This is a genomic window from Streptomyces sp. ISL-94, from assembly GCF_018614075.1.
GTDB lineage: Bacteria > Actinomycetota > Actinomycetes > Streptomycetales > Streptomycetaceae > Streptomyces.
Window position 1 is genome coordinate 1 of the sequence record NZ_JAGGOZ010000019.1, and the last position, 54,570, is coordinate 54,570.

The following is a 54,570-nucleotide window of genomic DNA, read 5'->3' on the forward strand; positions in this document are numbered from 1 at the left end:
CCTCAAGGGCGCTCCCTTCGGTCGCGTCGCTTCGCGATGGCCTTCGGCCACCCTTGACCGACCGACCCGAACCGGAAATCCGAAGACCGACGGGAACCCCCCAAAAGAACGCTCACGGGTCAGAGATGACGGAGGGCGGGACGTCAGGGAGCCGACTGCCCGCTCCCCTAAGCCGGCCAAGGCCCACCGCCCAAGCCGGACGGCGACAGGGGGGGGGGCCACCAGGCACACCTCCGCCCGGCCCCGATCAGCCATGTTCCGGGCCGGGGTGTCCGAAGCGTCGCCAGACAGCGGTCAGATGGGGATGGCGGCAGGTCAGGCGGGTGGACGCGTCAGATCGCTACACGCTTCTCGCGTCTCGGCGTCCGCCGCCCGTCTGGGGCTGGGCATAAGCCGCCCAAGATCGCTACAAGCGTCCCTGAGACGGCGACAGCGGGTAGTTTGTCCTAATTTGGCGATGGATTGAGGGTCGTGAGGCGTCTTGGCGGAGTGTGAGGTTGAAAAATCCGGCCTCAGGCTCCGTCTGGGCACTTCTCCACGACAAAATGGCGCAGACGCCCTCCAGGGGCCTCTTTCCTGGTGGTTGGGCGCCGTCAACCAGCCGCAGGGTTCACCCACAGCGCTTCTTCTGCAGCTTGGGTGCTGCCCACCGCCCGCAGACGCCCGCCAACCGGCACCTATTCTTCGTGGGCGGCTTATGAGCAACCCATGGCGGGCTGATCGCCGCCAGGTCACCTCAGCCGCGTAGCGATCAGTGGCGGCTTATGTCCAGCCCCAGACGGCCGTCGGACGCTGAAGGCGAGAAGCGTGTAGCGGTCTGATGCGCTCCCGGCTTCCGATGGGCTTCTCGCCGCTGTTTCGTGCAGGTAGAGCCGCCCCCGGCCCGGAGTTTGATGGATAGGGGCCTGGGTGGAGGTCTCCTGGTGCCCGGGCCCCTGGCACTGTCCGGCCTGGGTGGTGGGCCTTGGCCGGCTTAGGGGAGCGGGCAGTCGGCTCCCTGACGGGCCTGTGTGTATGTCTCTGACCCGTGAGCGTTCTTTTGGGGGGTTCCCGTCGGTCTTCGGATTTCCGGTTCGGGCCGGTCGGTCAAGGGTGGCCGAAGGCCATCGCGAAGCGACGCGACGACGAAGGAGGAGCGCCCTTGAGGGACCGGCCCGAACCGGAGAGACGATGAGACTGACGGGAAACCCCCAAACCCTCACCGATTCCGACCCACTTGGGTCCCGCCCCCGCCCCCGCCGCCCCGCGTCTTGGCCCGCCCCGCCGTCTTCTGACCCCCAAGCCCCGCCCCGCAAGGCCCCACCCGTCCCTGTCAGTGCCTCGGCATACCGTTCCCCTATGAAGCCGCTCAAGGTCATCGCCGGAGACGCGACGAGCCCCCAGGCCAAGGGGCCCAAGGTCATCGCCCATGTCTGCAACGACCTCGGTGGGTGGGGGAAAGGCTTTGTGCTCGCCGTCTCGAAGCGGTGGCCCGGGCCGGAGGCCGCCTTCCGGGCCTGGCATCGGGGGCGGAGCGGGAACGACTTCGGGCTGGGTGCCGTACAAGTGGTGCGCGTGAAGCCGGACATCTGGGTGGCCAACATGGTGGGTCAGCACGGCATGCGCACCGGTAGTGGGGACCCGCCGATCCGGTACGACGCCGTGAAGCGCTGCCTCGCCGCGCTGGGTGATCAGGCCCTCGAGCTGGGTGCGAGCGTCCACATGCCCCGCATCGGCAGCGGGTTGGCCGGTGGCACCTGGTCACGTATCGAGCCGCTGATCACCGAAGCGCTGTGCGCGCGCGACGTGGAGGTGACCGTCTACGACCACGGGTGAGCCGCGAGAGTGCGACCGAGTGCTTCCGCAACCGAGCTCAAGTCGGGCCTCCACGACAACTGGTTCCGCACCCGGGACGATCGCGCATATGGAGTTTCGGTATGGCGCTCGGCGGCTACGTCGCGGGCGGGCGGAGTTACACCGCGGTCGCCGCCCCGGCCGGGAAGCCGGTCTGACCGCACACGTCGAAATGGGAGACCCGGCAGGTGTCGGCCGGGGTCGAGGCGCCGAGGTTGACGGCCGTGCCGTCGGCCGCGATGCGCCAGCGCTTGCCCGCCGGGATGAGGTGGCAGGGGGACTCGCCGGGCTGGATCAGGATCCACTTCCCGCGGACGGTCTGATGCCAGTACGCGGCTTCGCCGCAGCGGCGGCAGACGGCGGGGCGGCCCTCGCGCGCGTCCGGTTCGGGGGGCTGCTGCCGCTGCCGGCCGATGGTCACGAGGGCGTCCGCCAGTACCTTCGCGAGGAGGAACGGCCCGTTGTCGGGGTTCCGGCCCTGCTGTTGGGTGTTTGTGTTCAACTGTCCCCCCCCTGTTGCCCTGTTCGTAGCGGGTGGGGGGTCGGTTGGGCCACCGGTTTGGGGATCAGTGACTCGAAAGGGTGGTGATCTCGGCGAGGGAGGCCGCTCTGGTTTCCGCCGGAACGGCCAAGACCGGGTGCCGAAGCGTTATCGCGCCGGCGGTTCCGTGTCGGCCGAGAGCGGTGGACACTTGCGCCACTTGACGGGGGATCAGGGGGGCTGGGGCGTGGATCGTGGTGTTCTGCGCGTGGTGTTGATCGGGGGTGCGGTGCTGGACCGCCGGTCCCGGGGCCGGGACCGGTTCCGCGGTCGTGCGCGGCACTAGCGCTCCAGGATCACCAGCGGGAGCTCGCGGGGTGCGGCCGCCGCCTGGTAGTCGTCGAAGGCGGGCCACAGGGCCGTCATCGCCTCCCAGTAGATCTCCCGCTCTGCCGGGGTGGCCGTGCGCGCGGTGGCCTTGAAGGAGGCGGCGCCGACCTGGAGGCGGACCTCGGGGTGGGCGGCGAGGTTGCGGTACCAGGCGGGGTGGTGCGGGGCGCCGTAGGCCGCGGCGACGAGGATGAGGCGGTCCGCGTCCTCGCCGTAGATCAGCGGGGTGCGGGCGGTACGGCCGGTCTCGCGGTCGAGCGTGGTCAGGAGGAGGGTGGGGACTCCGTGCCAGAGGTGACCGTCGGCGCCGGCCGTGGAGACGTACGCGCGGACGTGGTCGAGTCTCGGGCCGGGCAGGGGGTCGGCGGGGTGGTCCCAGTCGACGTCGAGTGCGTGCATGTACCTGTCCTTCGGATTTTGGTCCCCGGGCGGCTAACGAGCGTTCGTCGTTTCTGGATGCGGTCGAGTCGGCGCGCATGTCGCGGGCCCGGGGCGGCTGAGCGTCTGAGCCCGCCTGCGGCTCGGCTTCCTGGGGCTCCACCCCAGGCCCCGCGCCTCAAACGCCGGCGTGGCTGGGTTTGCCCGGCGGGGCTGGGTTGGCCCCGGTTCGGCTGGATCGGTCCCGTCCCGGGCGCGCGAAGGCCCCGCCCCCGGGGGGACCTGGGGCCGGGGCTGGGCGTCGCATCCTTGCGGAGCGTTACGGCAGGTAGCGCTCGATGACCTGCGGACCCTCCTTCGCGATCAGCTGGCGTGCCTTCTCGACCCGCTCCGGAGTCGGGTCGTGTCCGGTCGCCATCACGAGGTCCTCGGGGTCGTACGGTCGGTCCCCGCCCGTGTGGAGCTGGTCCGACCGTGTCGGCTGCTCGTCCGATTCACTGTCCATCGCGTACCTCCTCCGGGTTCCCCCTGGCCCCATCCTCCGGCGGGAGCCCCATGAACGCACCTCGGGCGCGGGAACGGCGCGGGAAGGTCACGGGGAGCTCGCGGGAAGGGGGCGGGCATGGTGCGCGGGGAGGAGCCAACCGGCAGGTGGGGTGTCGAAGTTCGGATCTCGTCGGTGATTTCCCGGCCATCCGAAACCGGAAGATCCCTGCGGCTGTGGCAGTAAAGATGCTGTGGCAGTAAAAGGTACGGACTCAGTAGGTGGCCGCCCCCAGTGCCACCGCGGCGGCCAGCAGGCCGCAGATCGACAGGTTCACGGCCCTGTGCTCCCAGAACACCGCGACGAACTCGCGGAGCGTGGCGCTCGGCCAGAAGTACCGCGCCGTGGGCGAGCCCAGCACCTGCCCGTTGACCCCGGCCTTGCGCGCCATCATCGCCGCCCGGAAGGCGTGGAAGTTGTTGGTGACCATCACGCACCGGTAGCCGGGATCGGCCGCCGTCATGATCTCCCGGCTGAACAGCATGTTCTCCTCGGTCGTACGGGACCGGTCCTCCAGCATGACGTGTCCGGCCGGCACGCCCCGCGCGATCAGCCAGTCCGCCATCGCCCGCGCCTCCGGGACCTTCTCGTCCGAGCCCTTGCCGCCCGACGGAAGCAGCACCGGCGGACGGGCGCCGCGGGCCAGCTGGGCCTCGTAGATCTCCTGCCCCTTGCGCAGCCGCGAGGCCAGCAGCGGCGGCACCCGGTCCCCGCCGGTCAGGCCCGCGCCCAGTACCACCACGAAGTCGACGTCGCCGCGCACCTTGATCCGCCCGTAGAGGAAGGCGTAGCCGAGGAAGCACATGAAGATGAAGGAGACGTAGGCGACGATCAGGATGACGGCCGCGATGAGGCCGTCGGCCAGCGGGGAGCCGAGCCGGCCGACGACGGCGGGCAGCGCGATCATCCCGAAGATCCCGAGCCCGGCCAGCATCGACAGCAGGTTGGCCGGGCGGCGGCCCTCCCTGCGGACCATGGTCACGCCGTTCGCGATCAGGAAGACGCCGAGCGCCAGGATGCCGAGGGCGGGGAGACCGAAGGCGAGGAGGAGGACGATCGGGCCCGCCCAGCCCGGAAGCCTGGTCACCTGGAGGAGCAGGGCGAGGGAGAAGGTGATGAAGGTCAGTCCGAAGAGCACGGCGTTGCGGAAGCGACGACGGTCCTTTCGGGTACTTATGCCGAAGGCGAGGAGGAACAGGGCGGCAAGGGCGAAGGCGACCATGCCGATCATCGTAAATGTCAACGTCGTGGAGGAAGGGGGAAGCCCGTGCGCCTGACCGATCGCCCCGCCAGGACGTCCGTGCGCCGCCCGTCCCGCATGACGAAGCCCCCGTCGATCAGGACGTGCGGAATGCCGGTGGGCAGGGTGCGCGGGTTCTCGTACGTGGACCCGGCCGCGACCGCGTCCGGATCGAAGAGGACCAGGTCGGCGCGGTGGCCGATGCGGATCAGGCCCCGGTCGGGCAGACGCAGCCGCGCCGCCGGGCGGCCGGAGAGGTGCGCCACGCACTCCTCCAGGGAGAGCACGCCCAGCTCGCGGACGTAGTGGCCGAGGTAGTGCGGGAAGGTGCCGTAAGCACGCGGGTGCGGTTTCGCGCCCCGCAGGATTCCGTCCGAACCGCCGGTGTGCACGCGGTGGCGCATGATCGCGCGGACGTTCTCCTCGTGGCCGACGTGCTGGAGGACCGTCGGCGCGAGCCGGTCGCCGAGCAGGAGCCGGCGGGCGGTGTCCCAGCCGTCCAGGCGCGTCCCGACGTACCCCGCGAGGGCCGGGTCGGTGACGCCCGAGACCTCGACCGTCGACCAGTCGACGGGGACCCCGTGGCAGCCGTCGGCCCCGGTGACCTCCAGTGCGTACCGGATCCGCTCCGCCCCGGCGTCGTCGCGCAGGCGGGCGAGGACCGCCTCGGGGCCGCCTTCGTTCGCCCAACTGGGCAGCAGCGCGACGAGCGTGGTGCAGCCCGGGGTGTACGGATAGCTGTCGAGGGTGATGTCGCAGCCCTCGGCGAGCGCCGCGTCCAGCAGGGCCAGCAGCTCGGGGGCCCGGCCCTCGTTCTCGGCGAAGTTCATGGTGGCGTGCGCGAGGTGCAGGGCGCAGCCGGCCTCCCGGGTGAGCCGGACCATCTCGGCGTAGGCGGCCAGGGCGTCGCGGCCGTACGAGCGGTGGTGGGGGCAGTAGTAGCCGCCGTACGCGGCCACCACCCGGCACAGCTCGGCGAGTTCGGCGCCGGAGGCGTACATGCCGGGGGTGTAGGTGAGGCCGGAGGACAGGCCGACGGCGCCCTGCGCGAGGCCGTCGGCGACCAGCCGCCGCATCCGGTCGAGCTCGGCGGGCGTCGCGGGGCGGTCGTCCCAGCCGAGGGCGTACGCGCGGACCGTGCCCTGGGGGACGAGGTAGGCGGCGTTCACGGCGCAGCCCTGGCCGCCGTGGGCCCGGTCCAGGCGGTCGAGGTACTCGCCGACCGTGCGCCAGTCGAAGTCGATGTCGTCCCCGGAGCCGTTCCATCCGGCGATGGCGGCCCGCACCTCGCCGAGGGTGCGGTCGTCGACGGGCGCGTACGACAGGCCGTCCTGGCCCAGGACTTCGAGGGTCACGCCCTGCGCGGCCTTCGCGCTGTGGTCCGGGTCGCGGAGCAGGGCGAGGTCGCTGTGGGCGTGCATGTCGACGAAGCCGGGGGCCAGGGCCAGGCCGTGCGCGTCGAGGGTCCGGCGCCCGCCACCGGTGATGCGGCCGATCTCCGCGATCCGGCCCTCGTGCACGCCGACGTCCGCGGTGTACGAGGGCCCGCCCGTGCCGTCGACGACGCGGACCCCGCGGAGGACGAGGTGCATCAGAAGAAGGTGCGCACGTAATCGGTGACGGTGCCGTCGGCCTCCACCACCGGGATCAGCGGCCACTTCTCGAAGATCGTGCAGGGGTGGGACATGCCGAGGGCCACCCAGTCGCCGACCTGGACGGCGTCGGCGGAGTCGGTCTCCAGCCAGGCGTGCTGGTCGGAGAGCTTGACCACGCGGACACCGGCGGCGGGCCGTTCCCCGCCGGTGAGCGCGTCGCGGACCAGCTCGGCCTCGGGCAGGCCGAGGTCGTAGGCGATGTCGCGCTTGCCGGCGTTGACGAAGGCCTGGGTGGGGGAGGGGCGGGAGACGACCTGGGTCCAGAGGCGGAACGCGGGGCGCAGGCCGCCCTCGTCGGGGTGGCGGTTGAAGGGGGTGAGACGGGTGTACCAGCCGTGGTCGTGGGAGACGTACGCGCCAGAGCGCAGCAGCTTGAGGACGGGGCGGGAGAGGGCGGGGATCTCGGCGAAGACGTCGGCGACGGCATCGAACCAGGCGGAGCCGCCGGCGCTGACGACGATCTCGTCGGGGCCGTCCGCGAACCGGCCGGCCTTGTCGAACTCGACGGCGAGGGAGGTGAGGCGGCGCAGGTACGCGTGGACGCGGGCCGGGTCGGCATCGGGGACCTCGGCCTCGTAGCCGGCGATGCCGACGAGGCGCAGGGTGGCGGCCTGGGCCACGGCGTCGGCGACGGCGCGGCAGTCGTCGTCGGTACGGGCCCCCGTGCGGGCGCCCTCGCCGGCGCCGAGCTCCACGACGACGTCGAGGCGGGCCGGGGCGTCCCGGAGGGCGCGGTCCATGAGCTGGACCCCGCGCACGGAGTCGACGTAGCAGACGAAGCGGAAGGCGGGGTCGGCGGCGAGCTCGTCCGCGACCCAGCGGAGGGCGGCGGGATCGACGAGCTCGTTGGCGAGGAAGATCCGCTGGATGCCGAAGGCGCGGTAGACGCGGGCCTGGTGGGGGACGGCGGCGGTGATGCCCCAGGCGCCGTGGTCGAGCTGGCGGCGGAAGAGCTGGGGTGCCATGCAGGTCTTGCCGTGCGGGGCGAAGGCGAGGGAGTGGCGGGCGGCGTAGGTGCCGAGGGCGGTGAGGTTGTGCTCCAGCGCGTCGGCGTCGAGCGTCAGGACGGGGGTGGTGAACCCGCCGGTGTAGAGGTCGCGGCGCTCGGCGGCGAGCTGCCCGACCGTGAGGCCTGCGGCCTGGGCGTCCGGGGGGAGGCCCTTGAACCGGTGGTCCACCGGTTCGCCGGTGAGGTCCTTGACGGGGTCGCTGGCCATGAGGGTGCCTCCGGGCTCTGTTGCGTGGGCTGCAACGGTCGTTGCGTGTACCGCTGCACGCTGTCTAACATCCGGAATGACGAAGGGTCAACGCGCGGGGGGTGCGGCCCGTTTTCCCGGGGCTCCGCCCCAGAGCCCGCGCCTGACTGGATGTGGCCCGGCTCCGGCCCTCGGGTGCGGCTCGTTGGCGCGTAGCGCAACGCTGCTCGCGGCGGGCTGGATGGCTCGGAGGGCAATTGCAGCCCCGCCGGCGTGTGAGGCGCGGGGTCCGGGCGGAGCCCCGGGAGTGGCGCCGCAGGTTGGTGCCGACCGGAGGAGAGGACGAGGGTGAGCCAGTCGGTGGAACGAGCGCTCGGCATCCTGCCGTTGCTCGCAAGGGGGCCGGCGCCCCTGGGGGCGGTGGCCGACGCGCTCGGCGTGCACAAGAGCACCGCGCTCCGACTGCTCCGCACGCTGCACGGCCACGGCTTCGTCTACCGCCAGCCCGACGGCCGCTACCGCCTCGGCGCCCAGTTGTTCGCGCTCGCCGCCGAGGCCATCGAGAACCTCGACGTCCGCGAGGTCGCGCACCCCCACCTCCTCGCGCTGAACCAGGCCACCGGCCACACCGTGCACCTCGCCCTCCACCAGGACGACGAGGTCGTGTACATCGACAAGGTCGACAGCCGCTACCCGGTCCGCATGTACTCCCGCATCGGCAAGCCCGTGCCCCTCACCGTCGCCGCCGTCGCCAAGCTGCTCCTGGCCGACCTCCCCGAGGGCGAGCGCAGGAGCCTCGCCGAGCGGATCGAGTACCCCCGCTACACCGCCCGCTCCACCCCCGACGCCGCCGCGTTCCTCCGGGAGCTGGAGCTCGTACGGGACCAGGGCTGGGCCACCGACCTCGGCGGGCACGAGGAGTCCGTCAACTGCCTCGGCGGGCCCGTGCGCGGGCCCGACGGGCGGGTCGTCGCCGCGCTGTCCGTCTCCGCGCCGAGTGTGGTGGTCACCGCCGACGGGCTGCTGGAGCTGCTGCCCCTGGTGCTCCGTACCGCCGACGACATCAGCCGGGACTACTCCGGAACAAGGACTGAGGAGAGAACGTGAACGACAAGACCGCCGTCACCCCCGCAAGCCACACCACCCCGCCCGCGAAGTTCTCGCACGGCGTCCGCAAGGGGAACATCCTCCAGGTCGCCGGCCAGGTCGGCTTCCTCCCGCACGTGGACGGGCAGCCGCCCACCCCCGCCGGGCCGACCCTGCGCGAGCAGACCCTCCAGACGCTGGAGAACGTCCGCTCCGTGCTGGAGGCCGGCGGCGCGGGCTGGGACGACGTGATGATGATCCGCGTCTACCTCACGGACACCGGGCACTTCGCCGAGATGAACGAGATGTACAACGCCTACTTCGAGGAGCAGGGACTCAAGGAGGCCCCCGCCGCCCGCACCACCGTCTACGTGGGCCTGCCGGACGGGCTGCTCATCGAGATCGACGCCCTCGCGGTACTGGGGTAGGGACAGCGCACGAGCGAGAGGCGCCCCCCTGGCGGTGGGGCGCCCCCGTTCATTCAGGCGTCGCTACGTGCAGTACTGGGCTTCCTTGCCGATCGAGCGGTACATGCAGTCCGCGTTCTCCAGCAGCTGGAGCACCGCGTCCTTGTTGCGGGCGGTCTCGCGGTCGATGACCTCGTCCGGCGGGTAGAAGCCGCCGCCGCCGGTCTCCGGGTACATCTCGAAGGTGTAGGCGAAGATCTTCTGGTTGCCCCACAGCCAGTCGTCGATCGTGCCGTCGGTGATGTACAGGTCACTCGACTGCTCCGGGGTGTAGCCGTTGCTCGCCGCCATGCTGGTGCCGATCTTCTTGTAGACGGCGAGGTCGTCGGCGGTCAGCCCGGGCGCGGTGTCGTTGTAGGTCCAGCCGAAGGGCCACAGGACCAGTTCGCTGTACGTGTGGAAGTCGATCGCGGCCGTGATCTGCTGCTTGCCGCCGATGACGCGGCTGCGGACGAAGTCCGAGACCACCTTCACCTCGGGCGCCGACTCGGCGGCCGCGCCGCGGTAGGTCTCCGAGCTCTTGCTGCCGCTGGAGCCGCCGCAGCAGCCCCACTTGTAGTTCCAGTTCCGGTTCTCGTCCGTGCCGACGTACGAGGATCCGCTGTTGGGCTGACGGTTCTTGCGCCAGGAGCGGTAGGACCCGGTGGCGATGTCGTACTCGCCGCCGTCCGGGTTGAGGTCCGGGATGATCCAGATCTCGCGGCCGTTGACGGCGTTGGTGACCCGGGAGTCGGTGCCGTACTTCGAGCCGAACTCGTTGAGCAGGTAGAGGGCCATCTCGACGGTCAGGTGCTCCCGGGCATGCTGGTGGTGCGTGAAGAGCACCTCGGGCTCGGCCTCGTCCGTCGCGACGTTGTCACTGATCTTGATCGCGATGAGGTCCCGGCCCTGGTACGACTTCCCGATCACCCGCTTGCTCATGATCGAGGGGTACTGGGCGATGCGCTGGTCGATCTCCGCGTTCATCTCGGCGAAGTTGTGGTATTTCGAGTCCGCCGAGGGGAAGTCCATCGGCCCGGCGGCGATCCCGGGCAGGGAGCGGTCCGGCGGGCCGGGCAGCGCGGTGAGCGTGTAGCCGAGCGCGCGCAGGTTCTTGGCCTGCATGGTGTCGGCGCTGACCACGACGGTGTGCTCGTCGACCTCGTCGATCGACACGCCCGTGCGCAGCAGGGCGGTGCGGTCGGCCGCCGTGGAGGGGCCGTGGATCCGGTACTGGACGATCGCCTCGTCCTGGGTGGCGGTGGAGGGGGTGGGCGGTGGTGATGCCGTCGCGCTCATGCCGTAGGCGGGTGCGCCCAGCGCGAGCGCCAGCAGGGCCGCCGTGACGGCGGCCCTTCGGCGGGTGTGGAGCCGCATGCGTTCTCCTGGGTGGGAGTGTGGGGGTAGCCGTGCGGACGCGCACAGCGTGCTCTCGTGGCATGTTCCGGTCAAGAACTCCTCCCGTTCGCCGGACCCGAATCAGCCACGGGTCGGCCACGGGGTCGGCCACGGGTCGGCCACGGGTCGGCCACCCCCACACCTACCGCCTACGGGAGCCCGTGGACCTTGGGACCCACCGCGTTGGACCAGGCATTACCCGCCTTGGCGTCCCAGTTGGTCGACCAGGTCATCGCACCGCGCAGCCCCGGGTAGGTCTTCGACGGCTTGAAGGCTCCGCAGTTCGTACCCCTGGCCAGGCAGTCCAGCGCGTTGTTGACGATGGTCGGCGAGACGTAGCCGCTGCCCGCGCCGCTGGGGGAGGCCGGGACGCCGATGCCCACCTGGGAGGGGTCGAGGCCGCCCTCCAGCTGGATGCAGGCGAGCGCGGTCAGGAAGTCCACCGAGCCCTGGGAGTACACCTTGCCGTCGCAGCCGTTCATCGAGCCGCTGTTGTAGTACTGCATGTTGACGACGGTGAGGATGTCCTTGATGCCCAGCGCCGTCTTGAAATAGCCGCCCTGCGTGGACTGCATGTCGATGGTCTGCGGGGCCATCGTGATGACGAGGGAGGGGCCGGCCTTCGCCGACAGCGCGCGCAGCGCCTGCGTCATGTAGGTCGGGTTCAGGCCGTTCTCCAGGTCGATGTCCATGCCGGAGAAGCCGTACTCCTGCATCAGCGCGTACGCCGAGTTCGCGAGGTTGGTCGCGGAGGCGGAGTCGTTGACGGAGATGGTGCCCTTCTCGCCGCCGATGGAGAGGATGACCGATGTGCCGGCCGCCTTCTTCGCCGCGATGTCCGCCTTGAACTGGGCGACGGTGTAGCCGCCGAGCCCGGCCGAGTCGAGGTTGAAGGCGATGGCGCCGGGCGTGGTCGTGGCGTCGGCGAAGGAGACGGCGATGATGTCGTACTGGGCGGAGACGTCGGAGATCTTCTGGACGGTCGCGCCGTTGTTGAAGTTCTGCCAGTAGCCGGTCAGCGCGTGCTTCGGGACGCCCGGGTTCGGGTTCGGCCCGCCGCCTCCGGTCGTGGTCCCGGTCACCGGGGCGGACTTGGGGCCCTCGCCCGCCGCGTTGTACGCGCTCACCTGGAAGGAGTACGAGGTGGACGCGGCGAGCCCGGTGATCTGGGCGGAGGCGCCGGTCACGGTCTGGACGCGGACGCCGTCCTGGTACACGTGATAGCCGGTGGCCCCGCTGACCGCGTTCCACGAAAGGGTGAGCCCGCTCGCGCTCTGGCCGGAAACGGCGGTTCCGGCCGGGGCGCCGGGGATGCTCGGGCCCGGGTCGGTGCCCCCGCCGCCGTCCGGGCCGAAGACGCTGAACTCGTCGACGACATAGGCCGGCTGGCCATACCAGCCGTGGGTGTAGACGGTCACCTGGGTGGTACTGGGGCCGGTGGTGAAGGTGGTGGAGAGCTTCTGCCAGCCGCCGCCCGAGCCGGGGGTCCAGGTGGAGACGTCCTGGGTACCGGTCCCGGTCGCGCCGAGGTAGACGTAACTGCCCTGGGCCTGCGCGCTCAGCGTGTACGTCGAGTTCGGCTTGACCGTGACGGTCTGGCTGCAGCGGGCGTTGTCCTGGCCCGCCGGAGTGCCCTTGAGGGCGCCGGCTCCGGCGTAGACGGGCGAGGAGACGGCCGCGCCGCTGCCTCCCGTACAGGACCAGTTGGCGAGGCCGGACTCGAAGCCTCCGTTACGGGCGACATTGACGTCGGCGGCCTGCGCGGTGCCGGTGGCGAGGGCGGTCAGGCCGCCGGCGGCGAGGGTGGCGGCGCCCAGCAGGGCGAGGGAGCGTATGCGGTTCACGTGGGCTCCGGTGGGGGGAGGAAGGGAGTGCAAGGGCAAGTGGGGTGCCCCGGGGCCAAGTTGGTCCAGACCAATCCTCGTGTCAAGGCTCTTTGCAATGTGGCTTGAAATGCACGACCGCCGGATCCTTGTTGTCCGGGTTTCCGGCTACCTGTGACATGTGCTCGTGGCACAGGAATTCCCAAGCCCCTGCCCTGTCAGGGGTGACGCGGATATGGTGCTGGAGCAAGGGGGGAAGTGCGGGGAAAGTGCGCCGATCGTTTGCGGTCGCGCATTCTGTGCGCGTATGCGGGCAGGACGCGAACAACCGCGGTGTACGGGTGAACAGGGGGATTCGCGTGCCGACCGCCATCGCTGTCACCAGTGCAGACCTGGTCCTTCCGGCCCCCGACCGGCACACGCCCGGGGCCGCCGTCCTGCACCCGCCCGGGCAGCTCGACCTGGACGGCGCGCTCGCCGAGGCCGCCGCGCTGCTGGAACGCCACGGCCACCTCGTGGCCCTCGTGCCGCCCTGGCTCCCCACCGCCACCGTCCAGCGCCTGCACACCGTACGGGCCATCCTCGAAACCGACCGGATCGCGCTCCTCGGCATCGATCTGCCGCCTCTGGGCCTGGCCCTGCTGGTACGTCAGCTGCGCCAGCTCAGCGTCTGCGACTTCAGCCCCGGAGTCATCGCCTCCGCGGCCCGGCTGCTCTCCCACTACATCTACGCGGGCGCCCTGCTGGGCTCGGTCGCCAAACTCGACCGGATCCCGGTCGGGCTGAAGGCGCACGCCAGGTCTTGGTCGCCGAGCGCGCAGTTCGCCGTACTGGCCCACCCGACGCCGCACCTGGCCCGGCTGGGCACCGCGGGACCTCAGGCCGCCGGCGGAGCACGGCGATCCGGGGTGCTGCCGGCCGGACCCGGGTTCGCCACGCACCTCACCTTCGCCCGCGGCCAGCTCGCCTCCGACTGGGTGACGGCCGAACTCGCCCCCGCCTGGCAGGTGCAGGGCGTCATGGAGAACCCGCTGCCCGCCGACTCCCCGGGCTGGTGGGGCACCCCGAAACTCGTCGAATTCGCCGCCGGCATCCCGGACCTGTCCGTCCTCTACCAGCTCGTCGCCTCGGTCCGCCGCGAGGAGTGCCGCTGGTGCGGCTTCGAGCTCATCGGCGACCGGTGCGGCTTCTGCGCCGCGCCGCTCCAGAGCCAGAGCCAGGGCCAGAACCAGGGCCAGAGCCAGAGCCAGAGCCAGAGCCCGACCCTGACCGCATCGAACGAACGAAGAACGGCGAGGTAGTACGGCCGATGAACTCACGTCAGCGCCGCGGCGTCATCCTGCTGCTCCTGTCGGTCCTGTGCGCCCTCGGTGCCTTCGCCGGAGTCCTCGTGGTCATAGGCGACGTCAACTCCAAGGTCGGGTCCGAGGTCGTCGCGTACCGCGCCAAGGGCGACATAGCGCCCTACACCCCGCTGGCGGCCGCACAGTTCGAGGAGGTCAGGATCCCCAAGCGGTGGCTCTCCGACACCGCCGTCACCGACCTCGGTGCGCTCAGGGACAAGATGTCGCTCACGACCCTGAAGAAGGGCTCGCTGCTCCAGACGGACATGTACGTCGGCCGGCCGCAGCTCCAGCCGGGGGAGCAGGAGATCGCCATCATGATCGATGCGTCCACGGGCGTGGCGGGCAAGATCACCCCCGGTTCCAAGGTCAACATCCTGGGCACCTTCAAGGGCAAGAAGCCGACCGACCCCGACCAGTCCGTCGTCATGGTCGCCAACGCCCGGGTCATCAACGTCGGCAAGCTCACCCCCCTGGACAAGGACAGCGAGAAGAAGGGCCCGGCCGAGGCCGTCCCGATCACCTTCGCCCTGAACACCAAGGACTCCCAGCGCGTCGCGTACGCCGAGTCCTTCGCGGAGCACGTACGCCTGGCCCTGGTGTCCCCCGGCACCGACTCGCAGGTGAGTCCGGGCGACCGTTGGTACACCCTCGAAGGGGACAAGTGAGGCCCGGATGACCACCCGAATCCTCCCCGCGGCCGGCGACCCGGACGCCGCGCGCCACATCGCGACCCTGCTCAGCCAGCTCCCGTCCGCCGAACCGGCCGTCTCGGTCCCCGACTCCACGACGTTGCTGGACACCCTGGCCCGACTGGCCGCCGACTCCATCGACGAACTCCCCGAGGTCGTCCTCGTCCACGAGCGGATCGGCCCGGTGCCGGCCCTGGAGCTCATCCGCGAGGTCGCCCTCCGCTTCCCGGCGGTGGGTGTCGTCCTCCTCTCCTCGGACGCCGGCCCCGCGCTCTTCTCCGCCGCGATGGACTCGGGCGCGCGCGGCCTGGTCGGCCTGCCGCTCTCCTACGAGGAGCTCGCCGCGCGGGTGCAGGCCGCCGCCCAGTGGTCCGTGGGCGTACGCCGCCACCTCGGGCGGGGCGCGGCCGCCGATGTCTTCACCGGACCCGGCGGCCGGGTGGTGACCGTCACCGGGGCCAAGGGCGGCGTGGGCACCACCTTCACCGCCGTCCAGTTCGCCCTGGCCGCGGCCGCCTCGGGGCGGCGTACCGCACTGGTCGACATGGACCTCCAGGCGGGCGACGTGGGCTCGTACCTCGACGTGCAGTTCCGCCGCTCGATCGCCGACCTCGCCGGGATCCAGGACATCTCCCCGCGCGTCCTCCAGGACGCGGTCTACGAGGACCGCACCGGGCTGGCGCTGCTGCTCGCCCCGGCCGACGGCGAACGGGGCGAGGAGGTCGACGACCGGGCCGCCCGGCACATCGTCGGCGCCTTGCGCAGCCGCTACGAGATCGTCGTCATCGACTGCGGGACCCAGGTGACGGGCGCGACCGCCGCCACCGTGGAGATGGCGGACGTGGCGGTGCTCGTCACGACGCCCGACGTGGTCGCGGTGCGGGCCGCGAAGCGGATGGTCCGCATGTGGGAGCGGCTCCAGGTGCGCAAGGCGGAGGACACCGCGATGGTCGTCAACCGCTGGAGCAAGCACACCGAGATACAGCCCGCCCTGATCGAGAAGATCACCAAGACCCGCGCCACCCGCACCCCGGTCCCGGCGGCCTTCAAGGAGCTCCAAGGGGTGGTCGACGCGGGCCGGGTCCAGGACCTGGACAACCGCTCGACGGTGAAGCAGGCCCTGTGGACCCTCGCCGGCGAACTCGGCCTCCTCGCCGCCGCGGAAGACCAGTCCCAGGCGCCGGGCGCGGCCCTCGCCGTCCGCGCCTCGGGCCCGGTGGCCCGCCTGCGCCGCGGCCGGGAGGGCTGACGGATGCCGTCGCGGGGCGCCCGCAGCAGCGGCGACCGGGGCCAGCTGGCGATCGAGTTCGCCGGCACGGTCCCGCTGATCCTGCTGCTCGTGGCGGCGGTGTGGGAGTGCGTCCTGATCGGGTACGCGTTCTCCCTGGCGGGCAACGCGGCGGACGAGGCGGCGAGGGTGGGGGCGGTGAGCGGGGAGGCGGCGTGCGCGGCGGCGGCGGCCAGGCACATCGGCGCCGCGTGGACCATGGACCCGCCGGACTGTGGAGCGTCCGGCGACATCTACAAGGCCAGGGTCACCCTCAACCTCCCGATCCTCGTCCCCGGCCTCGACATCGGCGTCCCCATCACCGGCGAGGGCGGCTCCTCGAAGGAAGAGGAGGAGGACTGACATGGACCGCTGCCGGCATCACCCTCGGGACCGGGGCCAGGCGACCCTGGAATACCTCGCCTTCATCCCCATCCTGCTCCTCGTCGGGCTCTGCGGGATCCAGCTCGGCTGGGCCGCGTACGTCGTCCAGCAGGCGGAGACCGCCGCCCGTACGGCGGCGCGCGTCGAGGCCCGCAAGCCGGGCGCCGGGGACGCGGCGGGCCGAGACGCGATCAAGGACAGCCTCGGCACGGCCGCAGAAATCAGCGTCCAGAGGTCGAGCGACGCGGTCACGGTGACCGTCAGACTCCCGGTCAAATCCATCGTGCCCGGCGTGGGCAATGGATTCACCGAGCGCACCGCCACCATGCCCGACGACGACCCGGAGGGACCCCGACCATGAGCCTGCGTTCCCGGGTCAACACCCCAGACGACCACCACAGTCCGCGCGAGGACGGCCGGCTGGTCTCCTCCTACCGCGCCAAGCTGCTTGAGGAGATCGACCTCGCCGAGATGTCCGCGCTCGCGCCCGCCGAGCGCCGGGCCCGCCTGGAGCGCGTACTCGGCCACATCATCAGCCGCGAGGGCCCCGTCCTCTCCACCGTCGAGCGCGCCCAGCTGATCCGCCGCGTCGTCGACGAGGCCCTCGGCCTCGGTGTGCTCGAACCGCTCCTCGAAGACGCCTCGATCTCCGAGATCATGGTCAACGGCCCCGACCAGATCTTCGTCGAGCGGGCCGGCCGCGTCGAACAGCTCCCGCTGCGCTTCGCCTCGCACGAGCAGCTCATGCAGACCATCGAGCGCATCGTCTCCACCGTCAACCGCCGCGTGGACGAGGCCAACCCGATGGTCGACGCCCGCCTGCCCAGCGGCGAGCGCGTCAACGTCATCATCCCGCCGCTCTCCCTGACCGGCGCCACCCTCACCATCCGCCGCTTCCCGCGAGCCTTCACCCTCCACGAGATGATCGCCCTCGGCTCACTGGACGAGCAGATGCTCCTGCTGCTGTCCGGGCTGGTGGCCGCGAAGTTGAACCTGATCGTCTCGGGCGCCACCGGCACCGGCAAGACCACCCTCCTCAACGCCCTCTCCGGCCTGATCCCGGAGGGCGAGCGCGTCATCACCATCGAGGACTCCGCCGAACTGCAGCTGCAGCAGGCCCACGTCATCCGCCTCGAATCCCGCCCGGCGAACGTCGAGGGCAAGGGCCAGATCACCATCCGCGACCTCGTACGCAACTCCCTGCGCATGCGCCCCGACCGCATCATCGTGGGCGAGGTCCGCGGCGGGGAGACCCTCGACATGCTCCAGGCGATGTCCACCGGCCACGACGGTTCGCTCGCCACCGTCCACGCCAACAGCTCCTCGGACGCCCTGATGCGCCTCCAGACCCTCGCCTCCATGTCGGAGGTCGAGATCCCCTTCGAGGCGCTCCAGGACCAGATCAACAGCGCCGTCAACGTCATCGTCCAGCTCACCCGCTTCGGCGACGGCTCGCGCCGCATCACGGAGATCTCCGTCCTCGAATCGCACGGCCGCGAACCGTTCCACATCTCGACGGTGTGCCGCTTCGTCGCGCAGCCCATGGGCGCGGACGGGCGCGTGCACGGCTACTTCGCGTACTACCCGCTGCCGCGCCCCATCGCCGAGCGCCTCTACATGCACAACCAGCCGATCCCGCAGGCCTTCGGGGTCGCGCTGCCGGACGCCTCGACGACCGCCGACCCCCTCACCGACCCGCTCCCCCCAGGCCCGCTGCCATCCGACTCCCTTGCCGCCCGCACCACCCGGACCGCCTTGTGAACCCACTGATCCTCCTCACCCTCGGCGCCACCCTGCTGGCCTGCGTGCTCGCCGTCGTCGGCCTCCAGGCGTACGTGGCCGGCCGCGCCCAGCGCGCCGCCCTCATCGAACGCCTCTCGGCGAGCGGAGCCCCGCAGCCCCCAGGCCGGGTCCGCCGCTTCCGGGAGGTCGACCGGCGCCTGCGCAAGACCGCCCTGGGCCGGCGCATCGAGATCAAGCTCGCGGTGACCGGCCTGGACCTGACCGCCGGCGAGTTCTTCGTCTACATGCTGGCGGCCGTCACCGGGACATGGCTGATCGCGGCCTCCTTCCTGGCCCCCTTCTTCGGCCCGGTCGCAGGCCTCCTCGGCCTGTGGGCGGCGAACGCCTTCCTCAACTGGCAGCGGGCCCGGCGCACCGAGCGGTTCATCAACCAGCTCCCCGACCTCGCCCGCATCCTCGCCAACGCCACCCAGGCCGGGCTGGCCCTCCGTACGGCCATCGGCATGGCGGCCGAGGAGCTGGACGCGCCCGCGGGGGAGGAGCTCGCGCGCGTCGCCGACCGGCTCGCCGTCGGCCACTCCATGGAGGAAGCGCTGGGCGAGATCGCCGAACGGCTCCCGTCGCGCGAACTGGTCGTACTGGTCACCACCCTCGTCCTGTCCTCCCGCGCGGGCGGCGCGATCGTCGGCAGCCTGCGCAACCTGACCGTCACCCTGGAACAGCGCAAGGAAACCCGCCGCGAGATCCGCACCCAGCTGTCCCAGGTGACGGTGACGGCCTACCTGGTGCCGGTGATGGGCGTCGGCTCGCTGCTGCTCGTCGACACGCTGATGCCGGGCGCCCTGGACCGGATGACCGGCTCCGTCATCGGGCAGACCGCCGTCCTGATCGCCCTCGGGCTCTTCGCGCTCGGCTTCGTCTTCATCCGCCGCCTGTCCAAGATCGACGTATGAGGAGGCGGGGATGATCGCTCTGCTCCTTGCCCTGGCCGGGGCCCTCTCGGTCCTCGGCGCCTTCCACGGCATCCGCCTCTACCGCGCCGAGGTGAAACTCCCGACCGACCTGGCGCTGGCCCTCGAAGTCGGCGCCACCCGCACCACGGTGGTCGGCTCGCTCGTCGACCGCGCGGGCATCCGCTACGCCCCGGCCGTACTGCGCCTCATGGGCCCCGAGAGGGTGGCCCGCAAGCGCCGCCAGATCGACACGGCCGGCAACCCGTCCGGCCTGACCATCGACCGCTACGCCGCGCGCCGCGCCGTCTACGCCTTCCTCGGAGGGCTCGGGGCCTTCTCGATGCTGCTCAACGGGCAACTGGTCCTCGCCCTGCTCATGGTGGCCTTCGGCATCTTCTGGATCGAGGTCGGTCTGTGGTCGGCGATCCGCATCCGCCGCGACCACATCGAGCGGACCCTGCCGGACTTCCTCGACGTGCTCGCGGTCGTGGTGAGCGCCGGACTCGGCTTCCGGCAGGCACTGGAGCGGGTGGCGGACAAGTACAAAGGCCCCTGGTCCGACGAGATCCGGATCACCCTCCAGCAGATGGCCATGGGCGTCAGCCGCCGCCAGGCCTTTGACGAACTGCGGCGGCGCAACGACAGCGAACAGGTCGCGCAGTTCGTGACGGCCCTCCAGCAGGGCGAGGAACTCGGCTCGCCCATCGTCGAGACGCTGATCGCGATCGCCGAGGACATGCGCCGCACGGACGCCCAGAACGCCCGCCGCCGCGCCGCGCGCGCCGTCCCGAGGGCGACGCTGGCCGTCACGATGTTCATGCTGCCCGGGACGATGATCCTGCTGATCGGCGGCTTCGTGTACGGGGCGAACGTCGACTTCGGCGCGATGTTCGGGAGCGGCTGACCCATGGCCGCCACTTTGCCGGGCACAGCCGGGCTCGGCTCGACGGCGCCGCCGCGCCATCCAGCCTCGCCTGGGGGTCCCCCCGGACGGAGTCTGGGGGAGTGTGAGATGGGGGTCCCCCCGGACGGAGTCTGGGGGAGGGTCCGGGCGGAGCCCGGGAGCGGCCCGCAGGGCGCCCCCGCCCCCGCCGCCGCCCCCGTCCCCACCGCCACGCTCCGCCTCCAGGCGAACGCCCTCCAGGCGCTGTGCCGCCAGGTCTGCGCGTTCCGGATGGTGATGATCGCCTTGGGCGCGCCCCTGACCCTGACCCTGGGCCGCACCGCGCCCGGAGTCCCGACGTACCTGGTAGCGGGCGCAGCAGTCCTCACCTTCTTCCACTCCTACGTACTCTTCCGCGACAGGGAGCGATTCGGGCCGCTGCTGCTGCGCCACCGCTCGCTCCTGGCGGTCGACATGGCCGTCACCGGGCTGCTCCTGGTCACCGCCACACCCACCTCCCCGCTCGTCTTCGTCGCCGTCTGCACACCGCTGCTGGCCGGCCTGGTCTACGGGTGGCGCGGCTCGGCGCCCTGGGCGGCCGGGCAGGCCTGTGCCGTGGCGGCCCTGGGCACGCTGTCGGCCGGGGCCCTGATGCTCGCGGCGCTCTGCCTGCTGGCGGGCGCGGCCGGAGCCTGCCTACGGGACCTCCTGCTGCGCTTCGGCGCGGCCAGGGCCCGGCTGGCCGCGGCCGAGGCGGTACGGGCCGAACGCGACCACCTGGCCCGGGAGATGCACGACTCGGTGGCGAAGACCCTGCACGGCCTGGCGCTGGCGGCCGATGCCCTGTCCCGCACCACCGACCCGGAGGCCATCCGCCGCCACGCCGACCTGATCGCCGGTGCGGCCCGCCGCGCGGCCACGGAATCCCGCGAACTGCTGACGGACCTCCGCCGCGACCCCGACCCCGACCGGGACCGGGACCCCGGCGGGCCGGGGGTCTCCCTGGCCGCCGAACTCCGCGCCCGGATCGCCTCCTCCGGCTCCGCCGAGCTGCGGGTGTCCGGCCCCCTGCCCGTGCTGCCCACCCCGGTGGCCCGCCACCTGCTGGCGGTGGCCTCGGAGGCACTGGAGAACGCCCACCGGCATGCGGGCGGCTCCGGGCGGATCACCGTGGAGGCGGGGATCGACGGCTCCCACCTGTACGTGGCAGTCGAGGACGACGGCTGCGGCCTGCCCGCCGAACCGCCCGGTCCGGGCCGCTTCGGCCTGCTCGGCATGAGGGAACGCGCGGCAGCGATCGGAGCCGCCCTCCGCATCGGCCCGCACCCCGGCGGCGGCCCCGGCACCCAGGTCCGCCTCGCCCTCCCGCTGGCCGCGCTCGCGGAAGGGGGCCGGTGATGGCGCTCCGCGTCCTGATCGCCGACGACAACCCGGTCGTCCGTGCGGGCCTGGCGGCCCTCCTGGCCACCACCCCCGACATAGAGGTGGCAGCCGCCGCCTCGGACGGCCGCGAGGCCCTCCACCTGACGCGCCTGCACGCTCCCGATGTCATCCTGCTGGACGTCCGCATGCCGGGCGTGGACGGCATCTCGGCCCTGCCCCACCTCGTACAGCTGGCGCCGGTGCTGATGCTGACCTACAGCCAGGAAACGGAGATCGTGCGCGAGGCCCTGCTGCTGGGGGCGGGCGGCTACCTGGTCCATGGCGAATTCACGCCAGACCACCTCGTTGCGGCCGTTCGCGATGTAGGTGCGGGACGGGCACATTTCAGCCCGACTGCGGCGAGCACGGTACTCGCGGAACTCCGAGCCTCTTCGCATCCGCAACGAACTGTGGGACAGTCTTCAGAGCGCTACCGACCCAACCGCATTGAATTCGGGCTGAGTTCGCGTGAGGAGGAGGTCATGGATCTCATCGCGTCCGGGATGAGCAACCAGCAGATCGCGGCCACCTGCTTCATCAGTGAGAAGACGGTCAAGAACCACATCAACCGCATCTTCGCGAAGCTCCAGAGCGCCACGCGCAGCGAGGCGATAGCGCGTTGGCTGGGAACCACCCGTCCAGGAGTGGCTGGTCATGGGTAGACAGAGTGCGCAGTGGGTCCGTAATTGGGCCCCGGGGCCCTTTGCAACTGCTGGTCTCCCGCCGTACCGTCCGCGAATCGACTACGGCGCCGGCCCTGGAGAGGACTCCCATGCAGAATCTCAAGCTGCTCAAGGCGATCGTCGAACGGCAGAACCGGCTGCGGGGGCGTGGGGGCGGGGACGAGGGGCAGACGGTCTTCGAGTATCTCGGCATCATCGTGATCATCGTTCTGATCATCGGGGCGATCGTGGGATCGGGGCTGGCGGCCGCCATTGCGAACGCCATCTCGCAGGCCTTGGCGGACATCACGGCCAACTGATGGGCGTGGCGGGGGCCCGGGACCGAGGGCAGGCCTTGCCCATCTACATCGTGGTGGTGACGGGCCTGCTCTTTGCCGCGCTCGCTTTCGTCGTCGTAGGAATGGCCGGCGCTACCCGCAGCGAGGCACAAGCGGCAGCCGACGCGGCGGCGCTCGCGGCCGCCCGCGAGGTGAGGGACAACGCGTTCCTGGGCACGGACTTCCTAGCTCTCAAGCAGGGCGACTGGGAGGCGATCCTGGAGGGTGATCGCCTGGGCGTGCAGGGGGCATGTGGGAAGGCCCTTGCTTTCGCGGCGTTGAACGATGCCACGGCGACCTGCCAAGCAAATATCCGAGTGTTCACCGTCACGGCGACCACCAATGGCACCGTCGGAAAGTCAGTGATCCCCGGTAGCGAGAGTGTGAAGGGCCACGCTACGGCGAAGGCGGTGATCGAACCTCGCTGCTCCCTACAACCCGATGCCACCCCAACGCCGAGCCCGACGCCTTCGCCGGGAGGAGGTGACCCGGGACCGCCGGCCAGCCTCGACTTCCGATGCAAGGGCGGTGCAGTGGTCACGTTGGACCCGGCGAAACCAGGCTCGTTGATCCAGCTGGCGAGGAAGCTCTTCAGCGTGCGACTGACCGACTGATAGCGAACTAGAGACAAGGAAACGGCGTACATGAGCATTCGGCAGAAGGTGAAGGTCCGTGGGGGAGCGGCCGTTGCGGTTGCGGCGGTCTTGGCCCTCACGCTGGCCGGATGCGGCGGCGATGAGAAGCCGAAGGAGCCAGAGAAGCCTTCCTCTTCGCAGAGCCAGGGAAGCGCCCCTCAGAAGTCCACGCCTTCGGCAGGCGGAAATACTGCCCCGGCTGAGGTGATCGCAACGACGCAGGGGCAGTCCGGCATCGTTCTGGAGATCAATTCGGCGACGCGTGACCAGGACGGGTACCTCACGGTCAATGGTCAGATCAAGAACACAGGCTCAACACCGTTCGCACAGACCGCTGCCTGGCGCGGTGATGAGAAGACTGCCAGTCCCGCGTCGGTGGCAGGTGCCACAATCGTCGACAACGCGGGTAAAAAGAGGTACTACGTGCTGCGTGACACTGAGGGGCGGTGCGCATGCACCACCGGTCTCTTGGTGATCAAGGCGGGGGAGTCTGTCCCCTTCTTCGCGCAGTTCCCCGCACCGCCGACCACCACAACCGATGTGGTCTTCGGCTTGCCGACCTTTGCCGCGACCCCGATCAAGATTTCTGGGTGACGCCATGACCACACGCCACCGCACCACCGCCGCCACGGCCGTCGTCGGGCTCGTCATCGCCGGCGTCCACTTCATAGGCGCCACCAGCGCCCACGCCGACGACGTCAAGCCCTCCGTACCCCCGGGGACGGAGCCATCTGCCTCCGCACCCGTGCCCGTAAAGGCCGACTCGCCCCGGCTTAAACTCCCGCAGGGCGGCACGCTGGCCGCCCCGAAGGTGCTCGACCTGGTGGAGGTCGTCGAGGACATCGGCGGTGAACAGCGGCGGCAGGAGACCAATCAGACCGTCATGATGGCGCTCCAGTCCGAGGTGCTGTTCCCTGAGGACAGTGCCGTGTTCAACGCCCAGGCTGCTGCCCGCATCCAGGCCATCGCCAATGAGATCAACCAGGCGAAGGCGACCCGTATCCGAGTCTTCGGGTTCACCGACGACCAGGGCAGCTACGAGCACGGCAAGGAGCTGTCGAAGAAGCGGGCCGATACCGTGCAGGCGGAGCTGGCCAAGACGGTCACCAACCCCGGCGTCCTCTTCGACGTCCGCGGCTACAGCGAGGACTACCCGATCGCCGACAACAGCACCGAGGAAGGCCGCAAGAAGAACCGCCGCGTCGAGATCACGTTTCCCCGAGGCGCGAGCTAGAGAGCACAGGTTCGTGGCATCGAGAACCTACAGGTGCTGTGCACCGCGATGGACCAGCTTGCGCTGGACACCTGGCGACGGGTGGAGGACAGCAGACTTGGAACATGCGTCCTCGTGACGCGTACGGCCACGCAGGACCCCGGCACTACGGCTGCGCCATCGCATCCAGGTACGCATTCGTGGATCACCTGGTGGGCCACATTCCGGTCGAGCGCGACAAGCGGACCTTCGACCTTCCGGAGTACGTTCAGCGCATGCGGCTCACGGCTCCCGGCCTCTTCGAGCCCGGCACCGAGGACGAGGTTCCCGCCGCGCCGCGTACGGTGCCCGGCGGCGCTGAACCGCCCTAGTCGAGCAGGTGGTCGGCCTTGCCTGCCTTGATGTCCCGGATGAGGGCCTGGAGGGCCGCTCTGCTGTCGGTCAGCGGGCGGTCCTCATGGCCGGCGAGGGCGATGTAGCTGTTGCCGTCCCCGTCCACGCCTATCCGGTAGCAATTGTTGCCTTCGCCGCAGTACGGCACTTCCCAGCTGATGTCGGCCATGGCCCCTCACAGTTCCTTGCAGACGCGGTGGATGAAGTCGCGGGAGGCCGAGGTGTCGAGTGCCTTAGCGTCCATCCACTCCAGATGGCTGCGGTACTTCGACAGCTGGCCCTCCGCATGCATGAACTCCGGCCCGTGCGCGGAGTCGAGTTGTGCCGTGTCGAGCTGGGGCACGACCCCCTCCGCGTACAGCAGAGCGTGTCCGGCGCCGGGGAAGATGCCCTGGGTGATGGGCAGTACCCGGATGGTGATGTGGTCGGCGGTGCTCTGCTCACCCAAGTGCTCCAGCTGGGCGCGCGCTGCCTGGCGTCCGCCGAAGTGCATGCGCAGAGCCGCTTCGTGCACGAACCCGGTATAGCGCACGGGGTCCGGCCGGTCGAGTACGCGCCGTCGCTCCTGCCGGAGGGCGACCCTCAGTTCGATCTCCAGCCGTGACAGCTCCGGCAGGACCGCACCGAAGATGGAGCGTGCGTACTCCTCGGTCTGCAGCAGCCCAGGGATGTGCACGGTCTGCACTGTGTGCAGCCGTTCCGCGTGCCACTCCAGCTCGGCGATGTCCAGCATGCCCGCTGAGACCTTCCCTCGGTACTGGTCCCACCAGCCGCGTGTTCTCGGTTGCGCCATCGCCAGCAGGGCGCCGAGGTACACCTCGTCCGTGCACCCGTAGTTGGCGGCCAGTGTGCGCAGGCGCTCCGGGCTCAGGGTCCGCACGCCCGATTCGATGTTGGGGATCTTGCCTCGGTCTATGCCGAGCAGCCCGGCCGCGAACTCTGCTGTCACGCCTGCGTGCAGGCGCATCTTGCGCAGCTCGGCCCCGAGCCTGGCTTGACGGTACGTCGGAGACGTCCTGGGTGGCATGAGGGCAGTGTGCACGGAAGCCGCCCCCTCGGTCCATTGGTGGTGCAGACATCACCCATCCCTGTGGTGCAGACATCACATCTGTCCTACAGTGAGTAATGCACCGCTTACGTAGGGCGAGTCGAAGTGCATCCCCCTGCCATGCCCGGGGGACGAGCCACACCCGCTGCCGATGGACGTGAGCCCTTGTGCGCGTCGAGCTTCCGAAGCCAATCCGTCCGTCAGTACCGACGACTTGGGAGTCGAAGATGCCCACTCCATACCCCTCCGTATGCCCGGCCGCGCCGGACTCCGGGCCCGCCGAACCGCCGGGACCGGCAGAGGCGCTGTCGTGCAGCATGACGCTGCCCGCCTCGCCCCGGTCCGCCGGGATCGCCCGGCAGGCCGTGCGGGCCGCGCTGCACGCCTACGCCCTCGACCCACTCGTGCCGACCGCCGTGCAGGCCGCCTCCGAACTCCTCGGCTCCGCCTGGCGGATGGACCCGTACGGCGAGCTCTACCTGTCCCTGCGCTACCGCGACGACGCGCTCCGCGTCATCGTCTACGACGGGCACCCCACCCACACGCACCCCCGGCTCGCCGCGCTCTGCGAGGCCCGGCGCCGCTCCACCCTCCGGGTGTTCTCGGCGCTGGTACGCGACCACGGCGGCCACTGGGGGGTCGGGCCCTCCCGGGAGCCAGGCGGCGGGACCCGCGCCTGGGCCACGCTGCCGCACCGGGAGTGAGGGGGTCAGAGCAGCCGTTCCGCGACCTCGCGCGCCGTCCGGGCCGGCTCCGGGCCGGGTGTCAGGGAGGCCACCACGGTGGCGCCCTCGACCAGGATCAGGAGCTGGTCGGCAAGGGCCGGGGGCCCGTCGGGGGTCAGTTCGGCCAGGAGGGCGCGGAGTTCCGCCTTGTGGATGCGGACGATCTCCGGTGCGGCCGCGCCGAGTTCCCCGTACGTGTTGAGGAACGCGCAGCCGCGGAAGTCCGGCTCGGCGAACCAGGCCGCCAGCCAGTCGAAGACCGCCAGGACCCGCGCGCGTGGGCCTGCCGGGGCGAGGGCCGCCGTGCGCAGGGAGGCCAGCCAGCGGCGGTCGCGGCGTTCCAGGTAGGCCGTGAGCAGTGACTCCTTGGCCGGGAAGAGCCGGTACAGCCGCTTGAGGGGGACTCCGGAGGTCGCGCGGATGCGGTCCATGCCGACCGCCTGGATGCCGTGCCGGTAGAACAGCTCCTCCGCCGCGTCGAGCAGCCGGGTCTGTGCCTCTTCGTCGTCCATGAGGGCAGGGTAGCCGGATTGCGGTTGCGGGGAGAACGGGCGTTCTCGTAGCGTAGAGAACGATCGTTCTCCCACTCGGAAGGCACCGTCATGTCCCGTCCGCCCCTGCCGCCCTTCACCGAAGACACCGCCCGCGCGAAAGTGCGGGCCGCCGAGGACGCCTGGAACAGCCGCGATCCCGAGCGGGTCGCCCTCGCGTACACGGAGGACTCGGTCTGGCGGAACCGCGACCGCTTCCTCGCCGGCCGCGCCGAGATCCGCGCGTTCCTCGCCGACAAGTGGGAGCGGGAGCTTGACTACCGGCTCCGCAAGGAGCTGTGGGCGTACACCGGCAACCGCATCTCCGTACGCTTCGAGTACGAGTGGCACGATACCGCGGGGCAGTGGTGGCGCAGCCACGGGAACGAGCAGTGGGAGTTCGCCGACGACGGCCTGATGCGGCGCCGGGAGGCCAGCATCAACGACGTCCCGATCGCCGCATCCGACCGGCGCATCCGGGATTAGAGGACGCGAGCACTGAGAGCGTGGCCGTGTCGAGCTGCAGCTGGTCCTCGCTCCGGGATTCAGATACCTCGGACGGTCACGCGGTTGCCGCAGAGCAGTGTCATGTCTTCCGCGTCGGAGGTGAAGATGGTGACGTCTCCGCGCTGCCGCAGCGCCACGGCGGCGAGTGCCGCGTCGATGGCGTACTTGTGTCCGTGCAGGCCGGCCGCCTTCAGTAGCGCGATCGCCTCGCCTGCGTTCTCCGGGGTGACCGGTTCCACCACGATCCGCGACAGCGCCCAAGTCCACGCGGCATTCTTGACACGGTTGTGATACGCCTCGATCAGGGTCATCGAGGCGGTGACGACTCTGATCCCGGTCCGGTCGGCGTCTCGCAGACGGGCGACCATGTGGCGATGGCCGAGTACCGCCTGGGAGAGACCTTCGCCATCCAGTACGTAGACAGCGGGTTCGGCCATCAACTGGCCTTGCTTTCCGGCACGGCGCGGGCCTTGCGCTCCGCGGTCTCCTGCTGGATCGACAGGCGTTCCGCCTCGGCCCACGCGGCCTCTTCCGGGGTGACGGGGCCGTGTTCCTCCTCCAGCCATTCGACGAGCTCGTGCAGGCGATCCCGCTCGCGCTGACGCTCTATGGCGTCCGTGACGTACCGGCTGAACCCGCCGGGACCGACCTCGGCGCGAATCTCCTCGGCCAGCTCCTCAGGAAGCGTCACCGTGTATTTCTTCGTTGCCATACCCATTACCATACCGCCGAGCAAGGCTTACGACGCGCTCCTCGGTCAGGACATCCGCCCGCTGCCCTGCCCCGGCCCATCTCCACGGCCCGGGCGCCGTGCGGAGCCCGCGCCCCTAGCGTCGGCGATCTCGAAGACCTGAGGCTCCACCCCGGAGCCACGCCCCCCGGACGGCCGTCAGGGCTGGTGGTGGGCCTGCGTGATGAGGTCCGTGGCGACCTCCAGGGCCGCCAGGCGCGTCTCCTCCGGGTCGCTCTTCATGTGCTGGAGGAACATCATCCCGGCGTGCAGCGTGAACAGTGCGCTCACGCTGCGCACCTGGTCCGTCAGCGGGTCGTCCTCCCTGCGCACCAGCTCCACCAGGCGCAGGAGCCGGTTCTTCATCGTTTCGCCGATGCTCAGCTCGCGCATCGTCGCCTGGTTCTCCTGCATGAAGCGGAACAACGGGGCGCATGCGGCGATGGCCTTGCTGTAGCGGCGCAGCAGTTCGCGCTTGGTCTCCAGGGTGCGGGGCTGTTCCTCCGCCCACACGATCAGCTCGTCGATCGGCCGCGTCAGGTCCTCGAAGAGGCTGATGATGATGTCTTCCTTGGTCTTGAAGTGGTAGTACAGCGCCGCCTTCGTGACCTCCAGCCGCTCCGCGATCTCGCGCAGCGACGTCTTCTCGTACCCCTGCTCTGCGAAGAGCTCCAGTGCGACGTCCTGGATGCGCTGCCGCGTGTTGCCGCGGCGCGGCTGCGGACTGCTGCTGGACATGGCTCTCCCCACACTTACTTGCTTGACGCCCGGCTAGTTACGGGTCTACGGTCCCCATTGTAGTGAACTAGCCGGTCGACAAGTAAGTGCCGGTGCTCCAAGAGTGTGAAGACGCTAGTGAAGTAGAAGTGCCAGGGGAGTGGACATGGGCGAGACAGTCAAGACGGTGGACACCTCGAAGGAGGTGAAGCCTCGCAGCGTGCGGGTGGTGCTCATGGCCCTCATGATCGCGATGCTGCTGGCCATGCTCGACAACATGATCATCGGCACCGCGATGCCGACGATCGTCGGCGAGCTCGGCGGCCTCGAGCACCTCTCCTGGGTGGTCACCGCCTACACGCTGGCCACCGCGGCCTCCACCCCCATCTGGGGCAAGATCGGCGACATGTACGGGCGGAAGGGCTCCTTCCTCACCTCGATCGTCATCTTCCTGATCGGCTCCGTGCTCAGCGGCATGGCCCAGGACATGGGCCAGCTGATCGGCTTCCGCGCGATCCAGGGCCTCGGTGCCGGCGGTCTGATGGTCGGCGTCATGGCGATCATCGGCGACCTCATCCCGCCCCGCGAGCGCGGCAAGTACCAGGGCATGATGGCCGGCGTGATGGCCCTCGCCATGATCGGCGGCCCGCTGGTCGGCGGCACCATCACCGACCACATGGGCTGGCGCTGGTCCTTCTACATCAACCTGCCGCTCGGCGCGGTCGCCCTCGCCATGGTCACCGCCGTCCTGCACCTCCCCAAGAAGGCGGACGGGCAGCGACCGAAGATCGACTACCTCGGCGCGGCCCTGCTGACCGTCGCCATCACCTCCACCGTCCTCGTCACCACCTGGGGCGGCACCGAGTACGCCTGGGGTTCGGGCGAGGTCATCGGGCTGATCGCCGTCGGCGTCCTCTCCATCGCCGCGTTCCTCTACGCCGAGACCAAGGCCGCCGAGCCGGTGATGCCGCTGCACATCTTCCGCAGCCGCAACTTCACCCTCATGTCCGTCATCGGCTTCCTCGTCGGCTTCGCGATGTTCGGCGGCGTGCTCTACCTCCCGCTGTTCCAGCAGTCGGTCCAGGGCGCCTCCGCCACCAACTCCGGCCTGCTCCTGCTGCCCATGCTGCTCTCGATGATGGTCGTCTCGCTGATCGCGGGCCGCATCACCACCAGCAGCGGCAAGTACAAGATCTTCCCGATCGTCGGCGGCGCGCTCATGGTCGTCGGGCTCTTCCTGCTCGCGACGATGGACACCGGCACCACGCGCCTGGTCTCCGGCGTGTACATGGCCGTCCTCGGCGCCGGGCTCGGCTTCCTGATGCAGATCACCATGCTGGTCGCGCAGAACAGCGTCGACATGAAGGACATGGGCGTCGCGTCCTCCTCGGCGACCCTCTTCCGCACGCTCGGCGGCTCCTTCGGTGTGGCCCTGATGGGCTCCCTGTTCACCAGCCAGGTCACCCACACCATGTCCGACCGCCTGGGTCCGGAGGCGGCCGTCGCCGCGGGCTCCGCCCAGCTGGACGCGGCCAGCCTGGCCAAGCTGCCAGAGCACGTACGCGACGCCTACCAGCACGCGGTGGCCGCCGGTACGCACTCGGCGTTCCTGCTCGGCGCGGCCATCGCCGTCCTGGGCTTCGCGGCCGCCTGGTTCGTCAAGGAGGTCCCGCTCCGGGGCGCGGGCCCGGCCCCGGCCGGCGGCGCGGACGGTGCGGACGGCACGGGCAAGGAGCAGGGTGCCCCGGCTCCGCAGGAGTCCCTCGCGCACTGACCTGGCCTGATGAACGGTGCCGCAGTCGGCCCGGCTCCGGGGGATGGACGGATCCCCCGGAGCCGGGCCATTTCTGTACCCGCGTCCACGTGTCCCGGGAGAGGGCGGCGGACGGCGCCGGCCGCCAGGCCCTGGAGCAGCAGGGCCGGCCGGAACAGCCGGGACAGCCCGGGCAGTCCGCACCGCGCCCTCCTCCTGACACGCCGCAGGGCGGCGAACGGGTGAGGGTCGACGCCCCGGCGCGCCCCGCGGTGTTCCCTGGTCGGGCAGCAGCACACGTGCGCACGTATGCAGGCAGGCACGCCCGGCCAGGAGGACCCCGTGACCATCAGCCCCGCCACACTCTCCGACCCCGCCGTCGGCGCCTTCGTCGCCGCCGTCAACGCCCATGACAGGAACGCCTTCCTCGCGCTCCTGACCCCGGACGCGTCCATGTCCGACGACGGTTCGGACCGCGACCTCGCCGACTGGATCGACCGGGAGATCTTCGACTCCGGCGGCCACATGGACGTCCAGAAGGAGTCGGACGGCGGCCACTCCCTGGTCGTCAACTACCGCAACGACACGTGGGGCGAGATGCGCACCGCCTGGCGCTTCACCGTCACCCCGGCGGGCCGGATCAGCCGTTTCGAGACCGGCCAGGCCTGACCCGCCACCGACGCACCTCCACACAGCGCCGGGCGCTCCCGTACGGGTGAAAGCGCGCCCGGCGTCGTTCCGGCCCGCGGCGGGCCCCGTTGGACCGGACATGAAACCCACCCGAATCGCCGCTTTCGCCCTGGCCACCGCTGCGGCCGCCCTCGCCCCCGCCCTCCTCCAGTCGGCCATCGCCACGCCGCTGGCGTCGCCGTACCTCCAGGACCCGGCCGGCGGCGAAAAGACCATGAAGTCGATGTGGACCAAGGACGAACAGCACAAGGTGGAGGGGCAGTTCCGCTTCCATCCCGGAGTCCAGTACAAGACGGTCACCCGCCCCGGCCCCTCGGGCGCGCCGGACTACGAGCGACAGGTCCCCGACCCCAAGACCCTGGCGTGGGAGCCGTCGTACGAGTTCGCCTGGTCGGTGTCGGACTCGACGGTGGTGAAGAAGGCGCTGACGGTCAAGGAAGGCGAGCACCCGATCGTCGTACACGCCGTGCTGCGCACCGCGAAGGGCGCGAAGGCGGGGGAGGTGCGCCAGGAACTCACCGGGAAGCCGGCGACGGGGCGCGAGAAGCTCGCGGGCGGCAAGCGCATCGCGTGTGACACCGGGAAGTACACGGTGGAGTGGTCGGTCACGCGCTCTGGCTACGGCACGCTCACCGGCACCTTGGGCTGGGACTCCAGCTGCGAGGAGTACCGCACGGCGTTCGCCTCGGACCCCGGAAAGAGCGCAACGAGCGGAAGGAACTGAGGAGGAGGCCGGCCGCCCCGCGCACCTTGTGAGTGCTCGGCGGGCGACTGGGCCGACGGCCTTGGATCAAGAGCCGTAGGGGCCATTGTGCCGCATGGGGTGGACTGCGGCGGGGGGCGAAGGTCCCGTGTCACGGGTGACTTCAGTGCTTGTTCTTCGACGCCTCGGCGGCCTTGGCCGCGATGTCCTCCAGGACGACCTTCGGGTCGCCGGCCGGTTCCACGGCGCGTCCGATGTTGCGCTTGATCGTGTCGCTGACGGTCACCCAGGACGGGTCGTTGACCGGGTAGAGCTGGGCGCCGCGCAGCGCCGTCAGGAACTGCGTGTCGTTGGTGTCGAGTCCGCCGCCCGCCGGAGTGCGCGAGGCGGAGACGGTGGACGGCAGCAGGTGGTAGCGGTTGGCGAAGTCCATCAGGTTCTTGTCCTGGTAGACGAAGTCGAGGAACGCGCCGATCTCGGCGCGCTTGCCGTTCTGCTTGAAGGCCATCATCCAGTCGGCCACGCCCACGGCCGGCGGGGTCTCCCCGGTGCCGAGGGTGTCCGCGACCGGCATCGAGACGGCGCGGACGTCGATGCCCTTGGCGCGCGCCTCGTACGCGAGTGAGGGGTATCCGTTGAGCATGCCGACCTCGCCCCGCAGGAACGCGGCGAAGGCGTCGGCGCGGTTCAGCTGGGACGGCGAGGTGGGCCCGACGAGGCCGGGGGTGACCAGCTGGTCCTTGACCCACTTCCAGGTCTGGATGTTCTGGTCGGAGGCCAGGGCGTAGTTGCCGCTGCTGTCGGCGTAGCCGCCGCCGTTGCTCAACTCCCAGATCAACGCCTCGGCGTGGGCCTCCTCCGGACCAAGGGGCAGGGCGTACGGGAACTTCACGCCGGCCTTGTCCCTCAGCGACTTGGCGTCGGCCTTCAGGTCGGGCCAGGTCTTGGGTGCTTCCTTGATGCCGGCCTTGTCGAACAGCGCCTGGTTGTAGAAGAGGAGGCGGCTGCTCGCCACCCACGGCAGCCCGTAGAGGGTGCTGCCGACGGTGCCGGCCTCGGCGAGCGGCGCCAGGAAGTTCGCCTCGGCGCTGATGGAGAGCAGTTCCTCGGCGGAATAGAGCTCGCCTTGCGCGGCGAAGTCCGAGTAGGAGCCCATGAGGGCGATGTCCGGTGCCTTGCCGGCGTGGACCATACGGGAGACCTCGCGGTCGATGTCGGCCCACGGCAGGAGCTTGACCTCGACCTTGATACCGGGGTGGGCGGCGGTGAAATCACCGGTCACCTTGTCCCAGAAGGCCTTTGAACTGGTGGCCGGAGTATCGCCGTATTCGGCCGCCACGAGGTGCAGCGTGCCGCCGTCACCTACGCCGTCGCCGGAGCCGCCACAACCGGCCAGAGGTATCAGCAGACCGAGCACGGCTGTGCTGGCGGCCGTCCCGAAGATTCTTCGTCGCACGGGTGGATTCCCCTGATTTTCTTTTGGATCCTGTTATTACTTATGAGTTACTCCGGGCGGGGGTGTCCCTCCATGGCCCGTTGGCCGGAATTCTCTCCTGGAGGGGGGCGGTTGGCCCCATTGGGGCCGCACTTGTGGGCAATGCTCCAAGGCCGGCTTTTCCGGTTGGTGTTATCCCCTATGTCAGGCGGGAATTCCACGCGCGTAGACATGCCAAAGGCCCGTTTCCGGCCGGAGAACGGGTCTTGGGTGGGGCGTGGAGGTCAGTCGGAGAATTCGCCCGCGTACGGGTCGGGCTCGCCCGTCTCGGGGTTGCGGCCCTCCTGCCAACGGCGCTGGGCCTTGCGCCAGTGCACGAAGCTGAGGTGGCCGCCGTCCCAGAAGGTGATGCTGACCGGGCTCATGTCGAACTCGTCGGAACAGAGCCGGTAGAGGAATTCGGCCATGCCGTACGGATACACGGCAAAGGAGTCGGCCGTGTGCCGCCCGCACACCAGGACGGGCCAGCGGTCCGGGTCCGGGTCGGAGGTGAGCCAGCAGAGGATGTCGGAGCCGCCGGTGACCCCCCAGGCGATGATGGCCTCGGGGTCCACGCCGAAGGCGGCCCGGCCGCCCTCCGCCTTCCACAGCTGCCGGGCGTTGTCCGTCTCCTCCGCCATCTCGGCGGGGTCCCACTGGAGTCCGGGCTTGGGCAGCGGGAGCAGGATGCCGGCCTCGCCGTTGATGGAGCCCGCGCCGAAGCGGCCCATGAAGGCGATGAAGTCCGCCGGGAACCGGGTGCCCCAGGCGGCCTCGGCCGCCTGCCAGTCGATGTCCTCGTCGGCGCCGTGCGTCGCCGGCATGATCTGCTCCAGCGCCTTGATCCGCGCGTTCTCCGTCATGCCGCTCCCCTGCCACCCCAGCTCAACCGCCCCAACCTACCGCCGGGGCGCGGCGTCGCCTAGCCGCGCGTGAGACGTCCGGATACGTCCAGGTTCACCGTGGTTCCGGGACCCAGGCCCCAGGCGGCCATGGCCCCGGCCTCGGCCTCCAGGACGTGCCGGGCCCGGAGCCGGGGGCGGCCGAGTCGGCCGGGGCGCATCGTGACGACGGCGAGCACGCGGAGGTCCCGGCCCAGGTAGGCCACGTCTATGGCGAACCGCATGCGGAAGGTGTGCACGCTTGCCGCGGGTGTGAGGAGCATGGCGCCGCGGATCCCGTCCCGGCCGAGGAGCCCGCGGGTGCGGGCGGAGTACGAGGCGGCGACCTCGAGCGGTATGCGCTGCGCGCCGATGCGGAGGATCCCTCGCCCGTCCTGCCATTTCGCCATGCGAGCCAGCGTAGAGCCCCGCTCGGAAATCAGGCGGATCAAGGTGGCCACCGTGAACACCTGCTCTTCCCCGGAGCCCGGCAAGCCGTCCAGATCAAGCGCCGCCGCACCGACCGCAAGACCGGCAAGACCACGCTGAAGACCGTCTACGCCGTCACCAGCCTCACTGCCGAACAGGCCATCCCCCACCAGCTCGCGAAACGCATCCGCGATCACTGGCAGGTCGAGGCCCTGCGCCACGTGCGAGACACCACATTCGCCGAAGACGCCTCCCAACTTCGCACCGGCAACGCACCCCGGGCGATGGCCACCTGGCGCAACCTCGCCATAGGAGCCCTGCGACTGACCGGCGCGACCAACATCGCCGCCGCCCTGCGACACAACGCCCGCAACGCCGACCGCCCGCTCACCCTCCTCGGGCTCACATGATCACGAAGCGGACAAGCAGACTTCGCCGAAGCCCTGGCCCGACAGTAGCCATGAATAATCATCCGATGTATAGCCCATTCGGCCTATGCTCCATTGATGGATAATGCGAATAATCGCGGAGCTGAATGAGTGAATCTAGCTGCCGCATTGGTTTCAGGGCTTGACGGCTGATACAACTAAAAATGACCAAGCGGGGCAGTCAGCCTGCGGTGCATGATGGAAAGGAAACCGAATGTCTGCCGTTAACTTTGAGGAGCTCAACACGCTCGTCGGCGAGCTCCTGCCCGAGCGGGCCGTGCTCTCCGCCTTCGGCGGAGGTTACGACGGCGGCAACGGCGGCGCCACTGTCGTTTCGACCTGCGCGACCCAGAGCACCTCTCCGGCGCTCGTCCTGGGCCTGCCGGTCGGCTCGCAGGAGATCACCCAGATCTGCACCCCGTCGACGGTGACCCACTGAGGTAACACAGACGTTCACCATCGGTCGGGGAAGGGCTGACGATCTCGTCGGCGCTTCCCCGGCTTTCGTATGGAGCCCGGTGAGGTGTGCTTCTGCCGAGCCTTGCACATCGTTCCGAGGGTGCGACCACTGCTGTTGTTACGGGTCTCCGTCCTGGAACAATAGGAGGCCAGTCACGTCTTGCGAGCGCGGCTGAGGTGAGGGCTCCGCTCCTGAATTCCGAAGGAGTGTGACCACGTGAGCCTGCCACGTTGCCCGTTCGGCGGGAAGGTACCGTTCCCGAGCAAGGATGCAGCTCGCAAATGGTTGGCGAAACAGCCCTTACTCGGAAATGTGCCCCCAGCTGATCGCATCTATCTATGCCCCCACTGCCGATACTGGCACGTCACGGGATCGCACCGTTGGACGAGTCGGGCCATTCTGGAGCGACGCAATTATGGGAGGCGAGCGGTCAATCGCAAGCGAAAGCAACAACGGTCCGGCTGAGCATGCGACAGCCGTACCCCCCTCGCCCGGGCACGTCTGGGAGACGGCCCTGAGGCTGGGCATCGTCAGGAGAGTTTCGCCGGACAACGGCCACCGGCCCCTCACTCACGGGCGATCGTCTCCCGCAAGACCATGCTCCGGACAACGGTGGGGCGCGCCGGATGCCGTAGATCCACCCATGGACCCGGAGACCTCAGTTGGCTTCGCGGCCCCCTCCACCGCCGGCCCGCTGCCGCCCCGGTCCGACCTCCGCGTTCTTCCTGCGCAGCGGACGGGCCTTCCCCCCAGGCCGGGTAGTTAACGTTCTCGGCGCTCCCGCAAGGGAGTTGATCGCGTGGTTGTGGCGGTGTAAGTGGCTGGTCCGCTCTTGCGGATCAGGCCGGCCTGGGACCGTGGGGCGAGTTGTCTGTGCATGGTGCCAAGGGTGATGTCGCCGAGATGGCGGGCGATCTCCCGGGTGTGCCAGTGACGGTCGGGTTGTTCGATGAGCAGGGCCAGGACCCGTTCGCGGCGTCGTTCCGCCGGTTTGGTGTGCCGATCGTCCCGGGACGCCGTGGGCAGAGGGGATTCCTCGACCGGGGGTTCGAGGACGGTGATGTCGAGGTCGGTGACGGTGCGGCTGGCATCGGGCCGCCCGTCGTCGAGTCGCTCGTTGTACCGGTAGACGCCGACTCGCGAGGGAAGATCACGAAGTCGCTGCTGGACGGTCCGCGTCTCCCGCAGGACCGAGTCGACGAGCTCGGATGGCACGAGGCCTGTCAGCTCCCCCAGATGCCCCGGCGCGAATCGACCCGCGGCCACAGTGATCGTGCGGGAGATGGTCGAGCAGGCGAGAGGGCAGAACGACAGGGCAACGGAACTCCTTGGGAACAAGCTGTCTTGGTCGACTGCCTGTACCAACGGGGCTCCATTGCCTTCGTCTCCCCCTGTTGAAGATCCGCCCCCCGCCCCTTGCCGGAACGCCGAGAACGTAACTAACCGGCGTTGGGAGAAGGCCCGACAGCAGCCATGAATAATTCATCCGATGAATAACCCATTCGGCCTACTGCCACATTGGTTTCAGGGCTTGACGGCTGGTACAACTAGAAATGACCAAGCGGGGCAGTCACCCTGCAGTGCACGATGAAAGGAAACCGAATGTCTGCCGTTAACTTTGAGGAGCTCAACACGCTCGTCGGCGAGCTCCTGCCCGAGCGGGCCGTGCTCTCCGCCTTCGGTGGCGGTTACGACGGCGGCAACGGCGGCGGTTACGACGGCGGCAACGGCGGTGCCACTGTCGTTTCGACCTGCGCGACCCAGAGCACCTCTCCGGCGCTCGTCCTGGGCCTGCCGCTCGGCACGCAGCAGATCACCCAGATCTGCACCCCCTCGACGGTGACCCACTGAGGTAACACCCTGGTGATAGACGTTCACCATCGGTCGGGGAAGGGCTGACGATCTCGTCGGCGCTTCCCCGACTTTCGTGGGGGGCTTGGTGAGGTGCGTTTCCGATACGGCGCCGTGAACGAGCTTTGTGGCCCGGCCCGCTCAGGGGTATGCCATTCCTCCGGTTCGGCCGGACCTTGTGTGTAACCAGGAGAGCCCACACTCGTTCGTCCGAATGAAGGCTCTGTGCCCTCGCACCGGCCGCATCACTCCCCTCACCTCCTGGAGAGCGCCATCAGCCCGCGAGTGTTGTCACTTGGGACAGAAGATCCCCCTCCACCCGCCCTGGCGGTCCCCACTTTGACCGAAGGGACGGAGCTGGTCGGCGAGTTCGAAGGCTCCGGGTACCGCGTGCAGCCCCATCTGGTGCGCCGCTTCGACGGGCAGGTAGTGCGCCTGCCTGAATTGCTGTACCTGCTGGCCAAGCTCGTCCACATCCAGCAGCAGTCGGCTTCGGGTCCGCAGAACGCCCAGCAGTACCTCTCCCGCCTGTCGGAAGTGTTGAGCCGCGAAACCGACCGCGAATTCGGGCCGGACCATGTTGTCTTCCTCATCGACAACAAACTGGCGCCGTTGGGAGTCACCACCTACAGCGACGGCTCACCCCCAGAAATCCCGAAAGCCAACCCCTTTCTGTCGCTGCGGTTCCGGGTAGCCGTTTTCTCCGAGGCATCCTCCTGGAAAATCAGCGGCTTCTTCATGTGGCTGTACCGGCCCTTCGTGATGCTCCTGGCCGTCAGCGTTTTCGTATTCTGCGAGTTCCTGCTGTTTAGCGGCAGTCGCATGGCCGGCGCCGTGCAACAGGCTCTGGTCACCCCCACCAGCATCCCGCTGGTCTTCCTTCTGGCCCTGGTCTCCGCGGCCTTTCACGAGATCGGCCACGCCACGGCGTGCCGCTACAGCGGGGTACGTCCCGGTGCGATGGGGTGCGGCATCTACGTGGTGTGGCCCGCTTTCTACACCGACGTCACCGACTCGTACCGGCTGGGGCGCACAGGCCGTCTGCGGGTCGACCTCGGAGGCGTCTACTTCAATACGTTGTTCGTCATCGGTCTCGCCCTGACGTACCTCGCGACCGGATGGCAAGTCCTGCCGGTGGCGATTTTGGCCATCAACCTGGAAATCGTGCAGCAGCTCATCCCGTCACTCCGGTTCGACGGGTACTACATCATTTCGGACTTGGTCGGCATCCCCGACCTGTTCAAGTACATCGGGCCGATCCTGAAACGGGCTCTCCTGCGGCAGCCGGCCGACGAACTGCTTCAGGCTCTCAAGCGCTGGCCCCAAATCGTTGTCACCGCCTGGGTGCTGGTGGTCATCCCCGCCCTGGCAGTCCAACTGGGCATCCTGGTCGTCCGGCTCCCCGAACTCGTCGAGACGGGATGGAGCACGGCCGAGACGCTGGTCGAGAGCGCCACCGCATCTGGCAATCCAGTGGTGGGGGTCCTTTCCGCCGCAGTCCAGATCCTGTTGCTGCTTCTCCCGTTGGCCGGAGCGATCCTTGTCCTGGTACAACTGGCTCGGGCGTTTGTCCGCTTCCTCCACCGGCGTCTGGTCGCCGTCGGCGACCACAAGCAGGGCCGCCGCACGCCCTACCGCATGTGGGGCGGCTCAGCGCTGCTCATTTTCTCGCTCGCCGGTCTGGGAACCGACTCCAGCACACCGGCGGGCGCATGCCGCAAGTGCGCCGCCGCCGCGCGCCACAGCCGGATCCGGTTCGCCGTCTGCGATCCGCTCTGTCCCGCCGCCGGTGTCAGGCCGGCCTTCCACCGGCGCACCTGCTTCCCAGCCTATGACGGTGCCCCGGTTCTCCTGGGCACCCTGTTTCACTACGGGACGGGTGACGTTTCGGCGCCGGGTGACGCCCGGACTCCGGAGAAGTAGACACTTCCGGGCATGTCCGCGGACCTGAGCGGACATGCCCGGAAGTGATATGCGTGGGCGGGACGCCCGGTCAGCCGACCGGGACTGCCGTCGCCTCCAGGCCCTTCTGAGCCTGTCCGGTGCCGGCTTGCGCCGATTCGTGCTCGTCACGACGCCGCTTCGCCGACAGCGCGAACATCACCACGAAGATCACTCACGTCGCCGTCGAGTTCGGCGACCCAGGGGCCGTTGAGGATCTCGCCACCGGGCTCGACGGTGTGATGTGCCGTTTGGATGCCACTGTGAGGGTTTCATTTCTGTGCCATCGTCAGGTTCTTCTCATCGGTGTTTGACCTGCTCAAGCCGTTGAGTTGTAGGTGGCAGGGCGTGAGACGGAGTGGTGGCAGGAGGTGACACCCCGCAGGACAGGTTCGTGGCACTTCCCAGCCGTTTGCTGGAGGTGTGTCCCCTCCCCGTGGCCGTCATGAAAGCGACTTTATGGAACCATGATCGTTCGTTGTTCGATCAAGTCGACCGTGCAAACGTCGACTGAGTAAACGGGGAGACACCCATGCGTCCCATGTCGTTTCCGCTCCGCAAGGCGGTGAGCTTGCTGACCGCCGCCACCGCGCTGGCCCTGGGCGTCACCGTCCTGGCCGCTCCGAGCGCCTTCGCCGTCGGTTCGTCCGCGTGCACCACGAATTTCAAGGACCTGACCACCACGATCACCGCGGACCCGGGCAAGACCATGCGTACCGGGCCGGGCAACAACTACGAGAAGAAGAAGTTCCTGCCCATCGGCACCAAGGTGACCATCTACTGCATGGCCAAGCCCAAGGGCACGTACTGGTACTACATCAAGAGCGGCAAGACCAAGGGCTGGGTCCTGGGCTGGTAGACCCCGGCCCGCTGCGCCCCCTCCGCCAGCAGCTCGTCCGCGTCGACGATGTGTACCCCTGCTCCGCCAGGAACCGCTGGCGGTGGGCGGCGAGGTCTCGGTGGCTCCTGGAGCTGAGAGTCCAGACCGGCATTTGCTGGGACAAGGCCGAAGTGGTGCGTGAACTGCTGCCATGGCGCGTACGCCCGACAGCATCCTGCGCGACGCGCTGACCGGCCGCGCCCAAAGAGCCAGCACCTGAGACAGGGGAGATGGGCAGAGGGTCCGCGCAGCTGGGGGCCGTGGGGGGCGGGGCGGCGCTACCGTCAGCGGATGGGTGTTGCGTCGCTGATCGTTCTTGCCGCCGAGTACGGGGTGGCCGTGGGGAGCCTGCTGCCGCGCGCCCTATACCGGCTCTCCGTCGAGCCGGGGGAGCCCTGGCGGGGCCACTGCCCCGAGGGGCACCCGGTCGCCGGCTGGCTCGGACCCGCCCGCTGCCGGCACGCCGCCGCAGGCCCGGACCTGCCCTCGCCGGCGGCCGCCGCCACAAACCCAGACCTCCCGTCGCCGGTGGTCGTCGCCACAGGACCGGACCTGCCGCCGGCGGCCGCCCCCCGCACGGACCTGCCGCCGCCGGCGGCCGCCGCCGCCAGCCCGGGGTCGGCCTCGCCGGAGGGCCCGGGTCTGCAGCGGCCGGGGGTCGAGTCGCCGGACCCCGCGGAGGGCCCGGGTCTGCCGCGGCCGGGGGCCGAGTCGCCGGACCCGTGTGGGGACCCGGGCGTGGGGGTGGCGGGGCGCCGGGGCCCGCACGGGTACGGGATGCCGGCCGGCCGGGCCGCGGTGTTCGCCGGTGCCGTATGTGCCGCGCTCGCGGGGGCCGTCGGGGCGCGGCCCGAGGGGGTCGCGTACGTCGCGCTCGCGCCCGTCCTCGTGCTGCTCGTGCTCGTCGACCGCGCCGTGCACCGGCTGCCCGACGCGCTCACCCTCCCCCTCGCCGCCGCGGCCGCAGCCGCACTCGGCGGCGCCGCCCTCGCCCCCGGCGCCGCCGGGTCCTGGCGCCTGGCCCTGCTCGGCGGGGGAGCGCTCGGAGCCTCGTACCTCCTCCTCCACCTCATCAACCCCGCCGGCCTCGGCTTCGGCGACGTCAAGCTGGCGCTCACCCTGGGGGTAGCTCTTGGGTGGTACGGGTGGGGGGTATGGGCCGCCGGGGCCTTCCTCGGCTTCCTCTACGGGGCCCTGTACGGGCTCTCACCTGTGCTGCGCGGCTCCGCGCCCCGGAAGGAAGCCTTCGCCTTCGGGCCCTTCATGGCCGCCGGCGCCCTCACCGGAGTGCTCCTGGGTGGCTTCGGAGCGTAGTCATCTCGCGCCAATGCACGCATCACGCTTTACGAAGGGTTATGGTGGAACCCCCCCCTCGGGCCGGTCCGTATCCCCCCCCACGGACCGGCCCGTTTTTCGTTCCCCCCGCCCCGACGGCGTTCGCGCAGGTCAGCCCCGCTGGGCCCAGATGTTGGTGCCCGGGGTGGAAACCGCGAACGAGTCGATCTCCTTCAGCTCCCGCTCCGACAGCGGAGCCCCGCGCAACGCGGCCACGTTCTCCTCCAGCTGCCGCACGCTCGACGCGCCGATCAGCGCGGACGTCATCCGGTCGTCGCGCAGCACCCACCGCAGCGCCAGCTGCGCCAGGGACTGGCCCCGGCGGGCCGCGATGTCGTTCAGCCCGTTCAGCCGGCGGACGACGTCCTCCGACAGCAGGTCCGGGTTCAGCGACTTGCCCTGGGTGGCCCGCGAGCCCTCCGGGATGTCCTTCAGGTACTTGGCGGTCAGCAGCCCCTGCGCGAGCGGCGCGAAGGAGATGCAGCCCATGCCGGACTCCTCCAGGGTGTCCAGCAGCCCGTCCTCCTCCGTCCAGCGGTTGATCATGGAGTACGAGGGCTGGTGGATCAGCGGCCGCACGCCCATCGCGCGCAGGATCCGTACCGCCTCGGCCGTCTGCTCCGCCGTGTAGGAGGAGACGCCCACGTACAGCGCCTTGCCCTGCTGGACCGCGGACGCGAGGGCGCCCATGGTCTCCTCCAGCGGCGTCTGCGGGTCGAAGCGGTGCGAGTAGAAGATGTCGACGTAGTCCACCCCCATCCGCTTCAGCGAGGCGTCGAGCGAGCTGAGCAGGTACTTCCGGCTGCCCCACTCCCCGTACGGCCCGGGGTGCATCAGGTACCCGGCCTTGGTGGAGAGGATCAGCTCGTCGCGGTAGGACGCGAAGTCCTGCGAAAAGATCTTGCCGAAGTTGAGCTCGGCCGAACCGGGCGGCGGACCGTAGTTGTTCGCCAGGTCGAAGTGGGTGACGCCCAGGTCGAAGGCCCGGCGCAGGATCGCCCGCTGGGTCTCCAGGGCCTTGTCGTCACCGAAGTTGTGCCAGAGGCCGAGGGAGATGGCGGGGAGCTTGAGGCCGCTGTGGCCGGTGCGCCGGTACTCCATGGAGTCGTAGCGCGAGGGCTCTGCCCGATAGGGATTGGTATCAGTCACGATGTCCTCCCTATCACGGAGCTGTGACAGGCCGAGTTGGGTACCCGATCCCGCCGCGCAGTAATGTGGCGGCCTCGGGGGAGGACCGCATTCGCACGGGGGCACTGCACGGAGGGGCTGCAAGATCGTGAAGCTGCGCGACCTGGTGTACAGGCTCTACGCACGCCGGGTGGAAGGCCGCCTCGACCATGACGCGTCGCCCAAGCACATCGGCGTGATCCTGGACGGGAACAGGCGCTGGGCGAAGGCGTCCGGAGGTACGACGGAACAGGGCCACCAGGCCGGAGCCGACAAGATCTCCGAGATGCTGGGCTGGTGCACCGAGACGGACGTCGAGGTCGTCACCCTGTGGATGCTCTCCACCGACAACCTGGACCGGCCGGAGGTCGAGCTCCGCCCGCTGCTCAACATCATCGAGAACACCGTGCGCGGCCTGGCCGCGGACGGCCGCTGGCGCGTCCACCACGTCGGCAACCTCGACATCCTGCCCTCGCGGACTCAGACCGTGCTGAAGGAGGCCGAGCAGGCCACGCACGACGTCGACGGGATACTCGTCAACGTCGCCGTCGGCTACGGCGGCCGCCAGGAGATCGCCGACGCGGTCCGCTCGCTGCTGCTGGAGCACGCGCAGAAGGGCACCTCCTTCGAGGAGCTCGCCGAGATCCTCGACATCGACCACATCGCGGAGCACCTCTACACGCGCGGCCAGCCCGACCCGGACCTCGTGATCCGCACCAGCGGCGAGCAGCGGCTGTCCGGATTCATGCTGTGGCAGAGCGCCCATTCCGAGTACTACTTCTGCGAGGTCTTCTGGCCGGCCTTCCGCAAGGTCGACTTCCTGCGGGCGCTGCGCGACTACGCGGCCCGCCACCGGCGGTACGGCACCTGAGAGGTGCCGGGAGTTTCTGTTTCCCCTTCTGACGCCCCTTCGGCCCCGCCGCCCTCCTCCCCCGAACCCTGAACCTGGGGGCACCTCCCAGCGGTAGCCGGGGGAGGGTTCACCGAGCGTCCGTCATATGCCAAGGCATGGCCTGGCCTGATCGGGGAATATCCCTTTCAGGTCGATGCCCGATCCACGGGTGTCGAGTCTCAGCGGACGGCATGGGGTCGTCCGCCCGGGAGGCCCTTTGCACCAGGACGCACGTGCGGTTCGCACGGACGAAGTGGGAGGGCCGGAAATCGGCCCTGGCATGGGTGCCGATGACCGGTCCGGTCTTCATGGCCCGACCTCTTCCGAGGGGGTACGTCCTTCCGTGGTGACCAGCACAAAGCGCCGCCTGCCCGACAGGCGGACCTACGTCCTCGACACCAGCGTCCTGCTGGCAGACCCCAACGCCATCACCCGTTTCGACGAGCACGAGGTCGTGCTCCCGATCGTGGTGATCACCGAGCTGGAGGCAAAGAGGCACCATCCGGAACTCGGGTACTTCGCGCGACAGGCCCTGCGCCTGCTCGACGACTTCCGGGTCCGGTACGGCCGCCTCGACGCACCCATCCCGCTGGGCGATCTGGGCGGCAGCCTGCGTGTCGAGCTCAACCACTCCGACCCGGGCGTGCTGCCCGCCGGCTTCCGACTGGGGGACAACGACTCGCGGATCCTCGCGGTCGCCCGCAATCTGCAGGCCGAGGGCTACGACGTCACGGTGGTCTCGAAGGATCTCCCGCTGCGCATCAAGGCCTCCTCCGTGGGGCTGATCGCCGAGGAGTACCGCGCGGAGCTCGCGATCACCGATGCCGGCTGGACGGGCATGGGCGAGGTCGCCCTCTCCGGGGAGCAGGTGGACCTCCTCTACTCGGAGGAGCGGCTCTACGTTCCGGAGGCCGCCGAACTGCCCGTGCACACCGGACTGGTCCTCCAGTCCGAGCGCGGCAAGGCGCTGGGCCGGGTCACGGCGGACGGCAACGTGAAGCTCGTACGGGGCGACCGCGAGGCCTTCGGGCTGCACGGCCGCAGTGCCGAGCAGCGCATCGCGCTGGACCTCCTCCTCGACCCGGAGATCGGGATCATCTCGATGGGCGGCCGGGCCGGTACCGGAAAGTCGGCCCTGGCGCTGTGCGCGGGCCTGGAGGCGGTGCTGGAGCGCAGGCAGCACCAGAAGGTGATGGTCTTCCGGCCGCTGTACGCGGTGGGCGGCCAGGACCTCGGCTACCTGCCGGGGGACGCGTCCGAGAAGATGAGCCCCTGGGCGCAGGCGGTCTTCGACACCCTCTCGGCGGTGGCCGGGCGCGAGGTCATCGAGGAGGTGCTGAACCGCGGGATGCTGGAGGTCCTGCCGCTCACGCACATCCGCGGCCGCTCGCTGCACGACGCCTTCGTGATCGTGGACGAGGCGCAGTCGCTGGAGCGCAATGTCCTGCTGACCGTTCTGTCCAGAATTGGCGCCAATTCGAGGGTCGTTCTGACCCATGATGTCGCCCAGCGGGACAACCTGCGGGTCGGCCGGTACGACGGAGTCGTCGCCGTGGTCGAGAAGTTGAAGGGGCACCCCCTCTTCGCCCACGTCACGCTGAGCCGGTCCGAGCGCTCCCCGATCGCCGCACTGGTCACCGAGATGCTCGAGTCCCTGTAGCGACATCAGGGGCAAAACGCCCATAGCGGGAAGGTGAGTTGGCGCCGCCCGGCAAGGCCCGAGAGCCTAGCCGGGCGGCGTCGTGCTGCACAGGCCTTTGGTGAAAACAACTGTGACATGCCCGGTGTGACCTTTCCCACGCAACAGGGAATTGCCCTGCGGCATCGCGGTCCGGCAGAGTCTGTTTTCCGTCAGGCCCCGCATACGGCACACCTGTACCTCCAGTGAGGTACGCACACACAACTCCACAGTCGATTGCCGTATGCCGCCCGGAGTTACGCGGCAGCCCCCGTAAGGGAGCTGCCCACGGGCCCGCGCCTCCAGTGACCGCAGAACCACGGAGGCCAGTGTCGAGGGGCACTCTTGCGCTCGCGCGGTCACTGCGGGCGCTGCTGGAAGGACATCATGTGAGCCGGATCTCGGTCCGGGGGTTCGCAGTGGCTTCGGCCACCGCGGTCACCACCGTCGGCGCAGTCGTGGGTGTTGCCACTGGCGACCCCTCCTCGAACGATCTCGAGACGACCGCGTCCGGCGCGACGCTCCTCACTGACATCCCGGTCGGCGACCAGGCACAGGTCCAGAGCGCGTCCCTGACGCAGCAGGCCGACGCCATCGTCCACGCCGCCGACGCCGACGCCAAGCGCTCGGCGGAGGAGGCCGCCCGCCTCCAGGCCGCCGAGGACGCCAAGTCCAAGAAGGCCGAGGCGGAGAAGGCGAAGGCCGAAGCCGACGCCAAGGCGAAGGCGGACCGCGAGGCGAAGGACGCGGCCAGCCGCTCCGCCGCCCGCGACGCCGGCGACTTCGAGGTCAAGAGCTCCTACACGGTCGCTCAGGTCAAGGCCATCGCCCAGCAGATGGTCCCGTCCGGCCAGTTCCAGTGCTTCTCCAACATCATCAACCAGGAATCCACCTGGAACTACCAGGCCGTCAACTCCTCCTCGGGTGCCTACGGCCTCGTCCAGGCGCTCCCGGGCTCGAAGATGGCCACGGCCGGTGCCGACTGGCGCACGAACCCCGCCACGCAGATCAAGTGGGGCCTGAACTACATGAACGAGCGTTACGGCAGCCCGTGCGGAGCCTGGAACTTCCACCAGGCCAACGGCTGGTACTAGAAACCGCCGCCGCACCCCGCTCAACCCCGCGGAGCCCCGCACCGTCCTACGGTGCGGGGCTCCGCGCGTGTACGGTCATTCGAGGTGTGACCAGTGGGCGGGGGAAGGGGACGACATGGCGAAGTGGGCAGGCTGGCTCGGCCGGCTCGGGAGCAGGCTGAACCGGATCGAGGCGCGGCTCGACGAGCTGCGCGCCGAAGCCGAGGCCGAGGCAAGGGGCGACCTGCCCGCGCCCGGCGCACTTCCGCAGCCCGCCGCGGCCGCCCCGGTCCCGGGAGCGGCCGCCGACACGGGAGCGGGAGCGGGTGCCGGCGCCGGCGGTGCCGCTGCGGGCGCCGCGGCTGCGGTGGCGGCGCCGCCGGCCGCCCACGCGGTCCTGCCCCAGCGGCCCGACCCGGCCAGTGTGGTCCCCTGGGGCATGCGCGTCGCTGCCGAGGTCAGCTGGCGGCTGCTGCTCCTCGCCGGGATGCTCTGGGTGCTGATGAAGGTGATCAGCGAAGTCCGCCTGGTCGTCCTCGCCTTCGCCGCCGCCCTGCTCGTGACCGCGCTGCTCCAGCCCTTCGTGGTCCGGCTGCGCCGGCTCGGGCTGCCGCGCGGGCTCGCCACCGTCGTCACCGCGATCCTCGGATTCGTGATCATCGGACTCGTCGGCTGGTTCGTGGTCTGGCAGGTCATGGAGAACCTCGACGACCTCTCCGACCGGGTCCGCGACGGCATCAACGAGCTCAAACTCTGGGCCCTGGACAGTCCGTTCCACGTGACCGAGAAGCAGATCAACGACATCGCGAAGAACCTCAGCGAGACCATCGGCACCAACACCGAGCAGATCACCTCCGCCGGCCTCCAGGGCGTGACGGTCCTCGTCGAGGTGCTGACGGGCATTCTGCTCGCGATGTTCTCGACCCTCTTCCTGCTCTACGACGGCAAGCGCATCTGGACCTGGACGCTCAACCTCGTCCCGGCAGCGGCCCGCCCCGGTGTGGCGGGAGCCGGACCGCGCGCCTGGCGCACGCTGACCGCGTACGTACGGGGCACCGTGCTGGTCGCGCTCATCGACGCCATCTTCATCGGCCTCGGCATCTACTTCCTCGACGTGCCGATGGCCGTGCCGCTCGCCGTCTTCATCTTCCTGTTCGCCTTCATCCCGCTCGTCGGCGCGGTGGTCTCCGGCGCCCTCGCGGTGGTCGTCGCGCTCGTGACCCAGGGCGTCTTCAGCGCCCTGATGGTGCTGCTCGTCGTGCTGGCGGTGCAGCAGATCGAGGGGCACGTGCTCCAGCCCTTCATCCTGGGCCGTGCGGTACGGGTGCACCCGCTCGCGGTGGTCCTCTCGGTCGCCGCGGGCGGCATGATCGCGGGCATCGGCGGGGCGGTGGTCGCCGTACCGCTGGTCGCCGTCACCAACACCGTGGTGTCCTACCTGAAGGCGTACTCGCGCGAACAGCTCCACCACGGGGCCGGAGGAGTGGGGCCCGCGCCGCACGGGGCGACCGCCCTCGGCTCGGCGGCGCGCGGGGCCGGTTCCGGTGATCACTGAACCGGAGCTGGACGGGGAGGGGGAGCCGCAGCGTCCGGCCGAGGTGGCGGAGCCGGGCGCGGGGGCCGGGCCGTCCACGCGACCGCCGGCCCGCCCCTGGCTGTGGGCGCTGGGCGGAGCGGTGCTGGCCTCGGCGGTGTGGGTGGGCGCCCTGGCGGCGCAGAATCGATTCACCACTGGGCCGCGGATCGACTACCGGCACTCCGAGGAGCTGTGCAAGGAGGCGCCGCTGACCACGCTCGGCTCCTTGGCCGGAGGGTTCGAGAAGGGGCGGCAACGCCACGGCGAGGGTCCCGCCCTGGACTGGTCCTCCTGCACGTACGAACCGATGCGGACCGAGCGCCGGGCCGGCTACTACGGCCGGGTCCAGGTCGACCTGCACAAGAAGACCGACCCCGGGCCGGAGTTCGGCGCCCAGCCCGGGCTCAGCCTCTTCATGGACGTGGTGCCCGGCGAGGCGGAGCAGGTCCCCGGTCTCGGGGAACGGGCGCTGATCAGCGGGCATGCGATGGAGCCACGGCTCCAGGTCCTCGACGGCGGGGCGGTCTTCACGCTCACCGTCCAGTGGTTTGGCCAGGACGGGGACGCCGAGGCCGACGAGGACGCCCTCACATCGGCGATGATCGAGGACATGCGCGCCCTGATACTGGCGCTGAAGAAGTGACGGCAGGGCCCCCGCGGCCGGGAACGGCTGCGGGGGCCGTGTGCGTCGTACGGGTGACTACTCGGCGGCGAGGGCCGCTTCCGCGTCGAGGGTGACGGCGACGGCCTGGATCACCGAGGCGATCTTGAAGGCCTCCTGGACCGTCTCGCGGTCCACGCCCGCCTTGCGCAGGACCTGCTCGTGCGAGTCCAGGCACTGGCCGCAGCCGTTGATCGCGGAGACCGCGAGCGACCACAGCTCGAAGTCGACCTTCTCCACGCCCGGGTTGCCGATGACGTTCATCCGCAGGCCCGCGCGCAGGGTGCCGTACTCCGGGTCGGAGAGCAGGTGCCGCGTGCGGTAGAAGACGTTGTTCATCGCCATGACGGCCGCGGCGGACTTGGCGGCGGTGTACGCCTCGGGGGACAGCGCCGCCTTCGCCTCCGGCTCCAGCTCACGCAGGACGCGCGGGGAGCGGGCGGCGATCGCGCAGGACAGGACGGTGCCCCACAGCTGCTGCTGGGAGAGGGTGTCCTGGTTGCCGATGACCGAACCGAGGTTCAGCTTCAGGTCCTTGGCGAAGTCCGGTAGGGCGGACTTGAGGGAGTCGAGGGACATCCGTCACTCACCGGCCAGCAGGGCGCCGGCGTCGAGGGTGTTCTCGCCCTTGTTCCAGTTGCAGGGGCACAGCTCGTCGGTCTGCAGGGCGTCGAGGACCCGCAGGACCTCCTTGGGGTTACGGCCCACGGAACCGGCGGTCACCATCGAGAACTGGATCTCGTTGTTCGGGTCCACGATGAAGACGGCGCGCTGGGCGAAGCCGTCGGCGCCCTGGATGCCGCAGTCGCGCATCAGCTCGTGCTTGGAGTCGGCCAGCATCGGGAAGGGCAGGTCGCGCAGGTCGGCGTGGTCCTTGCGCCAGGCGTGGTGGACGTACTCGGAGTCGCCGGAGACACCGAGGATCTGCGCGTCGCGGTCGGCGAACTCCTCGTTCAGCTTGCCGAAGGCGGCGATCTCGGTCGGGCAGACGAACGTGAAGTCGGCCGGCCAGAAGAACACCACGCGCCACTTGCCCTCGTAGGTCTTGTGGTCGATCTGGGCGAACTCGCTGCCCGCTTCGAGCGAGACGCAGGCGGTCAGATCGTACGTGGGGAACGTGTCGCCGACAGTGAGCACGTGCTCTCCTTGCGAAATGGAAAGTGACCTTTTTGGGGCCATTCCGAGGGGGTTGGACGTATCTCACATGCTGACACACCTGCATTGATTACAGAAATAGCTAGTCTTGTGGCAGGTGATCGGAGGTACCTATCAGTGGCTGTCGGTAATAGGGGAGCGAAGCAACCCACCCTCGCACAGCTGCGCGCCTTCGCGGCCGTGGCCGAGCACCTGCACTTCCGGGACGCCGCCGCGGCCATCGGCATGAGCCAGCCGGCGCTCTCCGGGGCGGTCTCCGCGCTGGAGGAGGCCCTCGGCGTACAGCTGTTGGAGCGCACCACCCGCAAGGTGCTGCTCTCCCCGGCGGGCGAGCGGATCGCGGCCCGGGCGAAGGTGGTGCTCGACGCCATGGGCGGGCTGCTGGAGGAGGCCGAGGCCGTACGGGCGCCCTTCACCGGGGTCCTGCGGCTGGGGGTGATCCCCACGGTGGCCCCCTACCTGCTGCCGACCGTGCTCGGGCTGTTCCACCGGCGCTACCCGCGGATGGACCTCCAGGTGCACGAGGAGCAGACCGCCTCCCTGCTGGAGGGGCTGGCCGGCGGGCGCCTGGACCTGCTGCTGCTCGCGGTGCCGCTGGGGGTGCCCGGAGTCACCGAACTGCCGATATTCGACGAGGACTTCGTGCTCCTCGCACCCCGCGAGCATCCGCTGGCCGGGCGGCGGGACATCCCGCGCGAGGAACTGCGGGGGCTGCAGCTGCTGTTGCTCGACGAAGGGCACTGCCTGCGGGACCAGGCCCTGGACATCTGCCGCGAGGCGGGGCGCACCACCGGCGCGGACGTCACGACGACCGCCGCCGGGCTGTCCACCCTCGTCCAGCTGGTCGCCGGGGGGCTGGGGGTCACGCTGCTGCCGCGGACCGCGCTGCGGCTGGAGACCGCGCGCAACGAGTACCTGGCCACGGGGTACTTCGCCGAGCCGGTGCCGTCGCGGCGGATCGCACTGGCGATGCGGACCGGGACGGCGCGGCAGGAGGAGTTCCGGGCGGTTGCCGCTGCCCTGCGGGAGGCGGTGCGGCCGCTTCCGGTGTGGCCTACCGATTGAGGGTGTGCGGGTGCGGGTGCGGGTGCGTGCGGGTGCTGGGCGGGTGCGGCGCCGCTGCTGGGGCTCCGCCCCAGACCCCGCGCCTCAAACGCCGGCGAGGCTGGATGTGGCTGACCTCCGGCAGCGGCGCCGCACCCGGCGGGACTACTCCGTCCGCAGGCCGTCCGGGCGCATCAGGCGGAGCAGCGGTGGCAGGCTGAGTACGGTCATCGCGGCGACCAGGCCCGCGCCGACGCCGGTCATCGCCGTGACCGGGGCCCAGTCGATCCGGACGGCTCGGCCGGCCATCCGCATCAGGACCGCGCCGAGGCCCACGCCCACCGCCGCCGCCAGGGCCAGGCCCAGCGTGATCGGCAGTGCGGTCTGCCAGAGCACCGACAGGCACAGCGTGGAACGCTTGGTGCCGAAGGCGACCAGGGACGACAGCAGTTTCCTGCGCTCACGCAGCTGCTCCAGCTGCGAGACGAGCAGGCTCGCGCCGATCAGGATCAACACGGCGGTCGCGCCGAAGAACAGCCCGGTGCGGATCGCCGCGTAACCGGCGTCCTGCGTGGTGGACTTCAGCGTCATGACGCGGCTGAGCCGATCCGCCTTGACGGTGGCCGTACGGGCCAGCTCCAGGGCGTCCGGCACGGACTCGTCGAGCTGGACGAACACCTGGGTGTTCCCGGCGTCGCCGACGGCCTTGGGGGCGATCGACGGGGTCACCAGGATCCCGTCGCGCAGACTGCCGGTCGGATCCACGCGGCTGGCGACGGTGAGGGCCGTGGCCGGGAGGGTCCACTCGAAAGTCTTCTCGTCCTTCTCGGGGCCGGTGGCCGGGCTGACGCTCAGTGTCTCGCCCGGCTTCGCGGGGGAGCCGTAGATGCCGGAGTCCTTGTCCTCGGTGCCGGTGAGCACGAAAGCGTCACCATCCTTGCACGCGTCCAGTACGGCGACCTCGCGCAGCGCCTCGCACGTACCGGCGGTGATCGCGACCCTGCTGCCCGCATCCGCGAGGCGGGTGGAGTACAGGGCGGTCAGCGGAACGGCTCGGGCGACGCCCCTGGCCGCGGAGATCTTTGCGGCGAGCGCGTCGGCCCGGTCCTCGCCGTCCCGGGGCAGCAGGACCGAAAGGGCGGCCCGCGATGGGTCCTGGCCGGTGGCCTCGGTGTAGTCGGCCTCGACGGCGGCGAAGAGCATCTGCAGGGCGATGGCCCCGGCCACGGCGACCGCGATGCCGTTGACGAGCCGGGTGGCGGCGCCTCTGTCGAGCTGGAGGCGGCGGACGGCCAACTGCCAGGAGACCGGGCCGCCGCCTGAGGTCCGGCCGACGAGTTGCTCCAGCAGCCAGGGCAGTAGGGCGGTGATGCCGACCAGCAGCAGCACCACACCGGCGCTGACCTGCGTCCGGTTGAAGTCGTCCTGGCTGTTGCCGCGGCCCGTCATCGGGGCGAGCAGGCCGAGTCCGGCCAGCGGCAGCAGCAGCCGCCACCAGATGCGCCGCCGCCGCGGGGTGACCGTACGGACGACGCCCAGCGGCTCGACGACCACGCCGCGCATCGCGAACAGGGTCACGGCGACGGCCGCGGCGGGCACCACGAGCGCGACGAGCGCGGCCAGCCACACCGAGGGGTCGAGGTCGGCCGGGAAGACGCTGCGCTCCTGGAGTGTGAAGCTGCCGACGAGCCCGCGGCCGACGGCGAAGAAGCCGACGCCCAGGACCAGGCCGACCAGGGACCCGGCGAGGGCCTCGCCGGCGGCGATCCGGCGGACCATCAGCGCGTCGGCGCCGACCAGGCGAAGGGCCGCCAGCCGGCGATCGCGGCGCTCACCGCCGAAGCGGACGGCGGCGGCGATGAACACGGCGACGGGCAGCAGCAGCGCGACGAAGGTCAGCACCACCAGGAGCGTCAGGACCGGGTCGAGCTGCTCGCGTTCCCCGGCGTGGGAGAAGCCGGTGATCCGCTGGACGCGGTAGTCCTGCGGGCCGGATTTCCCGAGGCGGTCGGTACCGGCGTAGAAGAGGAGTTCGCCGGGGCCGATGAGGCCGGTGTCGCCGATGACCTCGGAGATCCTCCCGTCGAGGCGGTCGCGCAGCAGCTTGCCGTCGGAGGACTCCAGCAGCTGCCGCAGGGCGGGGGAGACGGCCATCTCGCCCAGGCCGGGGATCTTCGTCAGGCCTGGCGGAAGAGGTGCGTCCGGGCCCTCGGCCTGGAGGAGGGCTCCCTCGATGTCCGTGTCGCGGTACGTCTGGTTCGCGCCGTAGATCAACAGGGTGTCGGGGCCCGGCTGTTCGACGGTGGGCGAGGTCGTCGTGGAGCGGGCGTCACCGCGTTCGTAGCGGGCGGCGAGCGCGCTGGGCAGTGCGGTGGTGATCAGCAGCAGCGCCACGCCGAGGCCGACGCCGATGCCGGTGAGGAGAGTGCGGGTCCAGCCCTGACGGCCGCCGCCGAAGGCGAAGCGGGCGCCTGTGGAGAGGTCGCGGGCCCATGCCCGGAGCGTGCTCATATGATCCGCTCCATGTCGCGGGACATGCCGTCGCGCACGACGATCTCCCGGTCGGAGTAGGCCGCCACGCGCGTCTCGTGGGTGACGAGGACCAGGGCGGCGCCGGCGGACCGGGCGGTTTCGGTGAGCAGCTGCATCACGAGCTCGCCGTTGAGGGAGTTGAGGGCGCCGGTGGGCTCGTCGGCGAAGATCACCCGCGGGCGGGTGACCAGGGCGCGGGCGACGGCCACGCGCTGGCTCTGACCGCCGGAGACCTCGCCGGGGCGCTTGGCGGCCAGGTCCTCGACCTGGAGCCGCTCCATCCAGTCCAGGGCGGTCCGCTCGGCCTCCTTGCGCTTGACGCCGGTGAGGCGGAGCGGCAGGGCTACGTTCTCCACGCAGGTCAACTCCGGTACGAGCTGCCCGAACTGGAAGACGAAGCCGAAGTCGGTGCGGCGCAGGGCGCTGCGCTCGGCGTCGTTCATGGCGGACAGCTCGCGGCCGGCGTAGGTGATGGAGCCGGAGTCGGGCGTGATGATCCCGGCGAGGCAGTGCAGCAGGGTGGACTTGCCCGAGCCGGAGGGGCCCATGACGGCGACGACCTCGCCGGGGTGGACGGAGAACTCGGCGCCGTCGAGGGCGCGGGTGGATCCGTAGGTCTTACGGAGATCCGCGGCGGCGAGCAGAGAGCCGGCGGGCGCGTGGGTCATCGTCGTACCTCCTCGGCGAGCCGGTCCAGGCGGGCGGCGGCGAGCTCCAGCCAGCGCAGGTCCGCCTCCAGGTGGAACAGGGCGTGGTCGCAGACGAGCTGGTCGGCGAGGTCGCCCTTGCGCTTGCGCTGGGTCAGGATGCGCATGAGGCGCAGGTGTTCGGCGCGCTGGGTGTCCAGCAGCCCGGCAGCGCTGCGGTGGGTGAGCAGGGCGAGGACGATCTTGGTGTAGAGCGTCGAGTGGAGGTAGGGCTCGGGCTTCTCGGGCTGCGAGAGCCAGCGCTCGACGTCGGTGATGCCGGCGTCGGTGATGGCGTACCGCTTGCGGTCGGGGCCGCCGCCGCTCTCGATGCCGTCGACTTCGACGAGGCCGTTCTTGAGGAGGCGGGACATGGTCGAGTAGACCTGGCCGTAGGCGAGGGGGCGGTCGTGGCCGAACTTCTCGTCGAAGGCGCGCTTGAGGTCGTATCCGTGGCGGGGGCCGGCCTCCAGGAGGCCGAGGAGCGTGTGACCGATGGACATGCAGGTGACTGTACACGGTGTGTATACCCACGGTGTATACGTGGCACGTATCCGGCCGGATCCGGGCCCCGAGCCCCCCGCCTCAAACGCCGGCGAGGCTGGGGGGGTCTGGGCTCCGCCCCG

59 protein-coding genes and 1 pseudogene are annotated in these 54,570 nt (G+C 70.1%); 35 read left to right on the forward strand and 25 right to left on the reverse strand.

Going from position 1 to position 54,570, the window contains the following annotated elements; genetic code table 11:
* The first annotated feature begins 1,338 nt into the window (after positions 1 to 1,338).
* A complete protein-coding gene (locus tag J7E94_RS06940; RefSeq protein ID WP_215013264.1) occupies positions 1,339 to 1,815 on the forward strand; it encodes a macro domain-containing protein in 477 nt (158 codons plus the stop codon).
* A gap of 136 nt (positions 1,816 to 1,951) precedes the next feature.
* Here the strand turns inward: J7E94_RS06940 and J7E94_RS06945 are convergent, their stop codons facing one another.
* The 6 genes from J7E94_RS06945 to J7E94_RS06970 all read right to left on the reverse strand — a co-directional run bounded on the left by J7E94_RS06945 (position 1,952) and on the right by J7E94_RS06970 (position 7,738).
* Positions 1,952 to 2,335, reverse strand: coding sequence for a DUF6083 domain-containing protein (locus J7E94_RS06945; RefSeq protein WP_215013265.1), 384 nt, complete (start codon positions 2,333 to 2,335; stop codon positions 1,952 to 1,954).
* A gap of 321 nt (positions 2,336 to 2,656) precedes the next feature.
* Complete coding sequence (locus J7E94_RS06950) at positions 2,657 to 3,103, reverse strand: nitroreductase family deazaflavin-dependent oxidoreductase (protein WP_215013266.1); 447 nt, start codon at positions 3,101 to 3,103, stop codon at positions 2,657 to 2,659.
* Positions 3,104 to 3,401: 298 nt separating this feature from the next.
* Positions 3,402 to 3,587, reverse strand: a complete 186-nt coding sequence (locus J7E94_RS06955; RefSeq protein ID WP_215013267.1) for a hypothetical protein — start codon at positions 3,585 to 3,587, stop codon at positions 3,402 to 3,404.
* Between the two features lie 253 nt (positions 3,588 to 3,840).
* Positions 3,841 to 4,848: a YdcF family protein gene (locus tag J7E94_RS06960; RefSeq protein WP_215013268.1), complete on the reverse strand. Its 1,008-nt coding sequence runs from the start codon at positions 4,846 to 4,848 to the stop codon at positions 3,841 to 3,843.
* 17 nt (positions 4,849 to 4,865) lie between these two features.
* Entirely contained in the window at positions 4,866 to 6,458 is a 1,593-nt protein-coding gene (locus tag J7E94_RS06965; RefSeq protein ID WP_215013269.1) for an amidohydrolase family protein, read from the reverse strand.
* Positions 6,458 to 7,738 (reverse strand): amino acid deaminase, encoded by a 1,281-nt coding sequence (locus J7E94_RS06970; protein WP_215013271.1) that lies wholly within the window; start codon positions 7,736 to 7,738, stop codon positions 6,458 to 6,460. Before J7E94_RS06970 ends, J7E94_RS06965 begins: the two co-directional genes overlap by 1 nt.
* Before the next feature lie 327 nt (positions 7,739 to 8,065).
* Between J7E94_RS06970 and J7E94_RS06975 the strand changes: the two genes are divergently transcribed.
* Positions 8,066 to 8,824, forward strand: a complete 759-nt coding sequence (locus J7E94_RS06975) for an IclR family transcriptional regulator (protein WP_215013273.1) — start codon at positions 8,066 to 8,068, stop codon at positions 8,822 to 8,824.
* Positions 8,821 to 9,231: a RidA family protein gene (locus tag J7E94_RS06980; RefSeq protein ID WP_215013275.1), complete on the forward strand. Its 411-nt coding sequence runs from the start codon at positions 8,821 to 8,823 to the stop codon at positions 9,229 to 9,231. Before J7E94_RS06975 ends, J7E94_RS06980 begins: the two co-directional genes overlap by 4 nt.
* 63 nt (positions 9,232 to 9,294) lie before the next feature.
* On the opposite strand, the gene J7E94_RS06985 is transcribed toward J7E94_RS06980, so the two are convergent.
* A complete protein-coding gene (locus J7E94_RS06985) occupies positions 9,295 to 10,626 on the reverse strand; it encodes a M14 family metallopeptidase (RefSeq protein ID WP_215013277.1) in 1,332 nt (443 codons plus the stop codon).
* Positions 10,627 to 10,796: 170 nt separating this feature from the next.
* Positions 10,797 to 12,491 (reverse strand): glycoside hydrolase family 18 protein, encoded by a 1,695-nt coding sequence (locus J7E94_RS06990; protein WP_215013279.1) that lies wholly within the window; start codon positions 12,489 to 12,491, stop codon positions 10,797 to 10,799.
* 338 nt (positions 12,492 to 12,829) lie between these two features.
* Between J7E94_RS06990 and J7E94_RS06995 the strand changes: the two genes are divergently transcribed.
* From J7E94_RS06995 to J7E94_RS07065, 15 genes are all read left to right on the forward strand, one after another.
* Complete coding sequence (locus J7E94_RS06995; protein ID WP_215013281.1) at positions 12,830 to 13,771, forward strand: hypothetical protein; 942 nt, start codon at positions 12,830 to 12,832, stop codon at positions 13,769 to 13,771.
* Positions 13,772 to 13,779: 8 nt separating this feature from the next.
* Positions 13,780 to 14,481 (forward strand): Flp pilus assembly protein CpaB, encoded by a 702-nt coding sequence (gene cpaB / locus J7E94_RS07000; RefSeq protein WP_215013283.1) that lies wholly within the window; start codon positions 13,780 to 13,782, stop codon positions 14,479 to 14,481.
* A 7-nt stretch (positions 14,482 to 14,488) separates the two neighbouring features.
* A complete protein-coding gene (locus J7E94_RS07005) occupies positions 14,489 to 15,754 on the forward strand; it encodes an AAA family ATPase (RefSeq protein WP_215013285.1) in 1,266 nt (421 codons plus the stop codon).
* Between the two features lie 3 nt (positions 15,755 to 15,757).
* Positions 15,758 to 16,135 (forward strand): TadE family protein, encoded by a 378-nt coding sequence (locus J7E94_RS07010; protein ID WP_215013287.1) that lies wholly within the window; start codon positions 15,758 to 15,760, stop codon positions 16,133 to 16,135.
* Between the two features lies 1 nt (position 16,136).
* Positions 16,137 to 16,517, forward strand: coding sequence for a TadE/TadG family type IV pilus assembly protein (locus tag J7E94_RS07015; protein WP_215013289.1), 381 nt, complete (start codon positions 16,137 to 16,139; stop codon positions 16,515 to 16,517).
* Positions 16,514 to 17,917, forward strand: coding sequence for a CpaF family protein (locus tag J7E94_RS07020; protein WP_251056255.1), 1,404 nt, complete (start codon positions 16,514 to 16,516; stop codon positions 17,915 to 17,917). The genes J7E94_RS07015 and J7E94_RS07020 overlap by 4 nt, the downstream gene beginning before the upstream one ends.
* Entirely contained in the window at positions 17,914 to 18,852 is a 939-nt protein-coding gene (locus tag J7E94_RS07025; RefSeq protein WP_215013291.1) for a type II secretion system F family protein, read from the forward strand. Before J7E94_RS07020 ends, J7E94_RS07025 begins: the two co-directional genes overlap by 4 nt.
* 13 nt (positions 18,853 to 18,865) lie before the next feature.
* On the forward strand, positions 18,866 to 19,756 hold the full coding sequence (locus J7E94_RS07030; RefSeq protein ID WP_215013400.1) for a DUF5936 domain-containing protein: 891 nt from the start codon (positions 18,866 to 18,868) through the stop codon (positions 19,754 to 19,756).
* A 108-nt stretch (positions 19,757 to 19,864) separates the two neighbouring features.
* On the forward strand, positions 19,865 to 21,133 hold the full coding sequence (locus J7E94_RS07035; RefSeq protein ID WP_215013293.1) for a sensor histidine kinase: 1,269 nt from the start codon (positions 19,865 to 19,867) through the stop codon (positions 21,131 to 21,133).
* The gene (locus tag J7E94_RS07040) at positions 21,133 to 21,819 is read left to right on the forward strand and encodes a response regulator transcription factor (RefSeq protein ID WP_215013295.1); all 687 of its coding nucleotides are present in this window, start codon (positions 21,133 to 21,135) and stop codon (positions 21,817 to 21,819) included. The genes J7E94_RS07035 and J7E94_RS07040 overlap by 1 nt, the downstream gene beginning before the upstream one ends.
* 110 nt (positions 21,820 to 21,929) lie before the next feature.
* Entirely contained in the window at positions 21,930 to 22,139 is a 210-nt protein-coding gene (locus J7E94_RS07045; RefSeq protein ID WP_215013297.1) for a hypothetical protein, read from the forward strand.
* Positions 22,140 to 22,174: 35 nt separating this feature from the next.
* Positions 22,175 to 22,771, forward strand: a complete 597-nt coding sequence (locus J7E94_RS07050) for a pilus assembly protein TadG-related protein (protein WP_251056257.1) — start codon at positions 22,175 to 22,177, stop codon at positions 22,769 to 22,771.
* Between the two features lie 30 nt (positions 22,772 to 22,801).
* Positions 22,802 to 23,386, forward strand: a complete 585-nt coding sequence (locus tag J7E94_RS07055; RefSeq protein WP_215013301.1) for a hypothetical protein — start codon at positions 22,802 to 22,804, stop codon at positions 23,384 to 23,386.
* Between the two features lie 4 nt (positions 23,387 to 23,390).
* On the forward strand, positions 23,391 to 24,026 hold the full coding sequence (locus J7E94_RS07060; protein WP_215013302.1) for an OmpA family protein: 636 nt from the start codon (positions 23,391 to 23,393) through the stop codon (positions 24,024 to 24,026).
* Positions 24,027 to 24,130: 104 nt separating this feature from the next.
* A complete protein-coding gene (locus tag J7E94_RS07065) occupies positions 24,131 to 24,376 on the forward strand; it encodes a hypothetical protein (RefSeq protein ID WP_215013317.1) in 246 nt (81 codons plus the stop codon).
* On the opposite strand, the gene J7E94_RS07070 is transcribed toward J7E94_RS07065, so the two are convergent.
* Both J7E94_RS07070 and J7E94_RS07075 read right to left on the reverse strand, forming a co-directional pair.
* On the reverse strand, positions 24,373 to 24,567 hold the full coding sequence (locus J7E94_RS07070; RefSeq protein WP_215013318.1) for a hypothetical protein: 195 nt from the start codon (positions 24,565 to 24,567) through the stop codon (positions 24,373 to 24,375). The genes J7E94_RS07065 and J7E94_RS07070 overlap by 4 nt on opposite strands.
* A gap of 6 nt (positions 24,568 to 24,573) precedes the next feature.
* The gene (locus J7E94_RS07075; RefSeq protein WP_215013320.1) at positions 24,574 to 25,425 is read right to left on the reverse strand and encodes a helix-turn-helix transcriptional regulator; all 852 of its coding nucleotides are present in this window, start codon (positions 25,423 to 25,425) and stop codon (positions 24,574 to 24,576) included.
* Between the two features lie 248 nt (positions 25,426 to 25,673).
* On the opposite strand from J7E94_RS07075, the gene J7E94_RS07080 reads away from it, so the two are divergent.
* Positions 25,674 to 26,150: an ATP-binding protein gene (locus tag J7E94_RS07080; RefSeq protein ID WP_215013322.1), complete on the forward strand. Its 477-nt coding sequence runs from the start codon at positions 25,674 to 25,676 to the stop codon at positions 26,148 to 26,150.
* Positions 26,151 to 26,155: 5 nt separating this feature from the next.
* Here the strand turns inward: J7E94_RS07080 and J7E94_RS07085 are convergent, their stop codons facing one another.
* Positions 26,156 to 26,683: a TetR/AcrR family transcriptional regulator gene (locus J7E94_RS07085; protein WP_215013324.1), complete on the reverse strand. Its 528-nt coding sequence runs from the start codon at positions 26,681 to 26,683 to the stop codon at positions 26,156 to 26,158.
* A gap of 90 nt (positions 26,684 to 26,773) precedes the next feature.
* Here J7E94_RS07085 and J7E94_RS07090 point away from each other — a divergent pair, with 90 nt between their 5' ends.
* Positions 26,774 to 27,187, forward strand: a complete 414-nt coding sequence (locus J7E94_RS07090; RefSeq protein ID WP_215013326.1) for a nuclear transport factor 2 family protein — start codon at positions 26,774 to 26,776, stop codon at positions 27,185 to 27,187.
* A gap of 59 nt (positions 27,188 to 27,246) precedes the next feature.
* On the opposite strand, the gene J7E94_RS07095 is transcribed toward J7E94_RS07090, so the two are convergent.
* The 3 genes from J7E94_RS07095 to J7E94_RS07105 form a co-directional block, all read right to left on the reverse strand.
* Positions 27,247 to 27,645, reverse strand: coding sequence for a hypothetical protein (locus tag J7E94_RS07095; protein ID WP_215013328.1), 399 nt, complete (start codon positions 27,643 to 27,645; stop codon positions 27,247 to 27,249).
* The gene (locus J7E94_RS07100; RefSeq protein WP_215013330.1) at positions 27,645 to 27,920 is read right to left on the reverse strand and encodes a hypothetical protein; all 276 of its coding nucleotides are present in this window, start codon (positions 27,918 to 27,920) and stop codon (positions 27,645 to 27,647) included. The genes J7E94_RS07095 and J7E94_RS07100 overlap by 1 nt, the downstream gene beginning before the upstream one ends.
* A 177-nt stretch (positions 27,921 to 28,097) precedes the next feature.
* The gene (locus J7E94_RS07105) at positions 28,098 to 28,676 is read right to left on the reverse strand and encodes a TetR/AcrR family transcriptional regulator (protein ID WP_215013332.1); all 579 of its coding nucleotides are present in this window, start codon (positions 28,674 to 28,676) and stop codon (positions 28,098 to 28,100) included.
* Between the two features lie 145 nt (positions 28,677 to 28,821).
* On the opposite strand from J7E94_RS07105, the gene J7E94_RS07110 reads away from it, so the two are divergent.
* From J7E94_RS07110 to J7E94_RS07120, 3 genes are all read left to right on the forward strand, one after another.
* Positions 28,822 to 30,429 (forward strand): MDR family MFS transporter, encoded by a 1,608-nt coding sequence (locus J7E94_RS07110; protein WP_251056258.1) that lies wholly within the window; start codon positions 28,822 to 28,824, stop codon positions 30,427 to 30,429.
* A gap of 321 nt (positions 30,430 to 30,750) precedes the next feature.
* Positions 30,751 to 31,077, forward strand: coding sequence for a nuclear transport factor 2 family protein (locus J7E94_RS07115; RefSeq protein ID WP_215013334.1), 327 nt, complete (start codon positions 30,751 to 30,753; stop codon positions 31,075 to 31,077).
* A 100-nt stretch (positions 31,078 to 31,177) separates the two neighbouring features.
* Complete coding sequence (locus tag J7E94_RS07120; protein WP_215013337.1) at positions 31,178 to 31,822, forward strand: hypothetical protein; 645 nt, start codon at positions 31,178 to 31,180, stop codon at positions 31,820 to 31,822.
* Positions 31,823 to 31,964: 142 nt separating this feature from the next.
* On the opposite strand, the gene J7E94_RS07125 is transcribed toward J7E94_RS07120, so the two are convergent.
* The 3 genes from J7E94_RS07125 to J7E94_RS07135 form a co-directional block, all read right to left on the reverse strand.
* Positions 31,965 to 33,257 (reverse strand): extracellular solute-binding protein, encoded by a 1,293-nt coding sequence (locus J7E94_RS07125; RefSeq protein WP_308344661.1) that lies wholly within the window; start codon positions 33,255 to 33,257, stop codon positions 31,965 to 31,967.
* A 263-nt stretch (positions 33,258 to 33,520) separates the two neighbouring features.
* On the reverse strand, positions 33,521 to 34,138 hold the full coding sequence (locus J7E94_RS07130; protein WP_215013339.1) for an SMI1/KNR4 family protein: 618 nt from the start codon (positions 34,136 to 34,138) through the stop codon (positions 33,521 to 33,523).
* Between the two features lie 59 nt (positions 34,139 to 34,197).
* Entirely contained in the window at positions 34,198 to 34,566 is a 369-nt protein-coding gene (locus J7E94_RS07135) for a DUF192 domain-containing protein (protein ID WP_215013341.1), read from the reverse strand.
* Between the two features lie 240 nt (positions 34,567 to 34,806).
* Between J7E94_RS07135 and J7E94_RS35595 the strand changes: the two genes are divergently transcribed.
* Together J7E94_RS35595 and J7E94_RS07145 are read left to right on the forward strand one after the other, a co-directional pair.
* Complete coding sequence (locus J7E94_RS35595; RefSeq protein ID WP_308344663.1) at positions 34,807 to 34,995, forward strand: hypothetical protein; 189 nt, start codon at positions 34,807 to 34,809, stop codon at positions 34,993 to 34,995.
* Positions 34,996 to 35,227: 232 nt separating this feature from the next.
* Positions 35,228 to 35,452 carry a hypothetical protein gene (locus tag J7E94_RS07145; RefSeq protein ID WP_215013343.1) on the forward strand — a complete coding sequence of 75 codons (225 nt, stop codon included), beginning with the start codon at positions 35,228 to 35,230 and terminating at the stop codon, positions 35,450 to 35,452.
* Positions 35,453 to 36,598: 1,146 nt separating this feature from the next.
* Here J7E94_RS07145 and J7E94_RS07150 read toward each other — a convergent pair.
* Positions 36,599 to 36,787 (reverse strand): annotated as a pseudogene (locus J7E94_RS07150) (transposase domain-containing protein); the annotation flags it as partial.
* A gap of 288 nt (positions 36,788 to 37,075) precedes the next feature.
* On the opposite strand from J7E94_RS07150, the gene J7E94_RS07155 reads away from it, so the two are divergent.
* Together J7E94_RS07155 and J7E94_RS07160 are read left to right on the forward strand one after the other, a co-directional pair.
* On the forward strand, positions 37,076 to 37,324 hold the full coding sequence (locus tag J7E94_RS07155) for a hypothetical protein (protein WP_215013346.1): 249 nt from the start codon (positions 37,076 to 37,078) through the stop codon (positions 37,322 to 37,324).
* A 339-nt stretch (positions 37,325 to 37,663) separates the two neighbouring features.
* Complete coding sequence (locus J7E94_RS07160; protein WP_215013348.1) at positions 37,664 to 39,247, forward strand: hypothetical protein; 1,584 nt, start codon at positions 37,664 to 37,666, stop codon at positions 39,245 to 39,247.
* A gap of 70 nt (positions 39,248 to 39,317) precedes the next feature.
* Here J7E94_RS07160 and J7E94_RS35345 read toward each other — a convergent pair whose 3' ends face one another.
* Entirely contained in the window at positions 39,318 to 39,440 is a 123-nt protein-coding gene (locus J7E94_RS35345; RefSeq protein ID WP_285440723.1) for a hypothetical protein, read from the reverse strand.
* A 366-nt stretch (positions 39,441 to 39,806) separates the two neighbouring features.
* Here J7E94_RS35345 and J7E94_RS07165 point away from each other — a divergent pair, with 366 nt between their 5' ends.
* Positions 39,807 to 40,124: an SH3 domain-containing protein gene (locus tag J7E94_RS07165; RefSeq protein ID WP_215013350.1), complete on the forward strand. Its 318-nt coding sequence runs from the start codon at positions 39,807 to 39,809 to the stop codon at positions 40,122 to 40,124.
* A 312-nt stretch (positions 40,125 to 40,436) separates the two neighbouring features.
* Complete coding sequence (locus J7E94_RS07170; protein WP_215013352.1) at positions 40,437 to 41,459, forward strand: A24 family peptidase; 1,023 nt, start codon at positions 40,437 to 40,439, stop codon at positions 41,457 to 41,459.
* Positions 41,460 to 41,591: 132 nt separating this feature from the next.
* On the opposite strand, the gene mgrA is transcribed toward J7E94_RS07170, so the two are convergent.
* A complete protein-coding gene (gene mgrA, locus J7E94_RS07175) occupies positions 41,592 to 42,629 on the reverse strand; it encodes an L-glyceraldehyde 3-phosphate reductase (RefSeq protein WP_215013354.1) in 1,038 nt (345 codons plus the stop codon).
* A 127-nt stretch (positions 42,630 to 42,756) separates the two neighbouring features.
* On the opposite strand from mgrA, the gene J7E94_RS07180 reads away from it, so the two are divergent.
* From J7E94_RS07180 to J7E94_RS07200, 5 genes are all read left to right on the forward strand, one after another.
* Complete coding sequence (locus tag J7E94_RS07180; RefSeq protein WP_215013356.1) at positions 42,757 to 43,518, forward strand: isoprenyl transferase; 762 nt, start codon at positions 42,757 to 42,759, stop codon at positions 43,516 to 43,518.
* A 364-nt stretch (positions 43,519 to 43,882) separates the two neighbouring features.
* Positions 43,883 to 45,199, forward strand: a complete 1,317-nt coding sequence (locus tag J7E94_RS07185; RefSeq protein ID WP_215013358.1) for a PhoH family protein — start codon at positions 43,883 to 43,885, stop codon at positions 45,197 to 45,199.
* 407 nt (positions 45,200 to 45,606) lie between these two features.
* On the forward strand, positions 45,607 to 46,311 hold the full coding sequence (locus tag J7E94_RS07190; RefSeq protein ID WP_215013360.1) for a transglycosylase SLT domain-containing protein: 705 nt from the start codon (positions 45,607 to 45,609) through the stop codon (positions 46,309 to 46,311).
* Positions 46,312 to 46,426: 115 nt separating this feature from the next.
* Entirely contained in the window at positions 46,427 to 47,845 is a 1,419-nt protein-coding gene (locus J7E94_RS07195; RefSeq protein ID WP_215013362.1) for an AI-2E family transporter, read from the forward strand.
* Positions 47,835 to 48,509: a hypothetical protein gene (locus J7E94_RS07200; RefSeq protein WP_215013364.1), complete on the forward strand. Its 675-nt coding sequence runs from the start codon at positions 47,835 to 47,837 to the stop codon at positions 48,507 to 48,509. Before J7E94_RS07195 ends, J7E94_RS07200 begins: the two co-directional genes overlap by 11 nt.
* A 57-nt stretch (positions 48,510 to 48,566) precedes the next feature.
* Here J7E94_RS07200 and J7E94_RS07205 read toward each other — a convergent pair whose 3' ends face one another.
* On the reverse strand, positions 48,567 to 49,106 hold the full coding sequence (locus tag J7E94_RS07205) for an alkyl hydroperoxide reductase (protein ID WP_215013366.1): 540 nt from the start codon (positions 49,104 to 49,106) through the stop codon (positions 48,567 to 48,569).
* Positions 49,107 to 49,109: 3 nt separating this feature from the next.
* Positions 49,110 to 49,664: a peroxiredoxin gene (locus tag J7E94_RS07210; RefSeq protein WP_215013368.1), complete on the reverse strand. Its 555-nt coding sequence runs from the start codon at positions 49,662 to 49,664 to the stop codon at positions 49,110 to 49,112.
* 135 nt (positions 49,665 to 49,799) lie between these two features.
* On the opposite strand from J7E94_RS07210, the gene J7E94_RS07215 reads away from it, so the two are divergent.
* On the forward strand, positions 49,800 to 50,747 hold the full coding sequence (locus tag J7E94_RS07215; RefSeq protein ID WP_215013370.1) for a hydrogen peroxide-inducible genes activator: 948 nt from the start codon (positions 49,800 to 49,802) through the stop codon (positions 50,745 to 50,747).
* A gap of 144 nt (positions 50,748 to 50,891) precedes the next feature.
* Here J7E94_RS07215 and J7E94_RS07220 read toward each other — a convergent pair whose 3' ends face one another.
* From J7E94_RS07220 to J7E94_RS07230, 3 genes are read right to left on the reverse strand one after another with little or no spacing between them, the layout of a single operon-like run.
* Positions 50,892 to 53,237 carry an ABC transporter permease gene (locus J7E94_RS07220; RefSeq protein WP_215013372.1) on the reverse strand — a complete coding sequence of 782 codons (2,346 nt, stop codon included), beginning with the start codon at positions 53,235 to 53,237 and terminating at the stop codon, positions 50,892 to 50,894.
* Positions 53,234 to 53,926, reverse strand: a complete 693-nt coding sequence (locus J7E94_RS07225) for an ABC transporter ATP-binding protein (RefSeq protein ID WP_215013374.1) — start codon at positions 53,924 to 53,926, stop codon at positions 53,234 to 53,236. The genes J7E94_RS07220 and J7E94_RS07225 overlap by 4 nt, the downstream gene beginning before the upstream one ends.
* Complete coding sequence (locus J7E94_RS07230; RefSeq protein ID WP_215013376.1) at positions 53,923 to 54,447, reverse strand: PadR family transcriptional regulator; 525 nt, start codon at positions 54,445 to 54,447, stop codon at positions 53,923 to 53,925. The genes J7E94_RS07225 and J7E94_RS07230 overlap by 4 nt, the downstream gene beginning before the upstream one ends.
* Positions 54,448 to 54,570: the final 123 nt, after the last annotated feature.

Excerpts from the sequence above, each read along its gene's own strand:
- J7E94_RS06940 (WP_215013264.1), top strand. The coding sequence starts at position 1,339 with ATGAAGCCGCTCAAGGTCATCGCCGGAGACGCGACGAGCCCCCAGGCC.
- J7E94_RS06950 (WP_215013266.1), bottom strand. The coding sequence starts at position 3,103 with ATGCACGCACTCGACGTCGACTGGGACCACCCCGCCGACCCCCTGCCC.
- J7E94_RS06955 (WP_215013267.1), bottom strand. The coding sequence starts at position 3,587 with ATGGACAGTGAATCGGACGAGCAGCCGACACGGTCGGACCAGCTCCAC.
- J7E94_RS06960 (WP_215013268.1), bottom strand. The coding sequence starts at position 4,848 with ATGGTCGCCTTCGCCCTTGCCGCCCTGTTCCTCCTCGCCTTCGGCATA.
- J7E94_RS06965 (WP_215013269.1), bottom strand. The coding sequence starts at position 6,458 with ATGCACCTCGTCCTCCGCGGGGTCCGCGTCGTCGACGGCACGGGCGGG.
- J7E94_RS06970 (WP_215013271.1), bottom strand. The coding sequence starts at position 7,738 with ATGGCCAGCGACCCCGTCAAGGACCTCACCGGCGAACCGGTGGACCAC.
- J7E94_RS06985 (WP_215013277.1), bottom strand. The coding sequence starts at position 10,626 with ATGCGGCTCCACACCCGCCGAAGGGCCGCCGTCACGGCGGCCCTGCTG.
- cpaB (WP_215013283.1), top strand. The coding sequence starts at position 13,780 with ATGAACTCACGTCAGCGCCGCGGCGTCATCCTGCTGCTCCTGTCGGTC.
- J7E94_RS07005 (WP_215013285.1), top strand. The coding sequence starts at position 14,489 with ATGACCACCCGAATCCTCCCCGCGGCCGGCGACCCGGACGCCGCGCGC.
- J7E94_RS07010 (WP_215013287.1), top strand. The coding sequence starts at position 15,758 with ATGCCGTCGCGGGGCGCCCGCAGCAGCGGCGACCGGGGCCAGCTGGCG.
- J7E94_RS07015 (WP_215013289.1), top strand. The coding sequence starts at position 16,137 with ATGGACCGCTGCCGGCATCACCCTCGGGACCGGGGCCAGGCGACCCTG.
- J7E94_RS07020 (WP_251056255.1), top strand. The coding sequence starts at position 16,514 with ATGAGCCTGCGTTCCCGGGTCAACACCCCAGACGACCACCACAGTCCG.
- J7E94_RS07035 (WP_215013293.1), top strand. The coding sequence starts at position 19,865 with ATGGGGGTCCCCCCGGACGGAGTCTGGGGGAGGGTCCGGGCGGAGCCC.
- J7E94_RS07040 (WP_215013295.1), top strand. The coding sequence starts at position 21,133 with ATGGCGCTCCGCGTCCTGATCGCCGACGACAACCCGGTCGTCCGTGCG.
- J7E94_RS07045 (WP_215013297.1), top strand. The coding sequence starts at position 21,930 with ATGCAGAATCTCAAGCTGCTCAAGGCGATCGTCGAACGGCAGAACCGG.
- J7E94_RS07055 (WP_215013301.1), top strand. The coding sequence starts at position 22,802 with ATGAGCATTCGGCAGAAGGTGAAGGTCCGTGGGGGAGCGGCCGTTGCG.
- J7E94_RS07060 (WP_215013302.1), top strand. The coding sequence starts at position 23,391 with ATGACCACACGCCACCGCACCACCGCCGCCACGGCCGTCGTCGGGCTC.
- J7E94_RS07065 (WP_215013317.1), top strand. The coding sequence starts at position 24,131 with ATGCGTCCTCGTGACGCGTACGGCCACGCAGGACCCCGGCACTACGGC.
- J7E94_RS07070 (WP_215013318.1), bottom strand. The coding sequence starts at position 24,567 with ATGGCCGACATCAGCTGGGAAGTGCCGTACTGCGGCGAAGGCAACAAT.
- J7E94_RS07075 (WP_215013320.1), bottom strand. The coding sequence starts at position 25,425 with ATGCCACCCAGGACGTCTCCGACGTACCGTCAAGCCAGGCTCGGGGCC.
- J7E94_RS07080 (WP_215013322.1), top strand. The coding sequence starts at position 25,674 with ATGCCCACTCCATACCCCTCCGTATGCCCGGCCGCGCCGGACTCCGGG.
- J7E94_RS07085 (WP_215013324.1), bottom strand. The coding sequence starts at position 26,683 with ATGGACGACGAAGAGGCACAGACCCGGCTGCTCGACGCGGCGGAGGAG.
- J7E94_RS07090 (WP_215013326.1), top strand. The coding sequence starts at position 26,774 with ATGTCCCGTCCGCCCCTGCCGCCCTTCACCGAAGACACCGCCCGCGCG.
- J7E94_RS07095 (WP_215013328.1), bottom strand. The coding sequence starts at position 27,645 with ATGGCCGAACCCGCTGTCTACGTACTGGATGGCGAAGGTCTCTCCCAG.
- J7E94_RS07100 (WP_215013330.1), bottom strand. The coding sequence starts at position 27,920 with ATGGCAACGAAGAAATACACGGTGACGCTTCCTGAGGAGCTGGCCGAG.
- J7E94_RS07105 (WP_215013332.1), bottom strand. The coding sequence starts at position 28,676 with ATGTCCAGCAGCAGTCCGCAGCCGCGCCGCGGCAACACGCGGCAGCGC.
- J7E94_RS07110 (WP_251056258.1), top strand. The coding sequence starts at position 28,822 with ATGGGCGAGACAGTCAAGACGGTGGACACCTCGAAGGAGGTGAAGCCT.
- J7E94_RS07120 (WP_215013337.1), top strand. The coding sequence starts at position 31,178 with ATGAAACCCACCCGAATCGCCGCTTTCGCCCTGGCCACCGCTGCGGCC.
- J7E94_RS07130 (WP_215013339.1), bottom strand. The coding sequence starts at position 34,138 with ATGACGGAGAACGCGCGGATCAAGGCGCTGGAGCAGATCATGCCGGCG.
- J7E94_RS07135 (WP_215013341.1), bottom strand. The coding sequence starts at position 34,566 with ATGGCGAAATGGCAGGACGGGCGAGGGATCCTCCGCATCGGCGCGCAG.
- J7E94_RS07145 (WP_215013343.1), top strand. The coding sequence starts at position 35,228 with ATGTCTGCCGTTAACTTTGAGGAGCTCAACACGCTCGTCGGCGAGCTC.
- J7E94_RS07155 (WP_215013346.1), top strand. The coding sequence starts at position 37,076 with ATGTCTGCCGTTAACTTTGAGGAGCTCAACACGCTCGTCGGCGAGCTC.
- J7E94_RS07165 (WP_215013350.1), top strand. The coding sequence starts at position 39,807 with ATGTCGTTTCCGCTCCGCAAGGCGGTGAGCTTGCTGACCGCCGCCACC.
- J7E94_RS07170 (WP_215013352.1), top strand. The coding sequence starts at position 40,437 with ATGGGTGTTGCGTCGCTGATCGTTCTTGCCGCCGAGTACGGGGTGGCC.
- J7E94_RS07195 (WP_215013362.1), top strand. The coding sequence starts at position 46,427 with ATGGCGAAGTGGGCAGGCTGGCTCGGCCGGCTCGGGAGCAGGCTGAAC.
- J7E94_RS07205 (WP_215013366.1), bottom strand. The coding sequence starts at position 49,106 with ATGTCCCTCGACTCCCTCAAGTCCGCCCTACCGGACTTCGCCAAGGAC.
- J7E94_RS07220 (WP_215013372.1), bottom strand. The coding sequence starts at position 53,237 with ATGAGCACGCTCCGGGCATGGGCCCGCGACCTCTCCACAGGCGCCCGC.
- J7E94_RS07225 (WP_215013374.1), bottom strand. The coding sequence starts at position 53,926 with ATGACCCACGCGCCCGCCGGCTCTCTGCTCGCCGCCGCGGATCTCCGT.
- J7E94_RS07230 (WP_215013376.1), bottom strand. The coding sequence starts at position 54,447 with ATGTCCATCGGTCACACGCTCCTCGGCCTCCTGGAGGCCGGCCCCCGC.